The 57,671-nt window shown below is 44.1% G+C and carries 43 protein-coding genes and 1 rRNA gene (1 of these 44 running past the window's edge); 29 read left to right on the forward strand and 15 right to left on the reverse strand.

What is annotated here, in order from left to right; genetic code table 11:
• Positions 1-146: 146 nt before the first annotated feature.
• The 3 genes from rrf (at position 147) to GCHA_RS20645 (ending at position 2,667) form a co-directional block, all read left to right on the forward strand.
• Positions 147-262 (forward strand): 5S ribosomal RNA (rrf, locus tag GCHA_RS20635).
• A 644-nt stretch (positions 263-906) separates the two neighbouring features.
• Complete coding sequence (locus GCHA_RS20640; RefSeq protein WP_007991834.1) at positions 907-1,851, forward strand: DUF2785 domain-containing protein; 945 nt, start codon at positions 907-909, stop codon at positions 1,849-1,851.
• A 159-nt stretch (positions 1,852-2,010) separates the two neighbouring features.
• Complete coding sequence (locus GCHA_RS20645) at positions 2,011-2,667, forward strand: nitroreductase family protein (RefSeq protein WP_007991836.1); 657 nt, start codon at positions 2,011-2,013, stop codon at positions 2,665-2,667.
• Between the two features lie 77 nt (positions 2,668-2,744).
• Here GCHA_RS20645 and hutG read toward each other — a convergent pair whose 3' ends face one another.
• Together hutG and hutI are read right to left on the reverse strand one after the other, a co-directional pair.
• Positions 2,745-3,707: a formimidoylglutamase gene (hutG, locus tag GCHA_RS20650; protein ID WP_007991838.1), complete on the reverse strand. Its 963-nt coding sequence runs from the start codon at positions 3,705-3,707 to the stop codon at positions 2,745-2,747.
• Position 3,708: 1 nt separating this feature from the next.
• On the reverse strand, positions 3,709-4,932 hold the full coding sequence (gene hutI / locus GCHA_RS20655; RefSeq protein WP_007991840.1) for an imidazolonepropionase: 1,224 nt from the start codon (positions 4,930-4,932) through the stop codon (positions 3,709-3,711).
• A gap of 100 nt (positions 4,933-5,032) precedes the next feature.
• On the opposite strand from hutI, the gene hutC reads away from it, so the two are divergent.
• The 4 genes from hutC to GCHA_RS20675 all read left to right on the forward strand — a co-directional run bounded on the left by hutC (position 5,033) and on the right by GCHA_RS20675 (position 9,870).
• Positions 5,033-5,749, forward strand: coding sequence for a histidine utilization transcriptional repressor HutC (gene hutC / locus GCHA_RS20660; protein WP_007991842.1), 717 nt, complete (start codon positions 5,033-5,035; stop codon positions 5,747-5,749).
• Between the two features lies 1 nt (position 5,750).
• Positions 5,751-7,451, forward strand: coding sequence for a urocanate hydratase (hutU, locus tag GCHA_RS20665; protein WP_007991843.1), 1,701 nt, complete (start codon positions 5,751-5,753; stop codon positions 7,449-7,451).
• 3 nt (positions 7,452-7,454) lie between these two features.
• Positions 7,455-8,984 (forward strand): histidine ammonia-lyase, encoded by a 1,530-nt coding sequence (gene hutH / locus GCHA_RS20670; RefSeq protein WP_007991844.1) that lies wholly within the window; start codon positions 7,455-7,457, stop codon positions 8,982-8,984.
• A gap of 94 nt (positions 8,985-9,078) precedes the next feature.
• Positions 9,079-9,870 (forward strand): peptidylprolyl isomerase, encoded by a 792-nt coding sequence (locus GCHA_RS20675; protein ID WP_007991845.1) that lies wholly within the window; start codon positions 9,079-9,081, stop codon positions 9,868-9,870.
• 67 nt (positions 9,871-9,937) lie between these two features.
• Here GCHA_RS20675 and typA read toward each other — a convergent pair whose 3' ends face one another.
• Positions 9,938-11,773, reverse strand: a complete 1,836-nt coding sequence (typA, locus tag GCHA_RS20680; RefSeq protein WP_007991846.1) for a translational GTPase TypA — start codon at positions 11,771-11,773, stop codon at positions 9,938-9,940.
• A gap of 373 nt (positions 11,774-12,146) precedes the next feature.
• On the opposite strand from typA, the gene glnA reads away from it, so the two are divergent.
• The 4 genes from glnA to glnG all read left to right on the forward strand — a co-directional run bounded on the left by glnA (position 12,147) and on the right by glnG (position 17,121).
• On the forward strand, positions 12,147-13,556 hold the full coding sequence (gene glnA, locus GCHA_RS20685; protein ID WP_007991850.1) for a glutamate--ammonia ligase: 1,410 nt from the start codon (positions 12,147-12,149) through the stop codon (positions 13,554-13,556).
• 477 nt (positions 13,557-14,033) lie between these two features.
• Positions 14,034-14,555, forward strand: a complete 522-nt coding sequence (locus GCHA_RS20690; RefSeq protein WP_007991852.1) for a DUF4124 domain-containing protein — start codon at positions 14,034-14,036, stop codon at positions 14,553-14,555.
• 83 nt (positions 14,556-14,638) lie between these two features.
• Positions 14,639-15,718 carry a nitrogen regulation protein NR(II) gene (gene glnL, locus GCHA_RS20695; protein ID WP_007991854.1) on the forward strand — a complete coding sequence of 360 codons (1,080 nt, stop codon included), beginning with the start codon at positions 14,639-14,641 and terminating at the stop codon, positions 15,716-15,718.
• On the forward strand, positions 15,715-17,121 hold the full coding sequence (gene glnG / locus GCHA_RS20700; RefSeq protein WP_007991856.1) for a nitrogen regulation protein NR(I): 1,407 nt from the start codon (positions 15,715-15,717) through the stop codon (positions 17,119-17,121). The genes glnL and glnG overlap by 4 nt, the downstream gene beginning before the upstream one ends.
• Positions 17,122-17,220: 99 nt before the next feature.
• On the opposite strand, the gene GCHA_RS20705 is transcribed toward glnG, so the two are convergent.
• A complete protein-coding gene (locus GCHA_RS20705; RefSeq protein ID WP_007991857.1) occupies positions 17,221-18,360 on the reverse strand; it encodes an HD domain-containing phosphohydrolase in 1,140 nt (379 codons plus the stop codon).
• A gap of 185 nt (positions 18,361-18,545) precedes the next feature.
• Here GCHA_RS20705 and GCHA_RS20710 point away from each other — a divergent pair, with 185 nt between their 5' ends.
• The 6 genes from GCHA_RS20710 (at position 18,546) to GCHA_RS20735 (ending at position 29,997) form a co-directional block, all read left to right on the forward strand.
• Positions 18,546-19,265, forward strand: a complete 720-nt coding sequence (locus GCHA_RS20710; RefSeq protein ID WP_039992881.1) for a 1-acylglycerol-3-phosphate O-acyltransferase — start codon at positions 18,546-18,548, stop codon at positions 19,263-19,265.
• Between the two features lie 32 nt (positions 19,266-19,297).
• A complete protein-coding gene (rraB, locus tag GCHA_RS20715; RefSeq protein WP_007991859.1) occupies positions 19,298-19,651 on the forward strand; it encodes a ribonuclease E inhibitor RraB in 354 nt (117 codons plus the stop codon).
• Positions 19,652-19,771: 120 nt separating this feature from the next.
• On the forward strand, positions 19,772-20,524 hold the full coding sequence (locus GCHA_RS20720; protein ID WP_007991860.1) for a choice-of-anchor H family protein: 753 nt from the start codon (positions 19,772-19,774) through the stop codon (positions 20,522-20,524).
• Positions 20,525-20,936: 412 nt separating this feature from the next.
• On the forward strand, positions 20,937-25,439 hold the full coding sequence (locus tag GCHA_RS20725; RefSeq protein ID WP_007991861.1) for an ExeM/NucH family extracellular endonuclease: 4,503 nt from the start codon (positions 20,937-20,939) through the stop codon (positions 25,437-25,439).
• 377 nt (positions 25,440-25,816) lie between these two features.
• A complete protein-coding gene (locus GCHA_RS20730) occupies positions 25,817-26,881 on the forward strand; it encodes an efflux RND transporter periplasmic adaptor subunit (RefSeq protein ID WP_007991862.1) in 1,065 nt (354 codons plus the stop codon).
• 5 nt (positions 26,882-26,886) lie between these two features.
• On the forward strand, positions 26,887-29,997 hold the full coding sequence (locus GCHA_RS20735; RefSeq protein WP_007991864.1) for an efflux RND transporter permease subunit: 3,111 nt from the start codon (positions 26,887-26,889) through the stop codon (positions 29,995-29,997).
• Between the two features lie 216 nt (positions 29,998-30,213).
• Here the strand turns inward: GCHA_RS20735 and rpoD are convergent, their stop codons facing one another.
• From rpoD to rpsU, 4 genes are all read right to left on the reverse strand, one after another.
• On the reverse strand, positions 30,214-32,055 hold the full coding sequence (gene rpoD / locus GCHA_RS20740) for an RNA polymerase sigma factor RpoD (protein WP_193362843.1): 1,842 nt from the start codon (positions 32,053-32,055) through the stop codon (positions 30,214-30,216).
• A gap of 145 nt (positions 32,056-32,200) precedes the next feature.
• Positions 32,201-33,967 (reverse strand): DNA primase, encoded by a 1,767-nt coding sequence (gene dnaG / locus GCHA_RS20745; protein ID WP_007991868.1) that lies wholly within the window; start codon positions 33,965-33,967, stop codon positions 32,201-32,203.
• A 153-nt stretch (positions 33,968-34,120) separates the two neighbouring features.
• Positions 34,121-34,564: a GatB/YqeY domain-containing protein gene (locus tag GCHA_RS20750; protein WP_007991869.1), complete on the reverse strand. Its 444-nt coding sequence runs from the start codon at positions 34,562-34,564 to the stop codon at positions 34,121-34,123.
• A gap of 84 nt (positions 34,565-34,648) precedes the next feature.
• A complete protein-coding gene (rpsU, locus tag GCHA_RS20755) occupies positions 34,649-34,864 on the reverse strand; it encodes a 30S ribosomal protein S21 (protein ID WP_006991319.1) in 216 nt (71 codons plus the stop codon).
• Between the two features lie 219 nt (positions 34,865-35,083).
• On the opposite strand from rpsU, the gene tsaD reads away from it, so the two are divergent.
• A complete protein-coding gene (gene tsaD / locus GCHA_RS20760) occupies positions 35,084-36,097 on the forward strand; it encodes a tRNA (adenosine(37)-N6)-threonylcarbamoyltransferase complex transferase subunit TsaD (protein ID WP_039992885.1) in 1,014 nt (337 codons plus the stop codon).
• A gap of 57 nt (positions 36,098-36,154) precedes the next feature.
• Here tsaD and plsY read toward each other — a convergent pair whose 3' ends face one another.
• The gene (gene plsY, locus GCHA_RS20765; protein ID WP_039992886.1) at positions 36,155-36,757 is read right to left on the reverse strand and encodes a glycerol-3-phosphate 1-O-acyltransferase PlsY; all 603 of its coding nucleotides are present in this window, start codon (positions 36,755-36,757) and stop codon (positions 36,155-36,157) included.
• A 76-nt stretch (positions 36,758-36,833) separates the two neighbouring features.
• Here plsY and folB point away from each other — a divergent pair, with 76 nt between their 5' ends.
• The 4 genes from folB to GCHA_RS20785 are packed head-to-tail and all read left to right on the forward strand — an operon-like array spanning position 36,834 to position 38,895.
• Positions 36,834-37,193 (forward strand): dihydroneopterin aldolase, encoded by a 360-nt coding sequence (gene folB / locus GCHA_RS20770; protein WP_007991872.1) that lies wholly within the window; start codon positions 36,834-36,836, stop codon positions 37,191-37,193.
• The gene (gene folK, locus GCHA_RS20775; protein ID WP_007991873.1) at positions 37,190-37,708 is read left to right on the forward strand and encodes a 2-amino-4-hydroxy-6-hydroxymethyldihydropteridine diphosphokinase; all 519 of its coding nucleotides are present in this window, start codon (positions 37,190-37,192) and stop codon (positions 37,706-37,708) included. The genes folB and folK overlap by 4 nt, the downstream gene beginning before the upstream one ends.
• Entirely contained in the window at positions 37,705-38,505 is an 801-nt protein-coding gene (locus tag GCHA_RS20780) for an undecaprenyl-diphosphate phosphatase (protein ID WP_007991874.1), read from the forward strand. Before folK ends, GCHA_RS20780 begins: the two co-directional genes overlap by 4 nt.
• Before the next feature lie 24 nt (positions 38,506-38,529).
• The gene (locus GCHA_RS20785; protein WP_007991875.1) at positions 38,530-38,895 is read left to right on the forward strand and encodes a histidine triad nucleotide-binding protein; all 366 of its coding nucleotides are present in this window, start codon (positions 38,530-38,532) and stop codon (positions 38,893-38,895) included.
• Between the two features lie 67 nt (positions 38,896-38,962).
• Here GCHA_RS20785 and GCHA_RS20790 read toward each other — a convergent pair whose 3' ends face one another.
• Positions 38,963-40,936 (reverse strand): putative bifunctional diguanylate cyclase/phosphodiesterase, encoded by a 1,974-nt coding sequence (locus GCHA_RS20790; RefSeq protein ID WP_007991877.1) that lies wholly within the window; start codon positions 40,934-40,936, stop codon positions 38,963-38,965.
• A gap of 67 nt (positions 40,937-41,003) precedes the next feature.
• Positions 41,004-42,686, reverse strand: coding sequence for a DUF8614 domain-containing protein (locus tag GCHA_RS20795; RefSeq protein ID WP_007991879.1), 1,683 nt, complete (start codon positions 42,684-42,686; stop codon positions 41,004-41,006).
• Between the two features lie 269 nt (positions 42,687-42,955).
• Between GCHA_RS20795 and GCHA_RS20800 the strand changes: the two genes are divergently transcribed.
• Positions 42,956-43,792, forward strand: coding sequence for an HDOD domain-containing protein (locus tag GCHA_RS20800; protein WP_007991881.1), 837 nt, complete (start codon positions 42,956-42,958; stop codon positions 43,790-43,792).
• 104 nt (positions 43,793-43,896) lie between these two features.
• On the opposite strand, the gene rdgC is transcribed toward GCHA_RS20800, so the two are convergent.
• Complete coding sequence (gene rdgC, locus GCHA_RS20805) at positions 43,897-44,802, reverse strand: recombination-associated protein RdgC (protein ID WP_007991883.1); 906 nt, start codon at positions 44,800-44,802, stop codon at positions 43,897-43,899.
• Positions 44,803-44,894: 92 nt separating this feature from the next.
• Positions 44,895-46,628 carry a sensor histidine kinase gene (locus GCHA_RS20810; protein ID WP_007991885.1) on the reverse strand — a complete coding sequence of 578 codons (1,734 nt, stop codon included), beginning with the start codon at positions 46,626-46,628 and terminating at the stop codon, positions 44,895-44,897.
• 257 nt (positions 46,629-46,885) lie between these two features.
• Between GCHA_RS20810 and phoB the strand changes: the two genes are divergently transcribed.
• The 5 genes from phoB to GCHA_RS20835 all read left to right on the forward strand — a co-directional run bounded on the left by phoB (position 46,886) and on the right by GCHA_RS20835 (position 54,097).
• Positions 46,886-47,575 (forward strand): phosphate regulon transcriptional regulator PhoB, encoded by a 690-nt coding sequence (gene phoB, locus GCHA_RS20815; protein WP_006991307.1) that lies wholly within the window; start codon positions 46,886-46,888, stop codon positions 47,573-47,575.
• Positions 47,576-47,636: 61 nt separating this feature from the next.
• Positions 47,637-48,947, forward strand: a complete 1,311-nt coding sequence (gene phoR, locus GCHA_RS20820; RefSeq protein ID WP_007991887.1) for a phosphate regulon sensor histidine kinase PhoR — start codon at positions 47,637-47,639, stop codon at positions 48,945-48,947.
• A gap of 293 nt (positions 48,948-49,240) precedes the next feature.
• Positions 49,241-50,845, forward strand: a complete 1,605-nt coding sequence (locus GCHA_RS20825; protein ID WP_007991889.1) for a beta-helix domain-containing protein — start codon at positions 49,241-49,243, stop codon at positions 50,843-50,845.
• A 68-nt stretch (positions 50,846-50,913) separates the two neighbouring features.
• Positions 50,914-53,580: a TonB-dependent receptor domain-containing protein gene (locus GCHA_RS20830; RefSeq protein WP_007991891.1), complete on the forward strand. Its 2,667-nt coding sequence runs from the start codon at positions 50,914-50,916 to the stop codon at positions 53,578-53,580.
• A 199-nt stretch (positions 53,581-53,779) separates the two neighbouring features.
• A complete protein-coding gene (locus tag GCHA_RS20835) occupies positions 53,780-54,097 on the forward strand; it encodes a hypothetical protein (RefSeq protein ID WP_007991894.1) in 318 nt (105 codons plus the stop codon).
• Positions 54,098-54,176: 79 nt separating this feature from the next.
• Here the strand turns inward: GCHA_RS20835 and GCHA_RS20840 are convergent, their stop codons facing one another.
• A complete protein-coding gene (locus GCHA_RS20840; RefSeq protein ID WP_039992882.1) occupies positions 54,177-54,884 on the reverse strand; it encodes an alpha/beta fold hydrolase in 708 nt (235 codons plus the stop codon).
• 211 nt (positions 54,885-55,095) lie between these two features.
• Here GCHA_RS20840 and GCHA_RS20845 point away from each other — a divergent pair, with 211 nt between their 5' ends.
• Complete coding sequence (locus GCHA_RS20845) at positions 55,096-57,105, forward strand: cytochrome c/FTR1 family iron permease (RefSeq protein ID WP_007991896.1); 2,010 nt, start codon at positions 55,096-55,098, stop codon at positions 57,103-57,105.
• A 102-nt stretch (positions 57,106-57,207) separates the two neighbouring features.
• On the opposite strand, the gene GCHA_RS20850 is transcribed toward GCHA_RS20845, so the two are convergent.
• Positions 57,208-57,671 carry the 3' portion of a TonB-dependent receptor gene (locus tag GCHA_RS20850; protein WP_007991897.1) on the reverse strand. Its footprint extends 1,870 nt past the window's final position, so the window shows 464 of its 2,334 coding nt (coding positions 1,871-2,334); its start codon lies beyond the right edge, outside the window — the gene reads right to left on this strand; the stop codon is at positions 57,208-57,210.

Raw genomic sequence — 57,671 nt, forward strand, 5'->3', positions numbered from 1 at the left:
GTTTGAGTGTTGTTTGTATGACAAGTATTGAATCAAGAGTAAGACTAAAGAAATTTAGCGATGATTACGGCCCGACCTTAACAGGAACGGCATCAGCTTTTACATATTGATTTATTAAGCTTAGGCTTGATAAATAACAGTTTATGTCTGGCGGCCATAGCGATGCGGCCCCACCTGATCCCATCTCGAACTCAGAAGTGAAACGCATTAGCGGCGATGGTAGTATGGGGTTTCCCCATGCGAGAGTAGCACACCGCCAGACTTCCATTTAGAATGAAGCCACCTTAATCGGGTGGCTTTTTTCGTTTCTGCGCTACAAAAAACAATCAAAGGCTATCTAAACAACAATGATAAGGTGGCTTCATCCTAAGCGCTGTCGCGCAACGCTACCCCCACATGAAGAAACCAAATCCATCGAGTGGCATTCAGCTCTAGCGCTTTGCATGAAATCTGAAGAACAACCCATCCGTGGTGTTGCGCACCAGCCACGCCATCCATGGCGTGTCGTTCAGACGGGCAAAGCTTCGCTTCGCAAAAGCCTCCGTCTTCACCCCCATGCGACAACTGCGCTGCGAGACAACGCGGTTGCCGGAAGACAACGGTAGACTGTCATTACACGAAAAGCCCTGACAAAAAAACGGTCAGGGCTTTTTCGTATATGCGCTTCGCGCAAAAGCAACTCGGCAACAAACCTTCAGGGTTGTACTAGTCACGGTATAAACACGTCCATGATGAAGGACTCCCCGCGACGGAGTGGCAGCCACGCCTTCCTTGGTGTGTAGTGCGGCTGGATGTTGCTGTGCAACTAAAGATACCATCCTTACCCAGAGTGCTGGTATACCCGGGGCTATGCTGGTTGGGTGTTTATGTTATTGTTTCATAACTTCCTTTTTAGAGAACTTCGTAATGCGTTACTTGTCGATTATTAACTTTGCTTTCAGCGCTTTTATCTTAACGATTATTAATCTTTCGTTCGTTGATTACGCTCAGAGCGAGGTTATTGATGAAAAACCATGTTTCTCTAATGGTTGGAGCAAAGCTAAATTCTTAGAGTTAAAGGATAACCATTTCTCTCTTAGCCGCTCCACAATACAAGAGCTACTTCCACAACTTCGTTACTGTTTGGCATCTAATGACCCTGTCATCCGCGATGAGGTCGCTTTTGGTGCTTATTCAACATGGTTACGCGCTGGTCTTATTGGTAAACCAGAACTATCATCGCTGTTTGAAACATTGCTTAGCGATATAGCGCAAAATAAAGACGATGAACATTCGGTTTTCGGGCCTTTTGTTGTGCTTGTTTTCTCTGAAGTATTACGAGTCGATCGTAAAGTCCCTTATTTACAGCCAGAACAGCGAACGGAAGCGGTTAATATATTGTCGTCCTACATATTGATGGCTAATGATTACAGAGGCTTTGACGAGCAGCTTGGCTGGCGTCACAGTGTTGCCCATGCTTCCGATGCTGTTCTGCAGCTGGTTCTCAATCCAAGGATCAGTCCACTGCAGTTACAACAGATGTTAAATGCTATTGCTCGACAAGTAAGAGCGAAGGAGGCTCATTTCTATATTTATTCAGAGCCTGAGCGTTTAGCTAGGCCTGTATATTATGCGATGCGTCGAGGTGATGTGCCAATCGCTTATTGGAAGCAATGGATTAACGATGTTGCCGCTCCTAGCCCGTTTAATCATTGGGCTGAGGTGTTTACTAGCCAGCAAGGTTTAGCGCAGCGGCATAATGTAAAATCATTTTTGCTTAATTTGCGTAATTTTATCAGCCTTGGTAAGAATAATGAGCAGTTGACTGAGCTTGATATGGCTGTTCAACATGCGCTCAAAACTATGATGTGAGGTAATTTATGCTGATATGATGAGTTTCATTCCAGCGTATTTGTATTGTCAAAGTAATCAATAAAGACTTTCAATATTTTGCCTAATTATCAGTGGAGCAAAAAGAGCATAAACTTCCGTCCATACTTTTAGATATCCTTATAAACAAGGCGGTAAACAATGTCTCATCAAATTATTAAAGATTTAAGCACGCGTTATACAGTTAAAAAATACGATACAGCTAAGCGTATTTCGGCAGAAGATATTGCCGTAATTAAAGAAGCTATTCGCTTATCAGCTTCGTCGATAAACTCACAACCGTGGAAGTTCATCCTAGTTGAAAGTGATGAAGGCAAGCAACGCCTACATGACACGTTTGCTAACAAGCATCAATTCAATCAGTTGCATGCCAAAGAGGCGTCGCATACTTTGTTGCTAGCTTATGATCCTAAATTTACTAAAGAAAAATTCTCTAAGCGAGTTGATGCTGAAGTAAGCTCAGGGCATTTGCCTGCCGAAATGCGTGATTCATTTATGGGTGCGTACGCATTCGCAGAAATGAACACAGATGAAAATGGTTACAATGGTAGCTGGACTAAGGCACAAGTGTATTTAGCTTTAGGTAATATCATGCATACGCTAGCACGCTTAGGTATCGCCTCTACACCAATGGAAGGGGTAGATCACGAGCTTATCGGAGAGAAGTTCCAACAGGAACTCGATGGTCACATATGTGAAGTTGCGTTGGCTATGGGTTATCAAAACGCTGAAGACGATTGGAACTATGGGTTGCCAAAAGCGCGCTTAGCAATTGAGGAAATTATTGAAGTGGTTTAACACATTAATCCTCATTCATTATAAAGAGCCGAGATTTATCTCGGCTTTTGCCGTTACATAGAAGCATGTAGACGCTTCTAAGAAAATCTCGCGTCAATGCTTTCGAAGACTAACCGTGCTGCGAGCCTAGCAGTACGCTGGTCGATGTCGTATTTCGGGTTTAACTCAGCGATATCCATAAGAGGCCATTGATAGCCAAGAATTGTCTGTTGAGAAGCTAACCAGCGAAGAGTTTCCAGTACAAACTTGATATTAATTCCTAGGCTACTCGGTGCACTTACCCCGGGGGCGATGTCGCTAGGGAACGCATCAAGGCAAATCGTGACATACAGCACATCTATTTCCCTTAACATGGGGAGAAGGAGCGATTGGGCACTTTCTAGGCAGCAATTCTCATCAAGTAAAAACTGTGTGTTACTTTGTAGGGCAAATTCAAATAGCGCGCGTGTGTTAGCCATTCTTGATACACCTAGACAAGCGTAATGAAACGCCGATGTGTTATCCGCGCAGTGCTGAAAAATCTGGCGAAATGGTGTGCCTGAACTTGCATTCGGCGCCGGTTTTCGTAAATCAAAGTGTGCATCAAAATTGATTATACCGATACGTTTCTGACCTGCGGTAGGCGCATCTGTATGGTTAAATGCCTGATGTAATCCCAAGTAACTGCCCCAAGCGATCTCGTGGCCGCCCCCAAGCCCAATTACGAACGCGCTCTGTTGTAATGAGTTTGCTACTTGTTGGGCGTATTCCTGTTGGCAATCCGCTAAACTGGATTGTGCGTTTATATCGCCTCGGTCGTGTAGATTCACATTATATTGGTACGGAAGATTTGCTAATACAGAGCGAATTTCTTTGGGGCCATTTTGGGCTCCCGCTCTGCCTTTGTTCTCTTTGACGCCAAGATCGCAAGCAAGGCCTAAAAGGTGACAATTGGGTAAATTGGGCTCTGAATTGGTGGAATTCATCACTTGATGCCATCTCAGGCCTTGTTTTCCATCCTCTTCGTCAGTTCTACCTTGCCATTTGAATTCACTCAACAATTCAACGCTCCTCACCATTTACCCATATACGAGATGGGCGAACTTGGTTAATCCCATAGCTCAATTCACACGGGTGTTGTATGTTCCACAACCCAAGATCTGCATCGAACCCAGTTACAATCTGACCTTTACGATTTAGCCCTAAGGCCTGAGCTGCATGACGAGTAACCCCTAATAAGGTTTCTTCTGGCGTCATACCGAATAACACGCAGCCCATGTTCATTATCGTTAATAAAGAGGCAATAGGGGAGCTACCGGGGTTAAGATCTGTCGCGATTGCCATCGGTACGTTGTGAGCCCGTAGCGCTGCAATTGGCGGCAACTGCGTTTCACGCAATGAATAGAATGCGCCAGGTAATACTACGGCAACAGTGTTGGATTTGGCCAGAGCAGGGATGTCCTCAGGTTGTAAATATTCTATGTGATCTACTGACAGCGCGTGATACTTGGCGGCAAGTTTGGCGCCCTTTAAATCAGATAATTGTTCTACGTGTGCCTTCACATTTAAGCCGTGGTCCTTGGCAGCAATGAATACTGTTTCACATTGAGCCGGTGTAAAGCCGATAGTCTCACAAAATACGTCTACGCTGGTTGCTAACCCTTGTTTTACTACCTCAGGCAACACTTGTTCACACACAAACTTAATGTATTCGTCAGGGGATTCACGATACTCTTTCGGCACGCTGTGCGCACCAAGATAAGTGGGCTCAATGTTTACGCTTAATGTCCTCTCTAAATCCTTAGCCACGTGTAGCATTCTCAGCTCAGTTTCTAGATCCAGACCGTAGCCTGATTTCACTTCAATTGTTGTTACGCCTTCTTCAATTAAGCGTGCTGCACGATTCTTGGCTAAATGTAGCAAGCTCTCATAAGAGGCTTGTCGAGTTGCATTCACCGTGCTTTGAATACCCCCACCTTGCTTGGCTATTTCTGAATACGACTTGCCTTGCTGGCGCATTTCAAACTCAGAGGCGCGGTTACCTGCGTAGACCAAATGCGTGTGGCAATCAATTAAGCCTGGTAATAACCACTGCCCTTGGCCATCGATAACATTAATCCCATCTGCGGATAAATGATTAGCGTTGTCAATTTTTTCGATGCGACCGGCATTAATATAAACCGACCCATTCTCTTTAATTCCATAAGGTACATTAGCAACGTTAGAAGACGCGCTCATCGTCGCTATGTTGACGTTGTTTATACAGAAACCTGCGGTCTTTCTCATGTTGCACCTCTCACATTGAATTTTTAGTTATCGTACTTGTATGCACTTGTATATACAAGCTGGTTGGGTTAAATTGCGAAAATCAAAACAGAGAGTCGTTATGCAACCTAGATACATTAAAATTAAATCAGCCATCATCGATAGCATAGAAGCGGGAAAGATGAAGCCAGGCGATAAAGTGGACTCAGAAAATCAATTGGCAGAAATATTCAAGGTGAGTCGTATGACGGCTAGGCGGGCCTTAACTGAATTGGTAGACGAAGGTGTGCTAGCGCGAAGCCAAGGGCTAGGAACGTTTGTAAATGATCATCGGCCGATGAGTTCCCTGCTCGAAATTCGTAGTATCGATGATGAAATTCTTCAGCGCGGTCACACCTACTCCAATCAGGTGCTAACTCAATTGAAAGTCAAGGCAACTAGTGAACAGGGAGCTTGGCTTGATGTTCCAACAGGAACTGAGTTATTTCACACCTGCATTGTGCATTATGAAAATGAGTTGCCTGTTCAGTTGGAAGACCGTTTAGTGAATCCACAATGGGCTCCTGATTATCTAACACAGGACTTTAGTCAAACTACCGCAAATCACTATTTAAATAGCGTGGCTCCACTAACTCAGGCGGACCATGCGATTGAAGCGATATTACCCACCCAATATGTTGCTAAGTCTTTGGCCATTGAGCCAAACCAGCCCTGCTTGCAGGTAAGTCGTCGTACATATTCAGCTAAAGGCATTGTGAGTTACGCTTTATTATTCCACCCCGGAAACCGTTATCGCATTGGTGGGCATCTCGATTTCTCTCACTCAATCAGGAGTTAATATGGATCGTATTGATAAGAACCGTACCATTCGCGCGCCAAGAGGGAGCGTGTTAAATACTAAAAGCTGGCAGACCGAAGCCGCACTACGTATGTTGATGAACAATCTCGATCCTGATGTAGCTGAGCATCCGCATGCACTTGTTGTTTACGGTGGGATTGGGCGTGCGGCCAGAGATTGGCCAAGCTACGACAAAATAGTTGAAGTCCTTAAACGTTTGAATAATGACGAAACCTTGTTGGTGCAAAGCGGCAAGCCGGTAGGCGTCTTTCCTACCCATGAAAATGCCCCTCGCGTGTTGATTGCCAACTCAAACCTTGTCCCTCATTGGGCAAATTGGGAGCATTTTAATGAGCTAGATAAAAAAGGTTTGATGATGTACGGGCAAATGACCGCGGGATCTTGGATTTACATCGGTTCACAAGGCATAGTGCAAGGCACGTACGAAACATTTGTAAGCATTGCAAAGGCACATTTTCACGGTAAAGCAGAAGGACGTTGGATACTTACCGCAGGACTAGGCGGGATGGGGGGAGCCCAGCCGTTGGCCGCTGTTATGGCAGGGTTTTCGATGTTAGCGGTTGAGGTGGATGAAAGCCGTATTGATTTTAGAATAAAGACAGGGTACCTGGATAAAAAGGCGACAACTTTGCCTCAAGCTTTGGCTTTGCTGGAAGAGGCCAAACGGAGTAATAAATCAGTGTCTGTTGGGTTACTCGCCAATGCCGCAGATGTTTTCCCTGAGCTTTTGGCTATGGGCGTGGTACCCGATGTAGTTACGGATCAAACCAGTGCTCATGACCCCTTAAATGGCTACTTGCCCAAAGGCTGGTCTCTTAAACAAGCCTCTGAAGTGCGAGCACAGGATGAAGCAAAAATAGTCAAAGCAGCGAAGCAATCAATGTCGGTACATGTACAGGCTATGCTCGGTCTACAGGCTGCAGGGTCAGCCACGTTAGATTATGGCAATAACATTCGCCAAATGGCTTTAGAAGAAGGGGTGAAGAACGCTTTCGACTTTCCTGGGTTTGTTCCTGCCTATATCCGGCCTCTATTTTGCCAAGGGATCGGGCCTTTTCGCTGGGTTGCGTTATCTGGCGACCCCGAAGATATTTATAAGACTGATGCCAAAGTTAAAGAGCTGATCCCAGACAATGCTCATTTACATCAATGGTTGGATATGGCCAAAGCAAAAATTCAATTCCAAGGGCTACCCGCGCGTATCTGCTGGGTAGGCTTAGGGGAGAGACAGAAACTTGGCCTGGCATTTAATGAAATGGTACGTCAAGGTGAGCTTAGTGCGCCCATCGTGATTGGGCGTGACCATTTAGACTCAGGCTCGGTAGCTTCACCGAATCGCGAAACAGAAGGGATGCTCGACGGCTCTGATGCAGTGTCAGATTGGCCTTTGCTCAATGCTATGCTCAATACCGCCGGTGGCGCTACTTGGGTGAGTTTGCACCATGGTGGAGGCGTTGGCATGGGATTTAGTCAGCACTCGGGCGTCGTCATACTCTGTGATGGCTCAGCTGAGGCCGACCAACGTATTGCGCGGGTATTGCATAACGACCCAGCAACAGGCGTGATGCGCCATGCAGATGCGGGCTATGATTTAGCCATACAGTGCGCCACCGGGCATAAACTCGATTTGCCTATGTTAGCGAATAGTACGGTTAGCAACACGACTAAGGGGCAGGGATAAACCATGACGACTAAATATACTCTTCATCCCGGTACGCTTTGCATTGAAACCTTACGTCAAGTACATCGCCGCCATGTACCCATAGTTTTGGCGCCTGAAAGCTTTGCGGCTATAAACATGGCAGAGCAAACTGTGCAAAATGTTATCACACAAGGACGTACAGTTTACGGTATCAATACCGGGTTTGGTTTGCTCGCTAACACAAAAATCGAAGTGGATGAATTGGAGCTATTGCAGCGCAGCATCGTACTATCACATGCGGCAGGTATTGGAGATTTTATGTCAGGTGCGGTAGTGAGGCTACTCATGCTGCTGAAGATTAATTCACTTGCCCGTGGCTTTTCTGGGATCCGCTTAAGTGTTATTGAAGCCTTAATTGCGCTGTATAATCATGAAGTTTATCCAGCCATACCAGAGAAAGGCTCGGTGGGCGCATCCGGCGATTTAGCCCCACTAGCGCATATGAGTGCAGTTCTTTTAGGGGAAGGTGAGGTTATTTACCAAGGCAATCGTATTTCGGCAGAAAAAGGGCTGATGATTGCTGGTTTGCAGCCAATTTCACTCGCACCTAAAGAAGGATTGGCGTTACTCAATGGTACTCAGGCTTCAACCGCGTTTGCCTTGCAAGGGTTGTTTTATGCTGAAAATGCACTGACTAGCTCCGTTGCAATAGGTGCGTTGTCAGTGGATGCAGCTCTTGGCTCTAGAGTGCCCTTTGATGAGCGCATTCATGTGGTGCGCGGCCATCAAGCACAGATTGACGTAGCATCCGGTTTTAGAGCCTTACTGCAAGAATCTGAAATAGGCCACTCTCATGGTGGTTGTGAAAAAGTACAAGACCCCTATTCATTACGCTGTCAGCCACAAGTGATGGGCGCCTGCTTGCAACAAATTCGATATGCCAAAGAGATACTCGTCACCGAGGCCAATGGCGTCTCGGACAATCCCTTAGTCTTTGCAGAATCAGATGACATATTATCTGGGGGGAATTTTCATGCCGAAACTGTCGCCATGGCCGCTGATATGCTTGCCATTGCGTTAGCCGAAATAGGCGCTCTGTCCGAGCGGCGTATGGCCCTGTTAATAGATTCTAATTTGAGCGGCTTGCCGCCATTTTTAGTGGATAATGGCGGGGTGAATTCTGGTTTTATGATAGCCCAAGTAACAAGCGCCGCCCTTGCCAGCGAAAACAAAACGTACGCCCATCCAGCATCAATCGACTCATTACAGACCTCGGCAAACCAGGAAGACCATGTGTCTATGGCGACGTTTGCTGGACGTCGATTACGAGATATTTTTGATAACGTTGCGGGTATTTTAGCCATTGAATGGTTGGCTGCTTGCCAAGGGATTGATTTTCGGTTCCCGCTTAAAACCAGCCAACGATTGCAGGATGTTCACGCGTTGCTGCGCAGTAAAGTGACTTTTTACGACAAAGATAGATATTTCTCACCTGATATTGAGCAAGCGAAGCAATTAATTACGCGCTCATTGTTGCAAGACTTGATAAAAGATGAGATTCAACTGCCGTGAGAACGTTCCGCTGAAAAGATTACAAATTGTTAAGAATCCGAGGTCGTATTTAAATTAATCTATTTACCTGGTTAATCAATGAAACGATCTGGGAATGATGTTAAAACTAAAACACACTGCAATGGCAATTGGTATCAGCTGCTTAACAATATCTGTTTCACATGCGACAGAAGTACAAATTCGCACTGTGCTGGGCGATGTGAATATTAATCTGTTCGATAATACGACACCGCAAACCGTTGAAAACTTTTTAAGTTACGTAAACTCAGGGGCTTATGCCAATAATGTAGTGCACCGCTCGGAGCCCGGGTTTGTCATACAAGCCGGTGGTTTTCAATATAACGCTGCATTTCCACTGGATTCGGTACCAACAGGCAGCGCAGTTGAAAATGAACCTGAATTGTCAAACCGTCGTGGCACAATCGCTATGGCGAAGTTAAGTGGTAACCCTGATAGTGCCACATCACAATGGTTTATTAATCTTAGTGACAACAGTGCAAACTTGGATGTTCAAAACGGTGGCTTCACCGTTTTTGGTCAAGTGTTAGGTGATGGTATGGATATTATTGACCAGATTGCGGCCCTGAACAGATTTGATCTAGGCGGTGCAGCGAATGCCACTCCACTGCGTAACTACTCTCAAGCAGATTTAGCGGCGGGCGTGGATGTAACAGATGAACATCTCGTGATTATTACTGATGTTGTGGTAACAGATGCCGCCACAGTCACACACGCTGAATTGAATCCGCCAGCTAACACAATGATTAATCAAGACAACAGCGGAGGTGGGAGTTCAGAAAGCTCTGGCGGCAGTGTGGGGCTATTTGGGCTATTAGGCTTGGCAGTGCTGCGTTTTACCCGTAATTGGTATAAGTTATTTTTTTAGAAATATATTGTGCAAAGCAAAAAAAACGGCTCATATGAGCCGTTTCTTATTAGATTGTTAAGACTGCTTAGTCTTTAGAGCGACCTGCACGCTTACGATCGTTTTCCGTCAATAACTTCTTACGGATACGAATACTCTTAGGCGTCACTTCAACTAGCTCGTCGTTATCGATGAATTCCAACGCTTGCTCAAGTGAAAGCAATACAGGTGGAACCAAAGATTGTGCTTCATCTGTACCAGATGCACGAACGTTGGTTAACTGCTTGCCTTTAAGGGCGTTAACAGTAAGGTCGTTGTCACGGCTGTGGATACCAATCACCATGCCTTCGTATACTTCAACACCGTGACCGATAAATAAACGGCCGCGCTCTTGCAAGTTAAACAAAGCGTTAGTTAGGGCTTTACCCGTTGCGTTAGCAATCAATACACCGTTTTTACGCTGACCGATGTTACCGCCTTTATGAGGACCGTAGTGATCAAACGTATGGTACATTAAGCCAGAACCAGACGTCATGGTCATGAAATCAGTTTGGAAACCAATCAAGCCACGGCTAGGAATGATGAAGTCCATACGAATACGGCCTTTACCATCTGGAGACATGTTAGTTAGTTCGCCTTTACGCAAACCAATCTGCTCCATGATTGAACCTTGATGATCTTCTTGAACATCGATAGTCACTGTTTCAAACGGTTCTTCTAATTTACCGTCAACTTCACGCAAAATTACTTCTGGGCGTGATACAGCAAGCTCGTAACCTTCACGGCGCATGTTTTCAATCAATATACCCAAGTGTAATTCACCACGTCCAGATACACGGAATTTGTCCGGATCAGGAGTCTCGTCAACACGTAGTGCAACGTTGTGAATAAGCTCATCTTGTAAACGCTCTAGGATGTTACGTGAAGTAACGTACTTACCTTCTTTACCACAAAATGGTGAGGTGTTTACTTGGAACGTCATGGTTACGGTAGGCTCATCAACTGATAGTGCTGGTAGCGCTTCAACTGCGTTCTGGTCACAGATAGTGTCAGAAATCTTAAGCTCGCCTAAACCTGTAACAGCAATAATGTCACCGGCATTGGCCACATCAACTTCCATGCGATCTAAGCCCATGTAACCAAGTACTTGGCCCATTTTGCCGTTACGTTTTTTGCCATCAGCACCAACGATTGTTACCGCTTGGTTAGTTTTTACTGAACCGCGTGTAACACGACCAACACCGATAACACCTACATATGAGTTGTAATCAAGTTGAGAAATTTGCATTTGGAAAGGACCATCAATGTCCGCATCCGGCGCATTTACATGCTTAACAATCGTTTCGAACAACGGTGTCATGTCTTCACTAGGTTGGTCAGCGTCATTTGAAGCCCAACCATTAAGTGCAGATGCGTAAACGACTTGGAAATCAAGTTGGTCGTCTGTGGCGCCCAAGTTGTCGAACAAATCAAACACTTGATCGATAACCCAATCAGGGCGTGCACCAGGCTTATCGATTTTATTGATAACAACAATTGGCTTTAAGCCTTGAGCAAACGCTTTTTGTGTTACGAAACGCGTTTGCGGCATAGGGCCTTCTTGCGCATCAACTAACAACAATACAGAGTCAGCCATTGACATAACACGCTCTACTTCACCACCGAAATCGGCGTGTCCAGGGGTGTCTACTATGTTAATGCGGTAGTCATTCCAACGGATCGCAGTGTTCTTAGCAAGTATGGTAATACCGCGTTCTTTTTCGATATCGTTAGAATCCATAACCCGTTCTTCAGCAGCGCCTCTGCTCTCAAGCGTACCGGACTGTTGTAAAAGTTTGTCAACTAAGGTGGTTTTACCGTGGTCAACGTGGGCAATAATTGCTATGTTCCTCAAGTTGTCAGTCGAGGTTTGCGATGCGCTCATGATATTTTCTCTAGTATGGGTGGATTTAACCACCATTAACGGAATTTATAGGGCGCGGATTGTACAGTTATAATGTGCATTTTGCGAACACCATTTAGTTTTTATGCGGATTTAACTTTTTGAAATTGTATTTGCACTATTAAGTGACATCAGAAAGTGAGCAGAAATACAAACCCTATCATTTGCACGCTATTGGTGCGTTAATGATCTCGATTGGTGCATTGGTGCTGGGCGCAACAAGCCGTGTCCACTTGAAAAGCCCAAATAGCAGCGATTTTTCCAATTTTACGATTGGCACGATTATCGCTTCGAACATTGCTAAGTTAACCAATATCAACGTTATTTTACATTACCGTTTACTCTGGAGGACGAAATGTCAGTAGAAAAGGCTTTACAGTTTATTAAAGAAAACGAAGCTAAATTTGTAGATTTGCGCTTTACGGACACTAAAGGTAAAGAGCAGCATATCTCAATTCCATCTCATCAAGTTGATGAAGACTTCTTTGAAGAAGGAAAGATGTTTGACGGTTCGTCAATTGCTGGTTGGAAAGGCATTAACGAATCTGACATGGTATTGATGCCAGATACAGAAACATTGGTAGTAGACCCTTTCGCTGAAGAAACTCAAGTTAATATCCGTTGTGACATTCTTGAGCCAAACACAATGCAAGGTTACGATCGTGACCCACGCTCTGTAGCAAACCGTGCTGAAGAATACCTTAAATCAACCGGTATTGGTGACAAAGTATTGTTTGGTCCTGAGCCAGAGTTCTTCTTATTCGACGACGTTCGTTTCCACACAGATATGGCTGGTTCTTTCTTCAAAATTGACTCTTCTGAAGCCAAGTGGAACTCAGGTGCTGAGTTTGAAGAAGGCAATATGGCCCACCGTCCAGGTGTGAAAGGCGGTTACTTCCCAGTACCTCCAGTTGATTCATCACACGATACCCGTGCCGCTATGTGTATGGTAATGGAAGAGATGGGTTTAACTGTAGAAGCACATCACCATGAAGTGGCGACTGCTGGTCAAAACGAAATTGCATGTCTTTTTAACACACTTGTTAAGAAAGCCGATGAAATCCAAATTTATAAGTATGTAGTGCACAATGTTGCTCATGCATACGGTCAAACAGCGACCTTTATGCCTAAGCCACTTGTTGGCGACAACGGTTCAGGTATGCATTGTCACCAATCAATTTCTAAAGATGGCAAAAACATCTTCGCTGGTGATAAATATGCTGGTATGTCTGAAGAAGCCTTGTTCTACATTGGCGGTATTATCAAGCATGCTCGTGCGATCAATGCATTTGCTAACGCTTCAACTAACTCGTACAAGCGTCTAGTTCCTGGTTTCGAAGCGCCAGTAATGCTTGCTTACTCAGCGCGTAACCGTTCTGCTTCTATTCGTATTCCACATGTGAACAGCGAAAAAGCACGTCGTATCGAAGTACGTTTCCCTGATCCAACTGCTAACCCTTACCTAGCATTCTCAGCTATGTTGATGGCTGGCCTTGATGGAATCAAAAACAAGATTCACCCTGGCGATGCTATGGACAAAGATCTATATGATCTACCTCCTGAAGAAGCGGCAGAAATCCCAACGGTTGCGACTTCTCTAGAAGAAGCACTTGCTGCACTTGATGGTGACCGTGAATTCTTGACTGCTGGTGGCGTAATGAGTGACGACATGATTGACGCGTACATCGCTCTTAAATCACAAGAGGTTGAACTATTAAATACATCAGTTCATCCTGTTGAATTTGATATGTACTACAGCGTATAAGCTACGCTTGTATGCGGTAGTTAAACTGCTTTAGTACATTAAAAAGCCTGCTTTGTGCAGGCTTTTTTTATGGCCATCAAAAAATGAATTGTGTTGAATAGGCAATTGATTTCCCGGAAACAAATTAACGTCTGACTGAGGATTGGTATAAACTGGGCAAGTGTCTATTATACCAATCCGTATTAATAAGTGACCGCCTCAGAATGCGTCCAGCGGTTTTTGATTAAGGCGTCGCTATGTAGTAATGGTTGTTCCCTTTCAAATAGTGAGAACGCAGAGCAAAAGCCGCTGGGGCATTCCTTGCAGGCGAGTTTTAAAAGGGCTTACACTGCTTTGCATGACTTCGAAAGAGAACAACTATTCATTCAGTCATGCGCCTTGTTTAAGCCCTTTTAAACTCTCGCTGAGTGATCACTTATTAACGTGGAATGGTATTAGTCGTTGTATTTATATAATGTTAGGTTAACGGTGTTCCCTATGAAGTCAATTATCATTGGAGTTTTACTGTGTACGTGCGCTTTGCTGGTCTTGGCGAATGACAAGGTATATAAAGTTACTACTGCAGATGGCCGCGTCATTTATACAGATAAACCTTCGGGGCATGCTGTTCCGGTGCCACTGCCTGCTGGCTCTATTGTGAAGACAAAAGGAGTTACCCAAACACCTGTTTTGGTCACACCTAACGCTAACAAACCCCGCAAAGAAATTAACCTAAAACTGCAGATAGTCTCCCCTAAACCCGAGCAAACCATTCGCGATAACAATGGCCACGTGAGTATTCACGCAAGCATTGACCCACAAGTTCAAGGCGAATACACACTGCACTTAAATGATCAGCGTATTTCCCAAAATAGCGGCGTATTTAAACTAAAACAGTTAGATCGCGGCGCGTACACCTTCTATATCGAATTTGCCCTCAAGTCGGGCAAGATACTTGCATCTACCCCTAAGCAAACCTTTTATTTGCACCAAGCATCAGCGTTGAATCGCCCTAACTAAGAACATCTAGTTGACCAGGTGGGCAGGATGCGCTGAAATAAATCTTTAAGCACCAAAATGGTGCGCTTGAATGTGTTGTTGATATGCCGTTTAAAATGAAAACAGACACTTTACTGGATAACTTGTCCACTGCAGTTATCTTGCTGGACGAAAAATTGGTTATCGTTGAAGCGAACCATGCAGCGCAAGCAATGTTTGAGCGCAGCTTAAATCTATTATTAGACTGTCCAATCAAGCAATTCATTGCTGATGCGAGTTTAGACTTCGTCCGCTTTACCCAGGGAATGCAGCATGGCGAAGGATATTCAGACGGCGATGTACAAATTAGTTTTACCGATGGACGCCACACGCATGCCGATGTCACCGTTACATGCCTGCATACCGCTGACGGCGTCACCTTGTTACTTGAAATGCGCTTAATCGAACAGCAGAAGAAAATCAGTCAAGAAACACAGCAGTGGGCTCAACAACAAGCTGCTCGTGAATTGATACGTGGGCTTGCTCACGAAATCAAGAATCCTTTAGGGGGGATTCGCGGTGCGGCGCAGTTGCTTGAGAAAGAACTGCCTTCAGCAGACCTGCAAGAATTTACGACCATGATCATCGAGCAATCTGACCGCTTACGCAATTTAGTCGATCGCCTGTTAGGGCCTAATTCTCGTCCTAATTTTCAAAATCACAATGTGCACCGAGTATTAGAGAAGGTTATCACGCTAGTACAGCTTGATCTTAGTCACGATATTGTGATCGAACGTGATTATGATCCGAGTATTCCTGAAAGCATCCTAGATCAGGATATGGTGCAGCAAGCTGTATTAAATATTATGCGCAATAGCGTTCAGGCACTCATGCACAGTGGACAGAGCGATGGAAAAATCAATGTAGTCACTCGTATTGAGCGGCAGGTGACGGTGCATGGCGAGCGGCACCCGCTCGTGATGAGAATTAGTTTAGTCGATAACGGTCCCGGTATCCCTAGCGAATTAAAAGACACTTTGTTCTACCCCATGGTGACAGGTAAGAAAGAGGGAACGGGGCTAGGTTTATCAATCGCTCAAACACTAATAGATCACCATAAAGGCAAGATCGACGTTGAAAGTTGGTCAGGTCACACAGAATTCACTTTATATATTCCTATTAACAGGAAGGAACTTAATTCATGAGCACAGAACCGGTTTGGATAGTTGATGACGATAGTTCTATTCGTTGGGTTTTACAAAAAGCACTGCAAGCGGCCAGTATACCCTGTTTCAGCTTCGAGAATCCTGAAGATTTATTATTGCAATTGCAGACTGATCAACCCCCTGAGGTGATCGTGTCAGATATTCGCATGCCGCAAATGGACGGCATGGCGTTACTTGAAGAAGTGCATAAGCGCTATCCGAATATTCCTGTGATTATCATGACTGCTCATTCTGATTTAGACAGTGCGGTAAATGCGTATCAAAGCGGTGCGTTTGAATATCTGCCTAAACCTTTTGATATAGAAGAAGCGGTCGGGCTCGTGCGCAGAGCGTTAACACACGTACGTGAGCAAGCTAAAAGTAACCAGAGACCTATTTTAGCAACCGCCACTGAGATCATCGGCGAAGCGCCAGCAATGCAAGAAGTGTTTAGGGCGGTAGGACGCTTATCACGCTCTAGTATTAGTGTGTTAATTAATGGTCAATCAGGCACGGGTAAAGAACTTGTCGCTCAAGCATTACATCGCCATAGTCCCCGAGCAAAGCAGACATTTATCGCATTAAACATGGCGGCTATCCCCGCTGATTTAATTGAATCTGAATTATTCGGTCATGAAAAAGGTGCCTTTACAGGCGCTCAAAATGCTCGACAAGGTCGGTTCGAGCAAGCTGATGGTGGCACTTTATTCCTTGATGAAATCGGTGATATGCCGCTGGACGTGCAAACTCGCTTATTGCGTGTTCTTGCTGACGGTCAGTTTTACCGCGTAGGTGGTCACAATCCAGTGACTGTGGACGTACGTATTATTGCCGCAACCCACCAGAACTTAGAACAAAGAGTAGCGGATGGTAAATTTAGGGAAGATTTATTTCACCGTTTGAACGTTATTCGTATCCATATTCCTCGGTTAACCGAGCGCAGAGAAGATGTTCCTTTGTTAGCGGCTCACTTTTTGCAAAAAGCTGGCGCTGAATTAGGGGTTGAAGTGAAAAGCTTGAGTAAAGAAACCAAGAAGATTTTAATGCAGTTGCCTTGGCCTGGAAACGTGCGACAACTAGAAAATGTCTGTCGTTGGTTAACGGTTATGGCCAGTGGCCAAGAAGTATTACCCCATGATTTACCGCCTGAAATTCACGAACTTCCACTGAGTAAAGACTGTGAAGAAGCGTCGGGTGATTGGCAAACTATACTTGCTTCTTGGGCTGACGAGCAGCTCCAATCGGGGCGTAATAATATTTTAGACGAAGCAATGTTGGTATTTGAACGCGTTTTGCTAGAGCGCGCGCTCTTTCATACACATGGGCATAAGCAAGACGCTGCAAAAAGACTGGGGTGGGGACGCAATACACTGACGCGTAAGCTCAAAGAACTGAACATGTAAGGGATACGGTTCGGTGTTATCGCGACGCTATTTCGACGCTGATTCGACAGTATTATGACATTGACACCGAACTGGCCAATAAAAGCGCCTTACTGGCGCTTACTTGGTTAGTAATACCGCCATCGCGCGGTTAAACATACCTAACCATTTAGGGCAAAACTGACCATCTTTAATACGATTTATTTCTATGACTGCGCGTTTTTTAGGGTGCACAGCTTGCGCAGTGTGTGCACGCGTATGGGTAATGGCGTTGAACGTGTCTAAGATCCCCAGTAACTTTGCTCCATCGCAAATATCGACTTCTTTTAACCCGAGAGGGTAACCACTGCCATCCATTCGCTCATGGTGCTGCATTACAATTTTGCGCGCCTCATTCCAGTGATCTAAATGCTCCAATAAACGAGCACTTTTATATACATGAGAGCGCATTAAATTGAATTCAGCTTCTGTCATTCGGCCATTTTTATGGAGTATCTCTATTGGCATAAACGCCATGCCAAAATCATGCATGTAACAGGCTACCGCGAGTTGATCTTCATCAATGGGCATGCCAGCGACTTTATTTACATAGGCCGCTAATTTTGCAATACGGTCACCGCGACCTAGCCAATACGAAGAGCGTTTTTCTATCGGTTTCATTAACTCTCGGAAAAACAAAATGTCGCCCCGTTTTTGCTCCGTTAAGTGTTTAGGAATACCTGTAGTGGCGAGATTTGATGGAGGCGGACGGTGATTTTCCGCACTTTCAGTATTGGCAAAAGCACGTACGTCCAAACTTGGATCTAATAGGAGTACGGCTTCTGATAATATTTTTTCATGTTCAGCCCCATTCGTCGGGCTAATTTTTGAAATCTGCAAAATTAGCAAGTTAAACAGACTTGCGTCGTATTCTGCTTTGCCATTTTGAATGCAGCTCTCAACAAATATTTTGACCCTGTCCATGCTTAACAGCACAAGATCGCTCATGTTGCTGGTGTACTCTATTTGTCCTTTGCGAAGATAATCTAGAAGGTCTTCTACATGCTGTAAAAGCGGGATCATAGGCGTGAAATTAACCAAGCCTAAATCACCTTTTATAGTGTGAATCGAGCGAAATAAAGCACGTTGAAGCTCTTTATCGGTTGGTTTTATTTCTAGCTCTATTAGGGTTTGTTCACTGGCTTCATAGAGTTCGTTAATTTCTTCGAGTAAGTCTGTAAGGATGTCATCATCCAAGTCTTCATGAGTAAACTGTTGCATGTATACTGACGCCCTAACCCTGGTATGTTTACGATACTATTTTTATTGGTATCGGCTGGCCAATAATAATAATGAGATTTTTAACTTAAAATCAACGTTATAACGCTTCAATTACTTACTGATCAGACATCCTACTGGTAAAATATAGGTATAATCAGCGGCCATTTTTAATGATAGGAATACCCGTGTTAGCTTTGCTTCGGATTGTCAGTATTTTCTTTTACTTCCTTTTTATCAACCTGTTACTGGTGTTAATTTGTGTTTTTCGTCCCTTCCATAGAGATAACGTGTACCTAGCAGGCAAGTTGTATAGTTCTACGTGTTGGTTGTTAGGACTTAAAATTGATTTACGTATCGCCCCAGAAGCTCAACGAAACGGCCCCTATGTATTTATAGCGAACCATCAAAATAGTTTCGATATTTTTACTATTTGCGCTGCGGCCTTAAAGGGCACTGTGACCGTTGGAAAGAAGAGCCTAAAGTGGATCCCAATTTTTGGTCAGGTGTATTGGTTGTCGGGTAATATCATGATCGATAGAAAGAACTCAGGTAGAGCGTTAGATACGTTAAAAAACACCGTGAGAAAAATGCAAAAGCGCAAGTTATCGGTTTGGTTTTTTCCGGAAGGAACAAGAAGCTACGGTCGAGGGCTATTGCCTTTTAAGTCCGGTGCGATACGGATCGCTAAATTAGCCAAACGACCGGTGGTGATTGTAGCGGCAAGTAACTTAGAGAATAAAATAAAACTCAACCGTTGGGACAATGGAACCCTGATCATCGACGTCGGTAAGCCATATGATTTAAGTGGTGAGCGCACGACTAAAGAATGGACTGAACATTTTCATGCGCTGATGGCGGAAAAAATAGCACAATTAGACAGTGAAGTTGCCGCAGGCAACAGATAAACTAGCGTCTAAAGTTGAATACAGGACATCACATGAGTACAGACGAACAAGCAGAATGGTTTGAGTTTAACCAAGAGACCGTAGAAGCCCTAATTGAAGACGGTAGTGACAGTACTAAACCACACACAATTGAATATCACTTTGCGGGTGATAACTTTGATGTTCTGGAAAAAGCCGCGGTAGACGCTTTCAAAGCGGGTTTTGAAGTGGGGGATGCAGAAGAGTTAATGCTTGATGATGGGGGCACTATTTTCTGCTTTGACGCGGTTGTTGAGCGTTTGCTGGACGTAGAGTTAATTAACGCTGATACCGTTAAGTTGTTAGCGATTGCACAAAAGCAAAAAGTCCACTTTGACGGTTGGGGCACGTACTTTATTGAGTCGTAGGAGTATTTGGAGCAGTAAAATACCATGCTAATCAAGCAGGTTAATCCTCAGTAAGCTTTTCTTCAGCGTTTGTTCATGGTGAAAAACCGACACTCCCTACATCAATTTAGGGAGTGCATCATGAAAATATCAATTATTCACAGTGTCATATTTAGTGCAATATTCTGCGTTTCAGCACAGGCTAACGAATCAGCTTGGTCAGCTAAGTCCACCGACGCTCAGGGTGGGAATACCTTTTCATCGTCTACAAAATCCTCTTTGGCCGCAAATAGCAATGTACCTGAAGGGCCCAGTATAGCGGCTAAAACGACCCCACAATCACAGGCAGCTAAACGGGTTAACGTTCGCCCTGCACAGCGGGATGTAAATTACGATTATTGGGTGTATGACGCCTATGTCACATTGCATACAGACAGCGACTATGACGGATATTATCACCATTTTAGTGTGGATTTTGACGTGGACTCAATCTATGCCAATAGTGAAGTGTATGCGAGGCTTTACCTTGGTGTGAACGAAGAGTTTCGTGAGTATCACACCACATCAGACTTTTATATTGGCGGCGATAGCACACAAGATCAAATCACCGTTGAAACTGAACTTCTTAGTGGGTTTTATCCGGATGACTATGAAGTATTGATTGAAATTTACGATGCTTACTCAAATGAACTGGTTGCTGTGTATGACGGCTACAGCGATGCTGATTTATACCTATTGAGTATCGAAAGCCAAGATAAAGAAGTGATTTATGTTGAACCTGATGTTGTGGTGATCGAGGCCAGTGGTGGCAGCGCGGCATGGTTAGCTTTATTGTTGTTGCCTATTCTACTGGTGCGCCTAGCTAATACCAATTCCTTTAGACTGCGACCTTAAGTTAAACGTATTTGCGCTGAATATCTGTGAATGAAACTGCTTGAATCGCGTGACATAAACATCGCCATTAAGCAGTTCATTTTCTAATTTTAAAGCCTATAAAATAATACCCACTCCTCTCGCTTTGCTGCATCACAGCGGCCTTTGTTGTGCATTATTCTTTCAAAATAGCAGTAGTAAATTAATACCAACTTATTGATTGGTAAAGAAAGGTGCCGAAAACTAATTAATTGCTGACTATTTGGTCAAGTGTGCTGGAATATTGAACAGTCCTATGACAGTATCGAAATGAGGTGCTGTTCGATAAAGGTCTCTTTATCGTCATATAGATGTCATAGAAATAGAAGAACATTGCGGCCCTATAAAATTATAAAAAGCCGGATTACTGGCGATAATATTCTCAGGAGAAACTATGAAATTAAAATATCCAGCACTGCTGGCGCTTTTAAGCGCCTCCGCAGCGCAAGCAGGGGAGCTTGTTATAACGGGGGTCTTTGATGGCCCATTAACGGGAGGCGTACCTAAGGGCATCGAATTATTCGTAACTCAAGATATTGCCGACTTAAGCACATGCGGCGTGGGGTCAGCCAATAATGGTGGAGGCTCAGACAATCAAGAATTCACTTTCCCCGCTGGCGCAGCAACGGCAGGCACTTATATTTACCTCGCGTCTGAATCGCCTCAATTTAACGCTTTTTTCGGTTTTGAACCGACGTACACCGATAGTGCAGCCAACATCAATGGTGATGATGCCATAGAGCTTTTCTGTGATGGCGTTGTGGTTGATGTTTTTGGTGATATCAACGTCGATGGTAGTGGTCAGCCATGGGAATACATGGATGGCTGGGCATATCGTAATGCTGACACTGGGCCTGACGGTAGCACCTTTGCAATAGGCAACTGGACATTCAGCGGTGCCAATGCACTTGATGGAGATGGCAGCAATGCAGCATCAACTACTCCCTTTCCTCTTAAGTCATTTGCTGAAGAAGTAGATGGTGGCGACACAGGCGGAGGCTCTGGTGGCGAGACCGATCCTGCTAGTCCTTGCTTTAACTGCCCTGAGTTAGAGCCTATTGCCGATGCGAGTACTTTTGACAGTGAAAGTTACTACGCCGCTGTAACCGCTGAAGTGAATGCAAACTCATCTGCGGCTACTATTAAAAACGCCATTACAAATACCATCTCTCAAGGGCATAAGAACTTGTCTTATGCTGAGGTGTGGACCGCACTGACTCATACAGATGAAGATCCTAATAACACTGATAACGTTATTCTTTGGTACAAAGGTACATCAATTGCCAAATCAAGTAATGGCAGTGGCACACAGAACAGTGATCCTGATAACTGGAACCGTGAACACAGTTGGGCGAAAAGCCACGGCTTCCCAAATGAATCTCAAGAAGCATACACAGATATTCATCATTTACGTCCCACAGATATTTCGGTTAACTCATCGCGTGGCAACTTAGATTTTGACAATAGTGATAACGCACTAGCTGAAGCACCTAGTAATCGCGTAGATGGTGATTCTTTTGAACCGCGTGATGCCGTTAAAGGCGATGTCGCTCGAATGATGTTCTACATGGACACTCGTTACGAAGGCTTAGGTGACTCTACTCCAGATCTTGTATTGGTGGATCGTTTGACCGCAACGGGCGATGCAGAGTTGGGGCGTTTATGTCGCTTGGTCGAGTGGCACTACGCAGATCCGGTAGATGCTGCAGAGCAATTGCGTAACGATACTATTTATGAGTATCAGGGCAACCGTAACCCTTACATTGATCACCCTGAATGGGTCGATACTTTATATCAAACGCCAGCGTGTGATTCCGATGATGGAGACACAGGTGGCGATACCGGCGGTGACAGCGGCGGCTCGGCCACTGCAGGTGATATTGTCATCTCTGGTGTGATTGATGGGCCTTTGTCTGGTGGCACACCGAAAGCGATTGAGTTCTTTGTACGTAACGATATTGCTGATTTAAGCACATGTGGTTTTGGCTCTGCTAATAACGGCGGTGGCTCTGACGGCCAAGAATATACGTTCTCTGGCTCTGCAGCTGCAGGTGATTTTATTTATATCGCCTCTGAAGGCAGTAATTTCGATGCTTATTTTGGATTCTCTCCAACGGATACTGCTGGCGCTGCCTCAATAAACGGTGATGATGCCATTGAGTTATTCTGTGACGGAGAAGTCGTTGACGTATTTGGTGATATCAATACAGACGGCACCGGTGAGCCATGGGACCATGTCGATGGTTGGGCATATCGCGTTGCTAGTACAGGACCTGACGGCTCAACCTTTACGCTTAGCAATTGGGTATTCAGTGGTGCTAATGCACTAGATGGGGAAGCAACAAATGCCACTGCGGCTAGTCAATTTCCAATCGGTTCATACACCAGTAAAGAAGTCCTTTTAATATCTGGCGTATTTGACGGCCCTCTATCGGGCGGAACGCCAAAAGCGATTGAATTCTATGCGGTAACCGACATACAAGATTTAAGCGTATTTGGTTTTGGTTCTGCAAATAATGGTGGTGGAACAGACGGTCAAGAGTATGCGTTTTCTGGCTCTGCCTCTGCCGGTGAATATTTCTATGTTGCCACAGAAAAGCCAGGTTTTAATGCTTACTTTGGTTTTGATCCAACATTCACTTCAGGTGCGGCGGGTATTAATGGTGATGACGCCATTGAATTGTTCCATGACGGTGAAGTGGTTGACGTGTTCGGAGATATCAATGTCGACGGCACTGGCCAGCCTTGGGACTACTTAGATGGTTGGGCTTATCGAGTGGCTGATTCAGGCCCAGATGGCAGTACGTTTGTGTTGGCTAACTGGACGTTCAGCGGCATTAATGTACTTGATGGCTCAAGCGATAATGCTACTGTGGCTACTCCTTTCCCTCTCGGCAGCTTTGATGGCAGCGGAAATAACGGCGGTGGTGACAATGGCGGTGATGAAACACCTCTACTAGGTATGTGTGCAGAACCAGCTACCTTGATTAGCGCAATCCAAGGTACAACGGATGTTTCGCCAGTTGTGGGTGAAACCCATATCATTGAAGGCGTCGTAACTGCTAGCTTCCCAAATCTTAGTGGCTACTTTGTACAAGAAGAAGATGGCGATCAAGATGGTGACAGTGCCACATCAGAAGGTATTTTTGTTTACAGCCCATCACTCGCGCTACCTGAAGTAGGAAGCCTAGTACGCGTGTTAGGTGACGTTGCTGAAGCATTTAACAAGACCCAGCTTGTTGTGGCTGAGATTAACCCAGCTTGTGGTACTGGCGCTGTAACTGCTACTCCACTGACTTTGCCGTTTGATTCTGTTGACGCAATGGAAGCACTAGAAGGCATGTTAGTGTCCAGCTCTAGTGATTTGACGGTAACTGATACCTTTAGTTTAGGCCGCTATGGCGAAGTATTGTTGTCTAATGGTCGTCGATTTGTTCCGACTAACCTCTTTGCAGCTGGCAGCCCAGAAGCAGTTGCTTTAGCAGCCGAAAATGAGCTTAATCAGATCACATTAGATGACGGCGTTAACGGTCAAAATCCAGAAGTTGTGGTTTATCCTGCTGGTGGTCTATCGGCCAGTAATCCACTTCGTAGTGGGGATACGGTCGCTGCTCTAACTGGCGTAATGGACTTTAGCTTTAGCCTGTATCGTATCATTCCTGTTGAACAACCTACTATTGTTGCCAGCAATCCAAGAACGGATGCGCCTGATCTTGATTTGGGTAACCTAAAAGTAGCAAGTTTGAATGTGTTGAACTATTTCAATACTTTGGATGTTAGCCCTAATCTGTGCGGCCCTTCTAACTTAGAATGCCGAGGTGCAGACAGTGAGGAAGAGTTTGAACGCCAGCGCGCTAAAACACTAGCTGCTTTACTGGCAATGGATGCTGACATTGTAGGTTTGATGGAAGTCGAAAATAACGGTTTTGGTACAAGTAGCGCAGTGGGTGATTTGGTTTCCGGTTTAAACGATGTACTAGGGGCAAATACCTACGCTGTCGTTGACGCAGGCAGTGCTATTGGAACTGATGCGATAACCGTTGCATTGATTTACAAGCCAGCGGTTGTTTCAGCCATCGGCGCTCCGGCCATTTTAGATAGCAGTAATTCTATATCTGATGATGATGGTCCATTATTCTTAGACACTAAGAATCGCCCTGCGCTAAATCAAAAATTTGCCTTGACCGAGAACAATGAAGAACTGGTCATCAGTGTAAACCACTTCAAATCGAAAGGTTCTAGCTGTGGTGCTGGAGACGATGACACTACCACAGGTCAAGGAAACTGTAATCTTACTCGCACACGTGCGGCGCAAGCACTAACCACTTTCTTGAGTGAGCAGTTTGCTGAAACACCAAAATTGATTATTGGTGACTTGAATGCTTATGCGCTGGAAGAGCCTATCCTTAAAATTTTGGAGCAGGGCTATACCAACCTCGCAAACAAATTTGGTGGTGATGAAGCGTACTCTTACTCGTTTGGTGGTGAATTTGGCTACCTTGATCACGCACTTGCCAGTGCTGAATTAGTAGACAAAGTTGTTGATACTACCGAGTGGCATATTAATGCTGATGAGCCCATCGTGTTCGATTATAACGTTGAGTTTAAGTCTGAGCAGCAGCAGATTGATTACTACGCACCTGACGCCTATCGCATGTCGGATCATGATCCCGTTGTTATCTCGTTACTACTTGAGTCTGAAGTACAAGTAGTAGAGGGTGACTACGACGGTGATGGTGATGTGGATAAATTTGATATCCAAGCACTGAATGCAGATATTCGTAGCGGTGCAGCATCTGATATGGCTTTCGACTTTAATGGAGACGGCAAGTTGACTATTCGAGACGTTTTATTGATGTATCGAAAATGTACTCGTTCACGGTGTGCTGCTAATTAAGTAGTTAGATATTGAAGGAAGTTACATAACTCCTTGAGAGTTATATGCTTCGATTTAAAGGCGCTCAATTGAGCGCCTTTTTTATGTCTGAAACATTATCAGTGAATTTTTATCAATCCAGATACCTTTTCGCTAATAGAAGCTACAGGTCCTTGTTCGTTTACTGCGCATATTTTGCGTTTTTTTGGTGCAATTCAACCGAACAGAATGCGATGAGTTACCTTACTTTTCAGTTCAATAACTTGATTGAATAAAAAGTGTAAGAAAGCGTAAATCTTGCTAAGTAAGTGCAACAATTTAACGTAGTATCAGGCCAAATCACGACTTTAGTCGTAGAAAACATACACTCAGAATTTAATAAATAAAAAGGTTTCTCCATGCCCAAAGGAATTTCATTTTCACCTATTTTAATTGCACTGATTTTGGCCAGTGGCTTATTGATATATTTATATCTGCCAGTTGATACAGAGCAACAGCAGAAAAAATCAATTGCGACGCCAGTGACTGCATATACTGTGTCAGAAGTGAAATTCCCTGTCGTGGTTGAAGCCTTAGGTACAGCTAATGCGAACGAATCCGTTATGCTAACGGCGCAAAAATCAGACATTGTACAGAGCATTGAGTTTGACGATGGAGACTTAGTCGAAAAAGGACAATTATTAATTAAACTGAGTGATCGCGAAGAGCGGGCTCGGTTGAATGAGTTAGATATCAATTTACAAGAAGCAAAGCGTCAGCTAAAGCGAATTGACAACTTGGCGCAAAAAAGCGTTGCTTCAAAACAGTTATTGGATGAACAAGAAGCCAACGTAAAAGCATTAAAAGCCCAGCTAGAAGTTGCAAAAGCGCAGTTGGAAGAGCTAGAACTTCGCGCACCTTTCAGCGGTTTACTAGGCGTTCGTCAAGTGAGCTTGGGGGCGCTTGTGATGCCAGGTGACTTGATAGCCACGCTAGATGATTTACACATAATTAAAATGGACTTCACTATAGCTGAGTCACATTTGCCTAGTGTACGCAAAGGACAGCAAGTGTCTGCTACGTCAGCTGCTTACCCTGGCGAAACCTTTGAGGGGGAAATATCAAGCATTGCTTCTCGAGTCGACCCTGTTACCCGCGCAATCCAAATTCGCGCCATCATCGATAACAAAGATCTAAAACTTCGCCCTGGCATGTTACTTCAAATTAACCTTGAAAAAGACATTCTCAATACGTTGACGTTACCAGAGGGAGCATTGGTGCCGATTGAAGATAAGCAGTTCGTATTCGTGATCAAGGGCGACAAAGTTGAGCGTCAAGAGGTAAAAGTTGGTTTACGTAAACCTGGTATTGCACAAATTACTTCTGGCTTAAAAGAAGGCGATCAAGTGGTGATTGAAGGCGCACTTCGGTTACGAGAAGGATCGGTTGTTAACGTGTTATCCACGCATACATCGCAAGGATAAAATAAATGTTGTTATCTGATATTTCCATTAAACGCCCAGTATTCGCATCCGTTGTTAATTTACTGTTGGTGGTATTCGGTATTGTTGCCGTTACCTTTTTGTCATTGCGCGAATACCCAGATGTTGATCCTCCCATCGTCTCGATTAACACGACTTACACAGGTGCATCAGCGGCCATTATCGAAAGCCGTATTACTCAATTATTAGAAGATCGCATCAGTGGCATTGAAGGGATCAAAAATATTGAGTCGACCAGCAGAAACGGTCGCTCTTCTATTGATGTTGAATTCAACCTTTCAAGAGACATCGATGCTGCATCAAACGATGTGCGTGAGCGGGTCAGTCGCGCGTTAAATAACTTGCCAGACCAGGCAGATCCCCCTGAGGTTTCTAAATCTACCTCAGATGATGACGTCATCGTTTGGTATAACCTACGTAGCGATAACATGAGTGTCATGGAGTTAACTGACTACGCTGATCGTTATCTTGTTGACCGGTTATCTGTAGCGGAAGGGGTGGCTAATGTCCGTTTAGGAGGGGGCCGCAGCTATGCTATGAAGGTATGGCTAGATCGCAATGCGATGGCAGCAAGAGGAATTAGCGTCGCCGATATCGAGCAGGTAATTCGTGCTGAGAACGTAGAATTGCCAGCGGGTGAAGTGCAATCTAATCAACGTGATTTTGACGTGCGCGTTGCGCGCAGTTATTTAAGCCCTGAAGACTTTTCGAAATTGCCCGTTAAAGCGGGAATAGACGGATACCTAATTCGTTTAGGCGAAGTGGCCACCGTTGAGCTTGGTGCCGAAGACGACGAAACCGAGTTTCGCGGCAATGGCGTAAATATGATTGGTTTGGGGATAACGAAACAATCTAAAGCCAATACCTTAGAAGTTGCACGAGCAGCCCAAGCGGCAATCGATGAGATTAAACTAACGCTGCCCGATAATATCTTTATTGTGCCAAGTTATGACTCCTCGGTATTTATCGAAGCCTCCATAAACGAAGTGTATGAGACATTAGCCATCGCAATGCTGATGGTTGTACTGGTGATTTACCTTTTCTTGGGCAATGTGCGAGCGACTATCATTCCTGCGGTTACCGTACCTGTGTCTTTGGTGGCGGCATTCACTGTGATGTACGCACTAGGTTTCTCAATTAACCTACTTACCTTGTTAGCACTGGTTCTAGCAATTGGCTTGGTGGTGGACGATGCCATCGTCGTACTTGAAAACATTTCGCGGCGCATTGAGCTAGGCGAGCCACCTTTGCTAGCAGCATATCGTGGCGCACGGGAGGTCGGTTTTGCGGTTATCGCCACAACCTTAGTGTTAATCGCGGTATTTGTTCCACTGGTATTTTTACAAGGCAATATAGGGCGATTATTTACCGAATTCGCTTTAGCGATTGCTGCAGCGGTCGCATTTTCAAGTGTGACCGCATTAACGCTTATTCCTATGTTGAGTTCTAAATTACTGACAAAAAGTAAGCGTACAACTGGCTTAAATAGCTGGATGAATAAATCATTCACCAAATTTGAAGGAAGCTATTTTAAGGTGCTTGGGAAAACCATCCACCAACCCATTTTAATGGCGTTACTCATTTTAGTGAGCGTGGTCGGCTTGCTGCGTTTGGTGGAAATTCTGCCTAGCGAATTCGTCCCTAAAGAAGACCGCGGAAACTTCTTTATTCAGATTCAAGCGGCAGAAGGGGCTAGCTTTAAAGAAAACAGCCGAAGTATGAAAAAGGTAGAGGAAATTATTCTGCCTTATTTAGACAGTGGTGAAGCAACTCGTGTGTTAGTGCGCTTACCTGGGTTTGGTAGCAGTGCAGGTATCGCCATTGTAGGTACGCCAATTGGCGACGATAAGAAGCGTTCAACGTTTGAATTAATGGACGAAATCAGTAAAAAGCTGTCTGTTATCCCAGATGTAAGAGCCTTCGCTATTATGCGTTCTAGTCTTGGTGGGCGAGGGGTTGGCCGGCCTGTTCAGTTTGTTCTGCAAGGAAACACCTACGAAGAGCTGGTGGGGTGGCGTGACAAGTTGCTTCTTAGTGCCCAAGAAAACCCTAATCTATTGCGCCTCGATTCTGACTATAAAGAAACCCTGCCGCAATTATTGATTAATATCGATACTGAGCGGGCAGCAGATTTAGGGGTTTCGGTTAGTGATATAGGCACCACGCTTGAGACCATGTTGGGACAACGTCGTGTATCAACCTTCTTAGATCGCGGACAAGAATATGACGTGATACTAGAAGGACGCCGCGAAGACTACCGAAGCCCCCAGAGTATTGACAACTTGTACGTACGTTCCTTTAGAACCGGCGAGCTTATCCCTATGGACAACTTGCTTAAGGTTGAAGAACGAGCTACGTCATCGCGCTTAAATCGCTTCAACCGTATGCGCAGCATTACCATTAGTGCAAACCTCGCTGAGGGATACACAGTGGGCGAGGCACTAGCATATTTGAACAACATTGTTGCTACCGAGTTGCCTGAAGGCGTATCAGTTGATTACAAAGGCGAATCTCAACTTTATCAAGAATCAGGAAATTCTATTATTTTTATCTTCTTGATGGCGTTGGTTATTGTGTATTTGATCCTAGCTGCTCAGTTTGAAAGTTGGGTCCATCCTTGGGTCATCATGCTGTCTGTGCCATTAGCGCTGGTCGGCGCATTCATTGGGCTTTATTTTGCTGGCATGACGTTGAATATTTACAGCCAAATCGGCTTGGTAATGTTGATAGGGCTTGCGGCTAAAAATGGTATTTTGATTGTAGAATTTGCGAATCAATTACGAGATGCCGGCATTGAATTTGAATTAGCGCTTAAGCGCGCGGCAATGCTGCGTTTACGCCCGATAGTCATGACTAGTTTCACCACCGTATTTAGCTCTCTTCCTCTGGTATTTGCCAGTGGTGCTGGTTCAGAGAGTCGAACTGTTATCGGTATGGTGATATTTTCTGGCGTGCTGGTGTCAACCTTATTGACGTTGTTCGTTGTTCCTACAGCCTACTATTGGTTAGCACGTAAAACAGGCTCACCACTGACAATAACCCACAAGTTAGAAAAACTAGAAGAAGAAATTCCCTACGTTAAGGGTGACGATTTCTAGTTTTTAACGAACGAATCAATAGAATAAAAAGCGGCTGAAGTTTCATTCATGCCGCTTTTTTTATGTTTGAATAACGGCAATTTAAAGTGAAGGCGTGCAGCCAAATGCCAAACATTTTTAAAACTCAGAGCAAAAAAAAACGGATATTAAATCCGGTTTTTTTTGCGTACGGTTCATAGGCTAACGATAAGTCGTATCATCAACCATATGATATCACTACTCGTCTAAGAAGCTTCGTAGCTGCTCAGAGCGGCTAGGGTGGCGTAATTTACGCAAGGCTTTAGCTTCGATTTGACGGATACGCTCACGCGTAACATCAAACTGCTTGCCCACTTCCTCAAGGGTGTGATCGGTATTCATGTCAATACCAAAACGCATTCTCAATACTTTTGCTTCACGGGCAGTTAAGCCAGCTAACACTTCTTGAGTGGCGTTTTTCAAGCTGCCACCAGTGGCAGAGTCAAGAGGTTGCACAATCGTGCTATCTTCAATGAAGTCACCTAAATGTGAATCTTCATCATCGCCGATTGGGGTTTCCATTGAGATTGGCTCTTTTGCAATCTTCAGCACCTTACGGATTTTGTCTTCAGGCATTAACATGCGCTCTGACAATTCTTCAGGTGTTGGCTCACGACCCATTTCTTGCAACATCTGACGAGAAATACGGTTCAGCTTATTGATTGTCTCAATCATGTGCACTGGTATACGAATAGTACGTGCCTGATCCGCAATTGAGCGTGTGATAGCTTGGCGGATCCACCAGGTTGCATAAGTTGAGAACTTGTAACCACGACGGTATTCAAATTTATCAACCGCTTTCATCAAACCAATGTTACCTTCTTGGATCAGATCCAAGAACTGTAAACCACGGTTGGTGTACTTCTTCGCGATTGAAATAACCAAACGTAAGTTCGCTTCAACCATCTCTTTTTTCGCACGACGCGCTTTCGCTTCACCGATCGACATACGACGGTTAATGTCTTTAATATCCGCAATGATTAAGCCGGTTTCTTCTTCAACGGCATTCATTTTGCCGATGCTGCGCTCTAACTCTTCTTGATGAACTTTAAGTTCTTCAACATAAGGCGCGTCAGATGCCATGATCTCGTATAGCCAATCCGTGCTGGTTTCATTACCAGAAAAGGCTTTAATAAAGTCTTTCTTAGGCATTTTAGCTGCGGCAACACAGTGCTTCATCACGATACGTTCTTGTACGCGAATGCGATCCATCATGCTACGCATGTTCTTAACCATACGGTCAAACTGCTTAGGCACCAAACGGAACTCTTTAAAGATTTCGCTTAATTCATCGATTTCTTTACGCGATTTAGCGTGAGAGCGGCCTTCAGAAGCAATTACATCGCGGGTTTTTTCGTATTGAACACGCAGCTCAGAAAACTTCTCACGGGCCTCTTCTGGATCTGGACCTGTGTCTTCTTCTTCTTCGTCTTCATCATCGCTGTCGTCGCCATCATCGTCTTCATCTTCCAACTCTTCTTCGGATAACTCAGAACCAATGTGTGTGGCAGTAGGGGCTATGTTGTCTGCTTCATTAGGGTCAACAAAACCAACAATAATGTCACTCAAGCGAATTTCTTCTGCTTCGTACATATCCCACTGATCAAGCAAGTAGGTAATCGCTTCAGGGTATTCTGCAACAGAACACTGAACCTGATTAATGCCTTCTTCAATGCGTTTGGCGATAACAATCTCGCCTTCACGGGTTAATAGTTCAACCGTACCCATTTCACGCATATACATACGTACTGGATCGGTTGTTCTACCAATCTCGCTCTCGACCGTTGCTAAGGCTTGGGCGGCGGCTTCCGCGACTTCTTCATCAGTTGTGGTTTCTTGCATCAAAAGTTCATCGGAATCAGGAGCGTTTTCAAACACTTTGATCCCCATGTCGTTGATCATACGGATGATGTCTTCAATCTGATCCGAGTCAACTATGTCTTGAGGCAGGTGATCATTTACTTCGGCAAAGGTCAAGTAGCCTTGTTCTTTACCTTTGGCAATGAGGAGTTTTATCTGCGACTGCTTGCTTTGCACCATATACCTTACACTTCTCGATTTGGGTTAAAATTGCACCCTGAGAACGAATTAACGGGCTCAAAATGCTAAATACTTTGCTTGGGCTCGAGGCTGTAGCGAATTAGCCAGTATAGCAGACTCGACTACCCTTGGGCTAGATGTTGGGTCATTTTTGTTCTTTTACAAGTAGGTTCAACTCTTGTTTTTCATCAACACTGAGATTTCCCAGGCGCGCTTTTGACATCAATTCGTCCATTCTACTTTTAAAGTGCCAATCGAGTAGTTTGGCGAAGCTGTCTTTAAATACCAAAGCTTGGTTTTCTTCGGCGTATTCCCAGCCGAGTAACTTGGCTAAATTTTTACTTTGCGGATGATGTCTAAAGTGCTCCAACACTTGGGCCGTATTTGCATTCGGTTTGCTTAAACAGAATTCAAATAGTTCGGTTAAAAAGTCTAGCCCAGGTACTTGCATATCACCGAGTGCGGCGGGGTTGGTTTGCTGGCATTCAATCGCAATTCTCGGTTGATCAAGTAATAATCTGATCATCATTCTCACTGGAGAAATCTTGGCTTTATTCAGCGCGGTAAAATCCAGCTTAGCCCCAGCTTTATGTTGATTAGCTTTAGCTACGTCTTGCTCTAGCCTGTGACGGTTTCTATCGCCCATATGGGTGCTTAATTCAGACGTCAAAATGGCCCGTTGATTCTCACCCAATATTTGCTCAATCAATGGCATGGCTTCGGCTTTTAACGCTGCTTTGCCTTCTGCACTGCCTATATGGTGACGTTGGAGCAAATTATCAAAGAAAAATTTAGATAAAGGGACTGAGTCGCTAACCAATTTTTGTTCAAACGCTTCTTTGCCTATCTGGCGTACTAGGGTATCTGGGTCTTCTCCGTCGGGTAGAAATAAAAATTTCATCTCTACACCATCTTTTAGATAGGCTAGGGCGTTCTCGAGTGCTCGCCAAGCAGCCTCACGGCCCGCACGGTCACCGTCATAACAACATACCACTTCACTGGTGGTACGAAATAGCATTTGAATATGTTCAGGCGTTGTAGCCGTGCCTAAAGACGCGACAGCGTATTTGATATCAAATTGGGCTAAGGCAACCACGTCCATATAGCCTTCAACAATCATGATCCTAGGTAAGTTACGGTGCGCCTGTTTTGCTTGATAAAACCCGTAAAGCTCATTGCCTTTATGGAAAATACGCGTTTCCGGTGAGTTTAAATACTTTGGAGTGCCGTCACCCAGTACACGGCCACCAAAGCCAACAATACGGCCGCGTTTATCGCGAATAGGGAACATAATCCGCTCGCGAAAAAAGTCGAATCTACGACGGTTATCGTTTTCAGTAATTAATTTTAAATCAAGTAACTGCTGCTGCGCTTCAGGTGTGCGTCCAAAAGTACTGAGTACTGCATCCCATTCAGTTGGCGCGTAGCCTATACCAAATGCTTTGACGACCTCTCCACTTAGGCCTCGCTTTTTTAGATAATCAATAGCGCGGTCTTTATCACTGTGCACTTTAAGCTGATGAGAAAAGTAGCGCGATATCGTTTCCATTAACTCGTAATCGTCTGCCTTTTGCTGCTTTTGCTCAGCAGTTGGGGCGGGCGTTGAGCTTTTTTCTCGTGGCACATCAACACTATGGTACTGAGCAAGCTCTTCTATCGCTTCAGGAAACTCAAGGCGATCATATTCCATCAAAAAAGAAATAACATTGCCGTGGGCGCCACAACCAAAGCAGTGATAAAACTGTTTGTCTTGGCTTACCGTAAAAGAAGGGCTTTTTTCATTATGAAATGGGCAGCACGCTTGATAGTTTCTACCTGCTTTTTTGAGTTTAACGCGGTTATCTACGACCTCAACAATATCGGTACGAGCGATTAAATCATCAATAAATTCACGAGGTATACGGCCGTTCATGTCAAATTCTCAATCTGTTCTTGCATAGTATGAGGAATGCAAAAAGCACTATACTTGGTCTGCATAAACAAACAAGCCGCAAATAAATGCGGCTTGATTACGAAGGGTATTTGGGCGCCTATAGATTACTTTAGGCGACGTTAAGGGGTCTAGCTAAGCTAGCTTGGCTTTTATTTGACCGCTTAATTTTCCCATGTCAGTTCGACCTTGTACTTTAGGTTTCAACCAAGCCATTACTTTACCCATATCTTGCATTCCGCTCGCTTGTGTCTCGACCATCGCTTGGTCAATCAAGGAGCTAATTTCTTCTTCGCTCAAAGGTTGAGGCAAAAAAGTCTGCAAAATATCAATTTCAGCAAGTTCTACGTCAACTAAATCTTGACGATTGGCTTGTTCGAACTGACTCGCAGCGTCTTTTCTCTGTTTTACCATCTTAGTAAGCAGAGCAATGACATCGCTGTCGTTGAGCTCAATACGCTCGTCAACTTCACGCTGTTTAACCGCTGCTAACGCCATACGAATAGTGCCAAGACGAATTTTGTCTTTAGCGCGCATTGCGTCTTTTTGGGCATTTTTTAAATCATCTAACAAGGACATGAAATTGACTCGAAGAAATACTTAAAATGAACCTAAGATAAAACTGCAAAGGGTGTTTAATACGTTAAACACCCTAGGAGAGAATTAGTACAATCTGATGCGACGTGCGTTTTCGCGAGACAACTTCTTCAAAAGACGTTTTTTAGCAGCTGCTTTCTTACGCTTACGTTCCCAAGTAGGTTTTTCAAAAAATTCGCGACGACGAACTTCAGAAAGAACACCTGCTTTTTCACATGAACGTTTAAAACGACGCAACGCTACGTCAAATGGTTCGTTTTCTCTAACTTTAACGATTGGCATTAAAATCTCACCTCAAAAATAAATACTTTGTCTGCCAGCGCAAAAAATAACCGGCTCGGTTAAAAATGGTGCGGAATTTTAATCATATACGCTAACAATGTAAAGACCCGATATGGGAAATATTGGATTAGTCACCGATTATTCACTCTAATATGGTGAAATCATCATGAGAAAGGTAGAATGCGCGGCCTAACCACAACTGGGAACACCACATCTACTATGCGCGTTATTGGTATTGAAACATCTTGCGATGAAACAGGCATTGCAGTTTACGATGAACATCAGGGGCTATTATCTCATCAACTCTATAGCCAAGTAAAGTTACATGCTGATTATGGTGGTGTGGTGCCTGAATTGGCGTCTCGTGATCACGTACGCAAAATTGTCCCTTTAATTAAGCAGGCTTTGCTCGATGCAAACTGCACAAAAGAGGATATAGATGGTATTGCTTTTACCAAAGGCCCTGGACTTGTTGGGGCCTTGCTTGTTGGCTCATCGGTAGCGCGAAGCTTAGCGTTCGCTTGGGGTGTACCTGCGGTGGGGGTGCATCATATGGAAGGCCATTTATTAGCGCCGATGTTAGACGAACCTGCACCAAAGTTTCCTTTTGTGGCTTTATTAGTTTCCGGTGGGCATTCGATGATGGTGCGCGTAGATGGTATCGGGCTGTATGAAATTTTAGGGGAGTCAGTAGATGATGCCGCGGGCGAAGCATTTGATAAAACCGCTAAGTTACTTGGGCTTGATTACCCAGGCGGGCCCTTATTAGCTAAAATGGCCGAACAAGGGGAAGCGGGGCATTATAAGTTTCCTCGTCCTATGACAGATCGCCCCGGCCTTGATTTTAGTTTCAGTGGCTTAAAAACCTTTGCCGCTAATACAATTCGTAGTTCAGACCAATCAGCACAAACCAAAGCCAATATTGCTTATGCGTTTCAAGAAGCAGTGGTCGATACGCTAGCAATTAAATGTAAACGGGCGCTTAAACAAACAGGGTTGAAACGCTTAGTGATCGCTGGCGGAGTAAGTGCTAACAAACAGTTGCGTGTTGAGTTTGAAAGCATGATGAAAAAACTACAGGGTACCGTATTCTATCCGCGCTTAGAATTTTGTACCGACAACGGGGCAATGATCGCTTACGCTGGCTTAAAAAGGCTTAAGGCTGGTGAGCAAGAAGGGTTAGCCACTAAAGCACAACCTAGGTGGGCGCTTGACGAGCTAGAAGCTATCTAAGCGCGATGTTGTACCTCCCAAGGGTTATAAGTAGGCCGTAACCTCGGCCTACTGTGACTATTCTTTTGTCCTGCCTTTATCCCAAATCTTGCTTTCTTGACCTTGGAGTAAGCGAATAATATTTTGTTTGTGACGTACGATAATAAGAATGCATAGCATGGTAACAGGGACGGTATAGGCTGGTTTTACAAACCAAGTAATAATGGGAGCGATAGTGACTGAAATAATCGCCGCCAGTGATGAATAACCCGTAATGAAAATAACCACCAACCAGCAGGTTAATAGAATACTGCACAGCTCCCACCCTAGCGGCAACATAGCACCGATGGCAGTCGCTACGCCTTTGCCTCCTTTGAAATTAAAGTACAGCGGGAATATATGCCCCAAACAGGCAGCCAACCCAACAAACCCTAGGGCAATAGGCGATAAGCCCAAAAAGTAGCCGACATACACTGGAATTGTGCCCTTTAGCACATCGAAAATAAACACTAAAGCAGCTGGCAGCCTACCGCCAATGCGCAATACGTTCGTCGCTCCTGGGTTGTTAGAGCCTGCTTTGCGCGGATCAGGCAGGGCGAACATACGGCATATAAGAACCGCGCTCGATATGGAGCCTAATAAATAAGCGCTACAAAAGATTAAAATGCTAAGTGACGTCATGTACTTATGTTCTGTAAACGGGGTACAATTCACCAAGATTACCTTAAAATTTAACCAATAACAGCGCGGATCTTTCATGGATAAAATTTACATTGAAGGCTTAGAGGTGCAATCTCTAATAGGCGTGTACGATTGGGAACGGGATGCGACACAGCGATTGCTGGTCGATATAGTGTTATTCAGCGATTTACAAAAACCAGCTTATAGCGACGATGTCGAAGATACGCTCAATTACGCAGAGGTGGCTGAGGCCATCACACAGGTTGCGAAGCAAAGCGAATTTGCGCTCATCGAAGCATTAGCCCAAGCGATGATCACTCAGATTTTCACGCAGTTTCCTGTGCAAAAAATCACATTGAAATTAAGCAAGCCAGATATTTTAGCCGATGCGCAAAATGTTGCGGTTGAATTCACGCGTGAGCGAAAAGACACATGAGTGCACAAGCACCTCAACATCTAATTTTCATCAGTGTCGGCAGTAACATTAATCGAGAGCAGCATATTAATGCAGGTCTTGATGCTATGTACGCTGCATTCGGTGAACTCACGCTATCCTCGGTTTATGAAAGCAAGTCAGTGGGCTTTGACGGTAATAATTTTTACAATTTAGTTGTACAAGCTAGCACTGAACTTTCAATCGTCGAGGTGGTAGAACACCTAAAGACAATCGAAACACAAAACCTGCGTACCCGAGAAAGCAAAAAATTTGCTCCGCGCACCTTAGACCTCGATTTACTGACATATGATGACGTCATTATTCAAGCACCGATGGAACTTCCTCGTCCGGAGATCCTCTACAATGCGTTTGTGTTACAGCCCTTAGCGGAAATTGCACCTGAGGTAGAACATCCGCTGGCCAAAAAAAGCTATTTTTCCTTGTGGCAGCAATACGACAAATCGCAACAACAGTTATGGCCTATCAAATTTACATGGAGCGCTAATCGCCAATGACTCTCACCGAAATTATTATCCTTGCTATTATCCAAGGGATCACCGAGTTTTTACCTATTTCAAGCTCAGCTCACCTTATTTTACCGTCTGTGTTACTGGGCTGGGAAAACCAAGGCTTAGCCTTTGATGTCGCCGTTCACGTGGGCAGCTTATTAGCGGTTATGATTTACTTCCGTGGTGATATTGGCCGTATGCTCGTTGCCTGGTTCGGCTCTGGTTTTAGCAAAAACCAAACCGACGATAGTCGATTAGCATGGTGGGTGATTATCGCCACGATCCCGGCGCTCATCTTCGGCTTTGCGGGTAAAGCCTTTATTGAAGAATATGCCCGTTCTGCACTGGTGATTGCCTGCACAACGATCGGCTTCGGTTTGTTGCTTTGGTATGCTGATAAAAAAGCGGCCTTAAATAAACATATTTACGACATGACATGGAAGAGCGCACTGATTGTAGGTATGGCTCAAGCCATAGCATTGATCCCTGGCACATCACGCTCTGGCATCACGATGACAGCAGGGTTAATGCTCGGGCTTGATAGAGAAAGCGCTGCGCGTTTCTCGTTTCTACTGTCAATCCCCGTTATCCTGGGTGCGGGTCTATTAGCGACCTTAGATTTAGTCAGTGCCCCTGACGCAGTAGACTGGAATGCGCTCATCGTTGGGGCAGTTCTATCCTTTGTGAGCGCCTATGCGTGTATCTACTTGTTTTTAGCATGGATCTCACGCATTGGTATGTTGCCTTTCGTTATATACCGCATGTTACTTGGCGTAATCCTATTATTGTTTGTTTTCGCATAATCATAATGAGAAAGGAGCTTTAGAATGAGTGAAACGATTTTTACTAAAATCATCAACAAAGAGATCCCCGCAGAGATCCTTTATGAAGATGAAATCTCATTGGCGTTTAAAGATATAAACCCTCAAGCGCCTATGCACTTTTTGGTAATACCAAAAAAAGCCATAGCAACGATTAATGATATCGATAAGTGCGATCGAGAGGTAGTAGGGCACCTTTCGTGGGTCGCAGCGCAAATATTAAAAGAGCATGGATTAGCAGAGCAGGGGTATCGCACTGTGATGAATTGCAATGAATACGGCGGGCAAACCGTTTATCACATACATTTGCACGTGCTGGCCGGTAAGCCGCTTGGTTGGCCGCCCTATAGTGATAAATTGAAAATCGAATAGCCATTCGATTTAGCCCCAAAAGACAAAAAGCGAAGTGCAGACTTCGCTTTTTTTATGAGTTGGTTTTCTACAAGGTTGTTAATGTCGAATTGTCTTGGGTTAATTTAACGCATGGATTCTTAATGAATTGCAGTACATTTTTTTCTGGTATCGGTTTTGAAAAGTAAAATCCTTGAGAAAAATGCACCCCTAAACCCTGCAAAATAATCGCTTGCTCTTTTGTTTCAACTCCTTCCGCCACCACCAAGTAATCAAACGCGTGGGCTATATTGACCACAGCTTGCACTATGGCTAATCCACTTGAGTCTAAACGGCTGACAAATGAACGATCTATTTTTACCGTGTTGACTGCTAAATCCTGCATGACGGATAAAGATGAATATTCCGTACCAAAGTCATCAATTGAGACTTTAATCCCTCGACTTTGCAGTATTTTAATACGGGCTATCATGATGTCTTTATCGAACGAGAAGACCGATTCAGTGATTTCTAAATGCAGTAAATTGGCTGGCAAACCACTGGTGAGCAACGCTTCCTCAACGATAGTAATAAAATCTTCTGATTGTAATTGGCTCACTGATACATTCACGCTGACGGCAATAGGTTTGGGCCAAGACGCAGCAACAAAGCATGCTTTGTTTAACACCCAAGTACCGATTTTGCGTATTAAACCGTGTTGCTCAGCAATGGGAATAAACTCCGCAGGAGAAATATGCTCTTGCTCTTTTTGCCAGCGCAGCAAGGCTTCAAATGCGCAAATCTCGCTATTATCTGAGGCCATGATTGGTTGAAAAGATAAGCTAAGCTCTTTCTTTTCAATGGCTCTTGCGAGGCCGTCTTTTAGATACTGCTCACGAACGAGTTTATCACCTAGCTCTTTTGAGAATACGCCGGAGGTAGAGATAGCGCGTTTCTTTTGATAATACATAGCCATATCGGCGAGCTGAATAAGCTGCAATTCATTGTCAGCATGCTGCGGATAAAGTGAAATGCCTATTGTTGCACCTAGTGAAAGCTGGGTATTTTCGAACAAATAGGCTTGGGAAATGTGTTCTATCAAATTCTTTGCTTGCGCAACGGCAGATGCTTGTTGCGTATTAGGCAGAGCAATTAAAAATTCATCACCTCCCCAACGACATAATAATTGCTGGTCGAGACAGTGCTCTTTTAAACGCTGAGCCGTTTGGGTCAGTATTTGATCGCCCGCGTCATGGCCTATTGTATCGTTAATTTTTTTGAAACCGTCTAAATCAATGAACAACAGCGCCATAGGTTGGTGTTGCGTCACGCAGTGCTCAAGAGTGAGTTTCACATGATTGAGAAATGCGGTTCGATTATACAAGCCGGTAAGTGGGTCGAGGTTGGAAAGCTCATAGATTTTCCGAGTCCGCTTTTCTACTTGCGCTTCCATATGTTCGACTAATGAGGCATTTTCATTTTTAAGAAGTATCGCTCTGGAGGTAAATTCTGCGGCTTTTTTAGCACTGATACTCATCACTAAGCCAAACGATAAACCTAAAACGCCCAGCACTTGTCGATAGTCATCATTTGAGAGTAATAAGGCAATTGAAAATGGCACAAGTAGGATAAACGAATATGAAATGGTGGTTTTTTTATGGGCGGCTAATACACTAGCGGCACCGCCAGCCATGGCTGCTACAATGATAATGGTACTGGCTAATTCAACTGTATTGGCCGACGCATATACTTTTAAACAGTAAATGCACCACATAAAAGCGGTTATAAACGTACCGCTTATAAAGCGAAGAGTTGCACGGCGACCGTTATAATCAGTGCCTTTTTGTTTCGTTCGCCACCATAACGAATCAATCAGACGCACACTAATAATGGCGAGCATTACCCACCACCATGCATGTTTAAATTCAACTAGGTTGGTATTATCAAAGGCAAAGACCAGCATAGATGCTGCAAAAATAGAGACCAGAATGCCGCCTATGCTGTTTTGGTACAGCAGTTCAGCGGCATCTTTTTCAGTACTTTTTACAAGAGATTGATTGCTGTTAATAGCCTTTACTTCCAAATATCTTACGTAAAGGTAAATCTAGCACAGCAATTAAAATCTATCGTATAAAAAACAAGCTATTAAGTTATTGCGTATTTAACTTAAGTATATTTTTACCTTGCTTAAACGTGATATCGACTGGGATCTCGGCCTGAGTTAAGCGAGCTAAATCCGCAAGCAGGCCAGGTTTAATCACGCCTTTATCTGATACTAGCTTGCTTACTCCAGCGTAATCACCATCGCCCTGTAAGGTTAATATTAGACGAGATAATGCATCTATGGCTTCACTCATTTTCGCCATATTGACTTTATAAAGACCGTCAGCATTGCGACTAAATGCGCCATATTCTTGGAAGAAATTGAAACGGATCATGTTTGCCTTGCCGTGTGCGGAACTTGCACCAAAGCGTACTGAACGGAAAATTCCCGCCATAAAGGTGGTGTAATAATCTTCAAGGGTGCCTTCGCTAATCACGCCTTTTTCCAATAATTGGCTAACCATGTACAAACCTAGAATGTCAGCTTTACCTTCTTCTAACGCTGAAGCATGTTCTTTCAAAGCTTGGCGAACCGTTCCCTTATTGTTGATAGTGTTTTTGACGCCTAATCCATGAGCGACCTCATGAAACATGGTATTGGCGAAAAATGCGTTAAAGGTAATGTTACTTCTTTGCTCTGGCACGATCAGTTCATTGGCAATAGGCACTAGAATGTTTTCAAACTTTGCTCGCATCGCATTTTTTAATTGTAAGCGTCGTGTGCCTTTTTCTAATTGCACTTGCTCATCATTAGGTAAATTTATTGCGATGGTTTTGCTGCCGGCATTTGAGTGTCCCGCATAGTAAATGACATCGTATGCATTCAAATCTGCGTTTGCACCGGGCATTTCTTTTTTGTATGCGTCACTAACCGGAAGGTTCGCTTGTAACTCTGGTAGGAAAGCGGCGTATTTGCTCAGGCGTTCACTCCAACTAAGATCTTTTAAGAGCACGTAAGCTTCAAATGCGGCTCGATAACCAAATAATTGGTCTTCATATGTTTCGATAGGGCCAATGACCAATTCGATGGAGTTGTTTTTCATGTCCATCCACGCAAAGTCAGATGCTTGATACTCGTTTGACAGCAGCGCTTTGGCGCGTAAATTGAGATAGTGAGCAAATTCGGCGTCATCAGCTAACGTCGCCGCTTTATTTAAAAGAGCCGCCGCCTTTTGTAATGGCTCAGAAAAGTACTCGGCATAAGGCACCGAAGCAAGTGAGCCATCTTCATTGCGCACTACCATAGAGTACAAACCTGTCTTATCGGCGAACTGGCTTTGCTCGAACTCGTCTTTTGTCATGTTTTGAGGATAAAACTGAGCACCTAACGGTTTTTCTTTCGTGTTAGTTAAGAAAGGTTTATCGCCATTTAGTCTGTCCCAGGGGCCATAATTGATCGCAGCAAATTTTTGCACATCGTTATCTGCGATACGCGCTAAAAACTGCGCTTTATCGCTGCCGTAGGCTTGCTGCCAGAATAAATCATCCATTATCTTGCTGGCGTCTATCAGCAGGCTTAGCATTTTCTTTTGGTTGGCTGACAAAGAAGACAAATCAGCCGTTAATGGCACCGCTTGATATATATCTAAGCGATTCTCGCTATCAGGAAGAAGAGTGAGAGGCTGAGCCGCCGCTGCTGACCCTGGATTGGGCTTAGTTTGAGATGAAGTTGTACAACCTGTAGTGAGTACAGCGACGCACATGGCGCTGATAATGGATTTTTTCCACATAGTAAAACCTTTAAGAAATACAAAAGTAGTGAGTCTTTTAACACGCAATATCGCTAGAGTAAATTATCTGTAAACTGAGATATTTATAAAGACGGGTCGTGAAATGAAAATTCTATGTTAGGATTATTTGAACGACGTGGATGAAAAAGCAGAGACTGAAAAAGGTTAGCTTCGTCAATTATATCAAATGCTTGGATGCAGATTGGTGCTAGGTTGCTATAGTAAGTGAACTGGCTAAACAATGAGTGATACACACAATAGGTTGGAAAATGTCTACAGAGAACGCGCTATTAACCATCTTGGTCGAGAAAATAAACAACGATACCCTAGTCCTGCCAACGCTTCCGGCAATTGCGCTTAAAGTGCGTAAAGCTGCCGATGACCCGAATATAAATCTCAATGCGATGGCAGATGTGATTGGGCAAGACCCATCTCTTTCTGCGCGCATGATTAAAATATCGAACAGCTCGTACATGGGGCGCAGTGTTAAAGTAACCTCTACGTCTCAAGCTGTAACTCGTATCGGTCTGCGTCAAATTAAAAACATTGCCACCGCATTGGCCATGGAGCAGCTGTTCGTATCTAAAAACGACATTGTTAAAAATTACTTAGATAAAGTGTGGCAACAAAATTTAAAAGTGGTTGCAGCGTCTATGGCTGTGATGCAGCTTCATATCAAGGAAACGAAAAACCGTACACTCAACCTAGACACTATGACTTTGGCTGCATTGGTACACAATATAGGCGTATTACCGATTCTTACGGAAGCGGAGCGTCACCCTGAGGTGTTTGCTAATCCTACGTTTTTGAATGTAGCAATTGATAAATTAGCGGGGCGAATTGGTGCTAGCATCATGCGTGAATGGGGCTTCGAACAAGAGTTTGTTAATGTCGCAGAGAACTGGCATGACATGACAGTACAAACGGATATGATTTCTTACCTTGATTTTACTCGGTTAGGCGCAGTTTTGGCAGGGCAGTTTGATTCTCAGAAAGATGCTTTGCTTAATTTAGCCGTGCAAAAAGGTATTTTAGCCGATCTATCTATCTTGCAATCTGAAGATTACCAAGAGCTGTACGATAGCGCTTCCGCTATTTTTGCTTAGCAAGCACAGTGATAGCGCGTTACAGCGCAGCTATATAGCAATAAGCCAGCATTATGCTGGCTTATTTCGTTTTGGCTTTCGCTACTTATTAACCTAGAGCGATATTATTCTTGGTCTTGCTGCAAGTTGAATATTTCTACCAAACGTTTTGAGAAACGTACAATCTCAGCAGACATCAACGCAAAATCAGCGTCCATTTTTGCCAGTTTGTCTTCTTTTGGTATATCGTCGTTTTGCTCAGTCATTACATCTGTGAATTTTAAGCGTTTAACCGCCATATCCTCTTGTAATAACGCACTAAACGTTTCGTCCCATTCAATAGCCACTTTTTGCAAGGTTTTGCCAGCGCTTAAATGGTTCATGATTTCTTCACTGCCAAGATCTTGGTTTTTGCAGCGTACAATCGCTCCGTCTTCTTCCATTGAGCGAAGTTCGGCTTCCTCGAGGATCACCACATCATTTGGTACCGCATCGTCGGTTAGCCAGTGAGTCAGCTCTTCTTGTACGCTTTGCTTGGCTAAAGGTACAACAGGTAACGAGCCAAGGGCCTTGCGCAGCATGGCTAAAAAGGTTTCTGCTTTGCCATCAGCACTGGCATCGACCACAACTAGGTTATCTTGTGTGGAAATAAAACCATGGCTAAAGCTGTTTTTGGTAAATGCTTGAGGCAATAAACGTTGAATAATTTCTTCTTTCATTTCTTGCTGGGCTTTCTTGCCCACATTTGAGCCTGTTTCGGCTTCTACCAACGCAACCTTGTCGGCTAATTCAGCATTTACAACAGCGGCAGGAAGAATACGCTCTTGTTTTTTTAACGTTAACCAAAACTTGCCGCCGGCGCTGTGCACTAGCATTTCGCCTTGGCCTACGGGAGATGTCCAACCCATAGTTGCAAGCTCCTGAGAGCCGCAAGGGCGGAATGGAAACTCGGCAAGTTTGTCTTGAATGTCTTCTTCAGTTAACTCTAAGGTTTGCGTCAGATGGTAAAGTTTAAGGTTTTTGAACCACATAAAATGAATGCCCGTTGATAAGAAATTGAAAACAATATCGGATAAATAAAAATGGCCGCTAGCCTAGCAGTCTTTAGCTAAAACTGCCAAACCTAGCGTTGAGAATGTAGCGGGATCGTCAGCACATATTGTAAGCCTTTGCCTGGCTCACTGAATACTTCAATATCGCCTTTCAGCGTTTGCGTTACCAAGTTGTACATGATGTGCGTACCTAAGCCACTGCCACCTTTTCCGCGGCGCGTGGTGTAAAAAGCGTCAAAGTGTTTTGCTAACGAATCCTGAGGCAGGCCCTTACCGTTATCACTGTAGTCGATTGTCAGTGTTTCAGGCTGTTGGGTGACTTTAATATCAATCGTGCCCTTACTCATGTCTTCAAACCCATGAATAATTGAATTCATCACCATATTGGTAAAAATCTGCGCTAGCATGCCTGGCGCACAAACAATCACCACACTGTCAGGGCAGCTAATGTTGATCACGTGCTGCGTTTTTTTCAGGCTTGGGGCTAATGATTGGATAATCTCATTAAGATATTCTTTGAGGTTAATTTCTCGCTCTGCTTCGCTCGCCTGATCCACCGCGACTTGTTTAAAGCTCGATATTAAATTCGAGGCTCGATTTAAATTGTTTGTCAGCAGAGTGATCGTTTGTTGGGCGTCAGACAAAAACGTGTTCATCGTGCTGCCGGTGAGTGTTTTTTCTTGGTAGGCTTTTTCTAACGTATTAAGCCTTTCTTGTAAAAAGCTGGTGGCAGTGACACCTACGCCAAGTGGGGTGTTAACATCATGGGCGATGCCAGCGACCAAACCGCCTAAAGATGCCATTCGTTCAGATTCTACCAGCTGATCTTTAGCCAATTGAAGCGTATCCATTGATGAGGCTAACTCATTGTTTCTTTTACGTAATTCATCTTCGATAAACTGGCGATTCTCGTTTTCTTGGCGCAGCTCCCGCTGATTGACAATAAGCTCATCTTTTTGTTGCTCTAAATCGAGCATGATTTTGCTTAACGTGGCCGTTTTCTTGGCAACTTCTTGTTCCAAAGAAATATTATGGTCATCAAGTAATCGGTTGGCGTCTTGCAGTTCAGCCTGAGCACCGTTAAGGCGTTTTTGAAAGTCAGCCATGCCGTCAATTAAACCGTTGTAGGCTTGCTCTAATAAGGTAAATTCGTTCTTGTCAGGCACATTCAAATGCAGTTTCGACGACTCTAGGTCGTCGATATCAAAGTCAGAAATTTGTTGGCGCAACTCGTTTAAAGGGTTCGTCAACATGGTACGAAAAGCACTCATAAACAAGAAAACTAAGAAGGCGGTTTTGATGATCGCATTACCAATCAAAAAGAAAATACCAACTTCGATTCGACTAAATATGATTTGCGCGCTGGAATATAAAGCGACGTCACCGACCAGTGACGTGCGCCCTGAAAATTCAAATATTAACGGGAAGCTATAACCGAACGTACCCCCTACATGATCTTGCACAACCCCTTTGATAATAGGAGAGTTAGGCTGTTCAGAGGTGCGCCCTAAATTTGCAATATATTGTCCATTCTCGTCACGAATTTGTACACCTTCAACAATAGGAAGCTCCATTAATCCGACGGCAATTGACTTGGCTTGCGCCATATTTAATTCCCACATTGCTCGGGTCAAACTGGTGCTGAACGTGTTTTTTAAGGTTTGTAATTCGCCTGCAATATGACTTTTAGCGTTCACATATTCGGTCACTATTTGTCCCGCTGTCACAATGACAGTCAATATGAAGTAAACCGATAGCACACGAGTCAAAAGTTTCTTTGATAAGGTGCTTTTTTCGTTAGTCATTTGCTGATCCGAGTAAGACATGAAAATTAAGAATATGCGCTCTAGATAAAATTAACAAGTGACTATTAATTCCTGCAATCTAGCTGTCACGAAAAGCAACTATCTGAATTTTCGCGGTTTATTTCTCTAATATGACAAAAAAATTGCGTTAGTTAAGTGTTTTAGGCAGGGTTATTACGCTCTTTATGGTAACTTTAATAAAAATGTCACAGACCTAACGAATAATTGCGGACTTTGTCATGAACAGGAAATTGAAGATGGCCAAACGAGTATTACTGGTTGAAGATGAAGCGCCAATCAGAGAAATGTTAAAATTTGTCTTAGAGCAATCTGGCTATGAAACGATTGAGGCAGAAGACTTTGATGTCGCCCTAGAAAAGGTCGTTGAACCGTACCCTGATCTTATTTTACTAGATTGGATGTTACCTGGGGGCAGCGGTGTTCAACTAGCAAAGCGTTTAAAGCAGCACGAATTTACCCGGGATATTCCCATTATCATGGTAACAGCCCGTGGTGAAGAAGAAGATAAAGTCCGTGGGCTTGATTCTGGTGCCGATGATTACGTGACAAAACCATTCTCACCCAAAGAGCTAGTGGCTCGTATCAAAGCGGTGATCAGGCGTGTTACTCCTACATCGAGTGACGAGTTAATTGAGTTTAATGGCTTGAAGCTTGATCCGGTTTCTCATCGAGCAACGGCTAATGATGAACCTCTGGACATGGGGCCGACAGAATTTAAATTACTGCATTTCTTTATGTCTCATTCAGAGCGTGTATACAGCCGAGAGCAACTACTCGATAATGTTTGGGGAACAAATGTATACGTAGAAGACAGAACCGTTGATGTACATATTCGGCGTCTGCGCAAGGCCATCTCTCGCTTTGGTCATGATAGTATGATCCAAACGGTACGTGGCTCAGGTTATCGTTTCTCAGTAAAAGTGTAATCTACTCAGGTTATACTTAAACTTCCTTGTTCGTCGGCTGCAAAGGAGAACAGTTGCTGCCATGTACTACCCTTTCTCATGGCTAAGAAGCCTGGGCCGAGTAGCGGCCTATTTTCTAGTGGTTACTTTACTTGGTTGGTATTTTTCTGAACTGAGTATTGCGATTGCTATTGGAGCCTTATTGCTCTTAGCTGGCCATTATTGGAATATATATCGCCTAAACCATTGGCTGTGGCAGAGTAAAAAAATTACTCCGCCTAAGGTTAATGGTGTATGGGAGCATATTTATGATGGCATCTATACGCTGCAGCGTCGTAATCGAGCCAAACGCAAAGAACTTGGGTTATTAGTAAAGCGCTTCCGCGAAGGATCTGAAGCCCTACCTGATGCCGCCGTTGTAGTTGATGCAAACGCGGCGATTATTTGGTGTAACCGTCTGGCGCGTATTGAGCTGGGCCTGCGTTGGCCTGACGACGCAGGTCGCAGAATTTACAATTTGGTACGCCACCCGCAGTTTATCGAGTTTTATCATAAAAAAGATTACGAAAAGCCAATCGAAGTGCCTTCTCCGGTCAATGATCAACGTATTCTTGAATATCGCATCATGCCTTATGGTGATCAGCATTTACTTCTGCTGATCAGAGATGTCACCAAGCTGACGCAAATAGAAAAAATGCGCAAAGATTTCGTGGCGAATGTGTCACATGAGTTACGCACGCCTTTAACGGTTATCAATGGCTATTTGGAAACCTTGCCAGGGGCTACGAATATTCCAGAAGCCTTTTTGGCCAAAGCGTTTGAAGAAATGCGTTCTCAATCCACACGTATGCAATGCTTGATTGAAGAGTTATTAGTGCTTTCTAGAATTGAAGCTAGCAACGAGCGCACAACCGAAAACATTGTCGATGTGCCACAAATTCTCAACACCATAAAAATTGAGGCCGATACCCTCAACAGTGCTAAGCAGCACACCATAAGCATGGATGTAGATCCGAACCTGCAGGTTTATGGCGTGGAAACTGAACTGCGCAGTGCTTTTTCTAATTTATTGTTTAACGCCATCCACTACACACAAGAACAAGGCAAAATACACGTTCAGTGGAAGTTAGTTGATGGTCAAGCCACCTATTTAGTCACAGACAATGGCTATGGTATTGAAGCGAAACATCTGGGACGGCTAACAGAACGTTTTTATCGAGTTGATAAAGCCCGCTCACGTAAAACCGGTGGTTCGGGGTTGGGGCTGTCCATTGTTAAACATGTTCTCAATCACCACAATTCACGGTTACGTATAAAGAGTAAAGTGGGTGAGGGCAGTGAGTTCTCGTTCGCATTTTCTCACGAGTTATCCATCAAGCAGACCAAGGTTTAAACCAACTCCATTAATAATTAGTCACTCAGCAACTATTTAATGGAATTGGTATTAAACCTCTCACCCGGTAACTTTACATGCCACCTTTGCGCTAGAACAATGCTAGTGTATTGAAATTAAACATTTTTTGAGAATATTTCTATTCATTCCCTCGGTCATGGAATTTTATCCATGACACTTTTGTTAAACTTTTCTGACAGTTTTTATATGTAACAAAAATGTCACTGAGCTCCGGTAATCTTCGTGCAAATTTTAAAACACATTAAAAAAACACTCGTTTATCGGAGAACATCATGGAACTTAAGAATCTTTTCAAAGCATCTGCAGTAGCAACTGCTTTATTACTAGCTGGCTGTGGTGGTGATATTAAAGTCACGCCAACTGTTATTGATAACAGTGTTGACAACAGTGTGACTAACCCAACTACGGGTGGCGGGGACTCAGGTTCAACTAATGTGTGTGCATCTTACGAAAATACAAGCGGTGAAACTGTTCAAGGTTCATACGACGGCACTGATTGTACGTATAACACTGCATTCGTAAGCGCAAGCAACCCTATTACTACAGACGTAACCCTAACTGATTTGAGTAATGACGGTGTTCACTTGTTCTTAGGCTCACTTGTGATGGGTGAAGGCTGTAACAATGAAAGTGATTCTTGTTCTATCGACACAGATGGCCCAACGTTAACCGTAGATGCGGGTGCTGATGTTGCATTTAACCAAACAACGTCTTTCATTCTGATCAATCGCGGCGCGAACATTGAAGCAGAAGGTACGTACGCTGACCCAATCACCTTTACTTCAAGCAATGCATACGCTCGCCTTGACGCAGTAGGCAGTGGTCCTCAATACCAAGATTGGGGCGGCATTATGATTGATGGTTTGGGCATTACCGATCAATGTACAGATGCGCAACGCGCTGCAGCAACATGTAATGCTGTTAGTGAAGGCGTAACCAGCTTCTACGGCGGAAATGACAACACTGATAACAGTGGCACACTTAAATTCGTGAAAATTCATTACGCTGGAGGCTTACCTTCAGGTGCTGAAGCCGGTAATGACTTGAACTCTTTAAGCTTATTCGCTGTAGGATCAGGTACTGAAATCGATTATATCGATATTTACCAAGGATACGACGACGGTATCGAATTCTTCGGTGGCGCAGTAGACATTAAGCACATTGTTATCACTGATACCCAAGATGATAGCTTGGACATCGATGCCGGTTGGCAGGGTCGTGCACAGTACGTGTTGATTAAGCAAGGCACTGTGGTAAATAACAGTGGTGAAACTGTGAGTATGGGTAACGGTGGTTTTGAGTCTGATGGTGTTAAAGGTGAATCATCAGCAGAAGCGCCAGCATCAGCTCCGGTACTTGCTAACGTAACGGTTATTACCACTGATGGTATCTCTGTACGTGACGGTGACCCTTCAATTGCCATGAAGCTAGATGACATGATTTCTGCTACTTGGTACAACACTTTATTAGTTAAACCAGTTGCGACACAAACTTGGTGTATTAACTACAGTGGTGATGCTGCAGAAGTTATCGTAAATGGCTCAGCTTCTATTCATAACTCTGTTGCTGCATGTGCTCAATTGGCTAATGCTGGCAGTGAAACAGTTACCTCTGGTTCTGATTCAACCACAGTACAAGAATGGTTCGAAGCAAACTCAAGTGAAGTGGTAGGCGGAAACGCTGACGTACTTGCGGCAAACGGCTTTGCAACATTAACCACCAGCACAGACATCACTATTTCTGCATTTGATGCCTCTACGCTAGATGCGTTCTTTGAAGCAACTGACTTCATCGGCGCAATTTCTGACACTGATACAACTTCTGATTGGTATAACTGGGCTAACGATGCGTTTGTAAACGCAGCAGCCGACGAGTAACCAATTTTGTATTAGATTAATAGGCGCCTAGTTGCGCCTATTTTTTGATTTATAGCTAGGAGTTAAAGGTGAGTAATCAATACAAACTTAAAAAAGTCGCCTACTCGGTAGGACTGGGACTTTTGGTTAGTGCAGGGTCAACCTTCGCACAAGAAAGTCAGGTCATGGAAGAAGTCGTAGCAACAGGCTCTCGACTTCAAGGAACGGCCGCTGCCGTTATCGAAGAGCGTAAAAATCAAGCCTTCGTTGCGGACATATTAGGCTCAGAGCAAATTTCACGTACTGGTGATAGTGATGCGGCCTCGGCGCTTCGCCGCGTAACAGGTTTAACGTTGGTAGACGGCAAGTTTATTTATGTGCGCGGTCTTGGCCAGCGTTATTCAAGCGCACGCTTGAACGGTGCCAGTATCCCAAGCCCAGATTTAACCCGTAACGTTATCCCGTTGGATATTTTTCCAGCAAACGTTATCGAAAGTCTCTCTGTGCAGAAAGCCTATTCACCGAATATGCCGGCCGCTTTTGGCGGGGGGAACGTTGATATTCGTACCAAAGCAATACCGACAGAGTTTGTCGCGGGTATTCAAGTGGCTGTCGAGGGTAACACTAATAACTCTGACGGTTATACCTACAACCGCGATGAAAATGGTATTCCTCAAGCATTAACCGATGCGATACCGCAATACCGCGGAAACTTTGGTTTAGCGAGTATTATTAGTCAAGACAATTTGGTTAGTGGGGATACTACTGCAGCAGACCAAGCGAGCGCGGTCAACAAAACCTTAGCCAAGTCTCTGCCACGTAACTTGGCACTAAAAGACGAGTCTTTAGACCCGAACTATTCAGCTCAGGCGTTTATTGGCAACAGTTTTGATGAAGAGTATTTCGGTGGCCAAATCGGCTTTTTGGCCTCACTGGCGTATGACAATAAGTGGACGTATTCAGATCGCTCAAATGCGGTAACAAGTGCAACGCCTGTTGACAATTGCTCCACTGAACTAGCCACTGCTGATGATATCCTAAATACCTGTTACGACACATACGCTGAATCTGAAATGACGACTGAAGAAGAGCGTGTAAACGGATTGTTCAGTGTTGGCTACAAGCTAGATACACATAGTATTAGCTACACCAAAATTTATATCGAAGATAATGAAGACGAGTCTGAAATTTCAATTTTCCAGAACCCAAGTCAAAATATCTCGATCGCAGCTGATAATGAAGCGGATCGCACACATAGCTTCGTGTATGAAGAGCGAACGCTTGATGTCGACCAATTCCGTGGACAACACACCTTTTTGGATTACATGGGTGTAGGGGTTGATTGGCAATACACAGAATCTAGAGCCGAAACAGAAAACCCGTTAAATGTACAGTATGAGTTCACTGATACATTCGACAACGGTACTTATACTGGGTCTCTGATTGATGGAGCCCAAGGGCGAGCTAACTATCAGTTTGTTGACATGGAAGATAACATGAAGTCTTGGGGCGGTAATGTAACGCTGCCTTTGACTTTCAAAAATTTGGAAGTGGAACTTAAGGGCGGCTGGGACTTTATTGACCGTGCTAGAATTTACACGACCTCGAGTTTCTTCTTGGATAACAACCGTTCTACCACGTTAGTGAATGACGACATATCAAATGTTTTATCGATAACCAATTATTTAACCGACGAGTTTATCGATGACAATATGTTGATTAGCTTTAACGAGCCTATCGCTCCTGAAGCCGATGATTATTTGGCTGCTCAGAAGATTGATGCCGGCTATGCTGCTTTTGATGTCTTCTATAAAGGTATTTGGCGGATCAGTGGTGGTTTGCGTTATGAGGCATTTAAGCAAGTTTCTTTATCGTCATCTAGCTTGATCTTTACCGAAGAAGATTTAAATAATTTCTACAGCGAAGACGATATTCTTAATGGAACAGTGAACGACGATGATTTCTATCCAGCGCTTAGCTTGACGTATATTGGCGGCGACGATTATCAGCTTCGTTTTGGTTACGGTGAAACGGTCGTTCGCCCAGATTTGCGAGAAGTTGTGCCGGTAGCCTACGATGATCCACTAACGGATATTCGTACCTTTGGTAACGCAACGCTAAGTTCAACCACGTTGAAAAACTACGATTTACGTTATGAATTGTATTTCGACGATGGTGACAACCTCGCATTTTCTGCTTTCTACAAAGATATTACTAACCCAATTGAAACCACGCTAAGTGTGGGTGATGCAAGCTATACGGCAAACTTCACCAATGGCGACACTGGTGAAGTGTATGGTGTTGAAGCAGAATGGTTGTATGACTTAAGCTGGGTATCAGATGGCTTCTTTACTTCTGGTAATATCACATTAAGTGACTCAGAGGTAGTTGTTGATGCGGCCTCAGCGGGCAACTTAACCAATACTGAAAAACGCATGACAGGCCATTCTCAGTATGTGGTGAACATGCAGCTTAGTTATGATTCTGCAAATGGTAACCACAGTGGTTCATTAGTGTATAACGTCTTTGGTGAGCGAATTATTGCTTCGGGTATCAATGGGCGTGAAGACGCTTATGAACAGCCATTTAATTCGCTTGATGCCACTTACTCTTATTTCCCTGATTTTAATACTACTGTCAAATTGACCTTAAAAAATCTGTTAGGTGAAGATCAAGAAGTAACGCAAGACGGAATCGATGTACGCACCCGTTCTATTGGTACCACAGTTAAGTTGAGCTACCGGTACGATTTCTAGTATCGATATATCACTTAAATTCATTGCTATTAAAAGCCAACCTTAAACGGTTGGCTTTTTTGCTTTTTAGCCGTTCCAGTTACATTGTGAAATAAAAGTGCTAATAAAAATTCATAGGAGTGTCACCATAACTTTAAGGTAAATAATTTAACCTTTATGTGCTGGCGAATTGGTCGTCAGTTTAAAAAGGAGACGAGTTATGAAATTAAAAATTGCTGTTTGCCTTATGTTGGGGTCTTTGTCAGTTAATGCACTTGCCGCAACAACTTACCATTACCCAAAATCCACTAATCAGTACGGTCAACTAGACTATATTTTTGTCACTGCCACCAATGGCAGCGGCTTCTGCGAAGAAAAAAAACAGACTTACTCCAAAATTATTGCTGGGGAAATGTTTTGCGGGGAAGACGAGTCATCTTACAACGAATTTGATTGGAGCAGCAAAACATGGGTTTCCAAATCCACCGGAAGTAAGAATCAGTGTTACCCCATATTCAAACAAATTACCTGTAGCTAATGTCAATATAACGCTCGTATCAAGCCACCGCTAGGTGCGGTGGCTTTCCTCGGTGACTTTTTTGTCCGAGACCTGAACCCTATTGAATTAATTGGTACTGTTTCACCGCAGTATCGGTTTGCAAACCAAAATGCCCAAGCGCGTAACTGAACGTCGCATCTTCGTTTGCGATGCGACTACTGTGCACGCCGCCCACCGTGCAACTGCCCGTTGCACACACTATTTGGTCTAAATAGCTTTTAATCGAATACACTTTAGATGCTAATGGTACGTTGTAAATACTGTCTAAAAAGGGGCTGTTAACAGATAAACCGGCAGAGCCACATGTAGAACTCCACACATTAAAGGGGTAGTAACCACAGCATTTTAGACCTAAAAACGCCCCTGCAATGCCCACAAAAGTATCTACTTGATTTGCCACGGCAAGTTTATCAATCTGCTGCGCGGCTAATGTGGCGCCCATTGAATGACTAATCACATCAATTTTCCCTGTACAGGATGAGGCTAGGGCGCTTTGAATCGCTTGGCGCACAGGCGTTTCTTCACTGCCGCTGTGGTTATTGCAAGCCGCGCAGCTCTTCGATCCCCAGTCTGGGCGGTATATGTCGCTGGTGGAATAACCATTAGCTAACAGATGATCATAGGTGTTATCCCAACTGGCTGGCGTGGCCGTATTGCCATGGACCAACACCACTGCATCTTTGCAGGCTAGCGCTTGCAAAGGCAGAGCTAAACACATTAATAGTGCTAGCATTCGTATTTTGTAACATTCTTTTATTGTTTTCATACTGTCCTCTTTCGTTATTTTTGTAAGTGACAGCAGTGAATATAGGGCGTGCAGGGCAACTCAAACATAGTACTTTAGCACTGTGCGGCGAGAGCACTTAGCGTTGATTACGCAACGACTTAAAAGTAAAATAATAACTATTCTCATTTGTTAACTGTGGGCGTTTGACCAATGCTCACTCACGTAATTGCCCTCAGGTTAAGGTTATATCTTGTATTCTTCATTAAATTTCTCACGTTTATCTCGATTGCTTGTCAGTTGCGTAGGTAAAAAAATCATCAGTCATACTGCCGCCGTTTTGGCACTTGGCATAATGACGTTCTCAAGTTTTGCACAAACGACCACCTCTATTGATGTGGTGACGCAGAGCCGGCAAATTTTGCAAATGGCTGAATACATAGGCGTTGATTATTCTGAAGCTGTGGTTGATGGCGAAATCGCTAGCGAAGATGAGTTTGCTGAAATGCAACAGTTTGCCAAACTGATTTTGCAAAAAGGCGAAGTCATCGAAAGTGCCGCTGCGCCAGGCTTTGATTTGAGCAAAACATCAGTATTAGCGAATGCCAGGGCATTGCAGCAAGCCATTCTTGCTAAAGCCAGCATGGGAGAAATACAGAGCCTTACCCTACAAATTCGTCAAGAACTGTTAGCCATATCACCCGCATTGAAACTACCGTCTCGCTTATTACCCCAAGCGCAGGTAGATACCTTGTTCGCGGAAAATTGCGCAGCATGTCATGGCCCCGCAGGCAAAGGTGACGGCCCTTTGGCGAAAAACTTCAGCCCTCAGCCAACCGATTTCACTGAGATAGAACGCGCGCAAAATCGTTCGTTGTTAGGATTATACGATGCGATTAGCGCCGGGCTTGATGACACAGCCATGCGTGCATTTACCGAACTGAGTGATCAACAGCGCTGGTCTTTGGCGTTTTATGTAGGCAGCTTGGCTTTTACTCAAAGCACTGATGATTCGACGAGTGCTGGCCCGCCAAGCTTAGAGTTACAAGCTTGGATCAACAATAATCCATTACAGGTTTCGGCACAAAATAGCGATATAAGTCAAAAGCAAGTTGAACAATGGCGTGCGTCTCCAGAGGTGTTTTTTGAGCAAGGCGACTCTCCTATCTCGACTGCCAAAAATAACCTGATTGCAGCAGTAACCGCATACAACGCTGGTGACCTAGGCCAAGCACAGACCCTTGCTGTGAGCGCCTATCTTGATGGCTTTGAATTAATCGAGAATAACCTTGACGCGCGAGATAGTGGTTTACGTAAGTCGGTAGAAAAACAGCTATTGAACTTTCGTAACGTTCTCAGCATTGAAGGCAATGAAGAGCAGGTTCAGGCTGAATCTGCACAGATATTGCAACAGTTAGAGCAGGTTGATAGCACGCTGACCGGCGCTGTGTTGTCAAATAACGCGATGTTTTCTGCTTCATTAATCATTCTATTACGTGAAGGTCTAGAAGCGCTATTAATCGTATTAGCGCTGATCACGGTATTGATAAAAACCCAACGCCAAGATGCCATTCGTTATGTGCACTTTGGCTGGGCATCAGCACTTATTGCTGGTGGAGTGACTTGGTGGGTGGCTGAAAACCTCATTACGATCAGCGGTGCATCAAGAGAGCTGATGGAAGGCGGTGCTGCCTTACTCGCCGCAGGTATATTGTTTTATGTCGGCTACTGGATGCACAGTAAAACGCAGGCCGCTGTTTGGCAGCAGTACATTCAAAATAACGTTGAGCGACATTTAAGTAAGGGGACCTTATGGGGCCTTACCGGATTAGCTTTTATCTCTGTGTATCGTGAAGTATTCGAAACGATATTGTTTTATCAGTCATTACTGACCCAATCGGCAGGGGATGGCAGTCAGGTAAGCTTTCTGTGGTATGGATTACTCGCCGCTATCGCGATATTAGTCATCATCACTTGGTTAATGCTTAAATACTCGGTGAAATTGCCTATTGGACGCTTCTTCGCATTGAGCGCGTACTTTATGTTAATTCTAGCTTTTGTGTTAGCTGGCAAAGGGATATCCGCTTTACAAGAAGCAGCCGTCATTGCTATTACGCCGTTCCCACTGGATATATCGGTTAGCTGGTTAGGGATTTCTGCCACATGGCAAGGGATAATGATCCAAGGCGTGATTTTGCTGTTATTCATCTACATGTTTTCTCGTCAATCAAACGAGACTGATAACGAGACAATAGCGAAATAATTTTTGTAACTAGACTGATGTCCAGACATAAAAAAGGCAGATGTAATATCTGCCTTTTGCTTATTTGGCCTAAGTCATTAGGCCGTTGTTTCGTTTAGCGGTTTAGTAAAAACTTACTTTCGCTTCAATACCGAATATGCGTGGTTGATTCACGATACCGGTTAAGTTGTTAAAGTCGACAGCACCTTTAACATTTTCTTCATCGGTGATGTTTCGGCCGAATAAAGCAACTGTGTAGTTGTGCTCGAAGTTTTCATAACCAATGCGCAAACCACCTTCTACATTGCCATCAGTTTGAAACTCAACAGACTCGTACAAGAACAAGTTAGTCTCGCCTTGGTATGCCCAATCCGTAAACGCGAAGAACTCGCCGTCGTTACCCACAGGCACTGCGTAACGAGCGGTGAAGGTAAAGATAGTTTCAGGTGCTTGCGGGAAAGGGTTCCCATCGATCACAGCGTTAAACCCGTTCGGACGAGGGTCAAGTACAGTACAGTTACCGGTTGAGCCAAACGCTTCATTCGTGCCACAGGGCAACAAGGTTAATGAGTCGTCTTTAATTTCGG

Origin of the sequence: Paraglaciecola chathamensis S18K6, assembly GCA_000314955.1 — a bacterium.
GTDB classification, from domain to species: domain Bacteria; phylum Pseudomonadota; class Gammaproteobacteria; order Enterobacterales; family Alteromonadaceae; genus Paraglaciecola; species Paraglaciecola chathamensis.

Excerpts from the sequence above, each read along its gene's own strand:
- GCHA_RS20800 (WP_007991881.1), top strand. The coding sequence starts at position 42,956 with ATGTCTACAGAGAACGCGCTATTAACCATCTTGGTCGAGAAAATAAAC.
- plsY (WP_039992886.1), bottom strand. The coding sequence starts at position 36,757 with ATGACGTCACTTAGCATTTTAATCTTTTGTAGCGCTTATTTATTAGGC.
- GCHA_RS20705 (WP_007991857.1), bottom strand. The coding sequence starts at position 18,360 with ATGCAACAGTTTACTCATGAAGACTTGGATGATGACATCCTTACAGAC.
- rraB (WP_007991859.1), top strand. The coding sequence starts at position 19,298 with ATGAGTACAGACGAACAAGCAGAATGGTTTGAGTTTAACCAAGAGACC.
- GCHA_RS20780 (WP_007991874.1), top strand. The coding sequence starts at position 37,705 with ATGACTCTCACCGAAATTATTATCCTTGCTATTATCCAAGGGATCACC.
- glnG (WP_007991856.1), top strand. The coding sequence starts at position 15,715 with ATGAGCACAGAACCGGTTTGGATAGTTGATGACGATAGTTCTATTCGT.
- folK (WP_007991873.1), top strand. The coding sequence starts at position 37,190 with ATGAGTGCACAAGCACCTCAACATCTAATTTTCATCAGTGTCGGCAGT.
- hutC (WP_007991842.1), top strand. The coding sequence starts at position 5,033 with ATGCAACCTAGATACATTAAAATTAAATCAGCCATCATCGATAGCATA.
- GCHA_RS20675 (WP_007991845.1), top strand. The coding sequence starts at position 9,079 with ATGATGTTAAAACTAAAACACACTGCAATGGCAATTGGTATCAGCTGC.
- typA (WP_007991846.1), bottom strand. The coding sequence starts at position 11,773 with ATGAGCGCATCGCAAACCTCGACTGACAACTTGAGGAACATAGCAATT.
- GCHA_RS20640 (WP_007991834.1), top strand. The coding sequence starts at position 907 with ATGCGTTACTTGTCGATTATTAACTTTGCTTTCAGCGCTTTTATCTTA.
- hutU (WP_007991843.1), top strand. The coding sequence starts at position 5,751 with ATGGATCGTATTGATAAGAACCGTACCATTCGCGCGCCAAGAGGGAGC.
- hutI (WP_007991840.1), bottom strand. The coding sequence starts at position 4,932 with ATGAGAAAGACCGCAGGTTTCTGTATAAACAACGTCAACATAGCGACG.
- GCHA_RS20735 (WP_007991864.1), top strand. The coding sequence starts at position 26,887 with ATGTTGTTATCTGATATTTCCATTAAACGCCCAGTATTCGCATCCGTT.
- GCHA_RS20720 (WP_007991860.1), top strand. The coding sequence starts at position 19,772 with ATGAAAATATCAATTATTCACAGTGTCATATTTAGTGCAATATTCTGC.
- GCHA_RS20730 (WP_007991862.1), top strand. The coding sequence starts at position 25,817 with ATGCCCAAAGGAATTTCATTTTCACCTATTTTAATTGCACTGATTTTG.
- rpoD (WP_193362843.1), bottom strand. The coding sequence starts at position 32,055 with ATGGTGCAAAGCAAGCAGTCGCAGATAAAACTCCTCATTGCCAAAGGT.
- GCHA_RS20750 (WP_007991869.1), bottom strand. The coding sequence starts at position 34,564 with ATGTCCTTGTTAGATGATTTAAAAAATGCCCAAAAAGACGCAATGCGC.
- tsaD (WP_039992885.1), top strand. The coding sequence starts at position 35,084 with ATGCGCGTTATTGGTATTGAAACATCTTGCGATGAAACAGGCATTGCA.
- GCHA_RS20690 (WP_007991852.1), top strand. The coding sequence starts at position 14,034 with ATGAAGTCAATTATCATTGGAGTTTTACTGTGTACGTGCGCTTTGCTG.
- GCHA_RS20840 (WP_039992882.1), bottom strand. The coding sequence starts at position 54,884 with ATGAAAACAATAAAAGAATGTTACAAAATACGAATGCTAGCACTATTA.
- GCHA_RS20835 (WP_007991894.1), top strand. The coding sequence starts at position 53,780 with ATGAAATTAAAAATTGCTGTTTGCCTTATGTTGGGGTCTTTGTCAGTT.
- glnA (WP_007991850.1), top strand. The coding sequence starts at position 12,147 with ATGTCAGTAGAAAAGGCTTTACAGTTTATTAAAGAAAACGAAGCTAAA.
- GCHA_RS20785 (WP_007991875.1), top strand. The coding sequence starts at position 38,530 with ATGAGTGAAACGATTTTTACTAAAATCATCAACAAAGAGATCCCCGCA.
- GCHA_RS20645 (WP_007991836.1), top strand. The coding sequence starts at position 2,011 with ATGTCTCATCAAATTATTAAAGATTTAAGCACGCGTTATACAGTTAAA.
- GCHA_RS20795 (WP_007991879.1), bottom strand. The coding sequence starts at position 42,686 with ATGTGGAAAAAATCCATTATCAGCGCCATGTGCGTCGCTGTACTCACT.
- GCHA_RS20825 (WP_007991889.1), top strand. The coding sequence starts at position 49,241 with ATGGAACTTAAGAATCTTTTCAAAGCATCTGCAGTAGCAACTGCTTTA.
- dnaG (WP_007991868.1), bottom strand. The coding sequence starts at position 33,967 with ATGAACGGCCGTATACCTCGTGAATTTATTGATGATTTAATCGCTCGT.
- rdgC (WP_007991883.1), bottom strand. The coding sequence starts at position 44,802 with ATGTGGTTCAAAAACCTTAAACTTTACCATCTGACGCAAACCTTAGAG.
- folB (WP_007991872.1), top strand. The coding sequence starts at position 36,834 with ATGGATAAAATTTACATTGAAGGCTTAGAGGTGCAATCTCTAATAGGC.
- hutH (WP_007991844.1), top strand. The coding sequence starts at position 7,455 with ATGACGACTAAATATACTCTTCATCCCGGTACGCTTTGCATTGAAACC.
- phoR (WP_007991887.1), top strand. The coding sequence starts at position 47,637 with ATGTACTACCCTTTCTCATGGCTAAGAAGCCTGGGCCGAGTAGCGGCC.
- rpsU (WP_006991319.1), bottom strand. The coding sequence starts at position 34,864 with ATGCCAATCGTTAAAGTTAGAGAAAACGAACCATTTGACGTAGCGTTG.
- GCHA_RS20725 (WP_007991861.1), top strand. The coding sequence starts at position 20,937 with ATGAAATTAAAATATCCAGCACTGCTGGCGCTTTTAAGCGCCTCCGCA.
- glnL (WP_007991854.1), top strand. The coding sequence starts at position 14,639 with ATGCCGTTTAAAATGAAAACAGACACTTTACTGGATAACTTGTCCACT.
- GCHA_RS20810 (WP_007991885.1), bottom strand. The coding sequence starts at position 46,628 with ATGACTAACGAAAAAAGCACCTTATCAAAGAAACTTTTGACTCGTGTG.
- phoB (WP_006991307.1), top strand. The coding sequence starts at position 46,886 with ATGGCCAAACGAGTATTACTGGTTGAAGATGAAGCGCCAATCAGAGAA.